Origin of the sequence: Rickettsia endosymbiont of Proechinophthirus fluctus, from assembly GCF_001602635.1 — a bacterium.
Classification (GTDB): Bacteria; Pseudomonadota; Alphaproteobacteria; order Rickettsiales; family Rickettsiaceae; genus Rickettsia; species Rickettsia rickettsii.
Genome location: NZ_LECS01000004.1, coordinates 175,242 through 232,912, shown reverse-complemented (window position 1 = coordinate 232,912; position 57,671 = coordinate 175,242). Strand labels below are relative to the sequence as shown.

Genomic DNA, 57,671 nt, shown 5'->3' with positions numbered 1-57,671 from the left:
TTTATCAAGAGCATACATAGCTGAGTAAAGTTCAAACTCATCACCTTGTTTTTTATTATCCGAAATTCCTCCTGTTATCAAAATAGCATTTGTAGAATTTAGCATTTTTAATAATTTTGATTTAACTTGCGGTATATCATCAGGTACTACTAATGCTGCCTCAGACCAAATAATTAAATCAGTAGGTTCCAAATTTTCCGATAAATTAATATGTAGCATTAAATTATGCCAAAATTCTTCTTCATTCCATTTTTCGGTTTGAGGTATTGAAGGTTGCACTAATCGTACTTTTATATCAGTGAAATTTGTATGGTTATTACTTAGCCTTACTGCTCCATAAATGACAATGATGGTTAATACTAGGACTGAACTAGCTAGTAATATTTTTAACTGAGTAAATTGCTTGCTAAATAAAGGATAAGCTGATGTAGAAATATATATAACTATAAAACTAAGCCCATATATCCCTATTATACTTAAAGGCTGTATTAAAATATCTGAAAACGAAAAAGCATAACCAATCAAATTCCAAGGAAGACCGGTAAAAATCCATGAACGTACCCACTCAAATAATACCCAACATAAACAGAATATAAATTGGTAATATTTATTATTTTTAGCAAAAAAACTAAGCGTGCAGCTTGCCGATATAAAGCAAGCTAAAACTATAGGTATTCCAAATAACGCAAAAGGAATTGCCCACCAAAAATCTGCAATATAAACGCTAACACCGATACTTATCCAATATATTCCACTTAAAAAATGCCCAAAACCAAATAAATAACCAAATTTTGTGGCTTCTTGCCAATGTTTGGATTTTTGAACTATATAACATAAGTAAGATAATGTTAATAATGCCGGTATAAAGAAAGTCGGCGCAAAAACTAAACCGCTTAATATCCCTAGCAGTAAACATATGATTTTAGGTTTATACATTTTTATCGATTATTTGTTTACAAAATAATACATCATGCTATCATTTCAGCAAGTTTTAATATAATGAGTAAATAAATGACTACAGGATTACTACAAGGAAAAAAAGGCTTAATTACAGGTATTGCAAATAATATGTCAATATCGTGGGCAATTGCACAGCTTACTAAAAAACACGGAGCAGAGCTATGGTTTACTTATCAATCGGGAGTACTAGAAAAACGAGTTAAACCACTCGCTGAGGAAATAGGTTGTAATTTTGTTAGCGAACTTGATGTTACGAAGCCAAAATCAATTAGTAATTTATTTGATGATATACAAGAGAAATGGGGTAGCTTCGATTTCTTACTTCACGGTATGGCTTTTGCCGATAAAAATGAATTAAAAGGACGTTATGTTGATACTAGCTTAGAAAATTTTCATAATTCTTTACATATATCATGTTACTCTCTTTTAGAACTCTCAAGGTCCGCAGAAGCCTTAATGCATAACGGCGGAAGCATTGTGACATTAACTTACTACGGCGCTGAAAAAGTTATACCTAATTATAACGTTATGGGAGTAGCCAAAGCTGCACTTGAGGCTAGTATAAAATATTTAGCAAACGATATGGGAGAAAATAATATTAGGGTCAATGCTATTTCAGCAGGACCTATCAAAACTTTAGCATCTAGTGCAATAGGTGGTTTTAGTACTATGCTTAAATCTCACGCTGCAACCGCACCGTTAAAACGTAATACTACCCAAGAAGATGTAGGAGGAGCAGCAGTATATTTATTTAGTGAATTATCTAAAGGCGTTACCGGTGAAATCCATTATGTAGATTGCGGTTATAATATTATGGGAAGTAATAAATTATAAATTATTGTAGGGATTAATGTCATTCCCACAAAAGGCTTGCTTGTGTAGACCAATAAAATCCACTGTGTCACCCCGTAGCTTGACCACAGGGGCCATAAAACAATAAAAATACTAATATTATTAGTATTTTAAGCTAGATCCCGTGAATAAATCACGGGATGACAACTGTATTTTTCAAGTCACACAACAAAATCATCACAATCCATGATTTCTTTTTTTGAGGTGTTCAGGTTTTGGAGGAACAGGCGGTTTTTTAGATTTTGCCTGAACCTTTTTAGCCTCTAACGGCAATGCCAGATTATTGAATCTATTTAACTCTTTTGAGATTTGTTTTAACTGTTCTTGTACTTCTATCCTTAAAGGAGTATAAGAATTTTTCATTTCACTATTTATTATTGTGCCTATTTTCTCAAGATTTTCTTTAGAAATAGAATATGATTTTATACCTATATAATTAACAATCTTTGACCACCAAGTTTGTCCTTTATCTAATCCTTGATATATTACATCTACTAAATCATTTTTTTTGAATGTTAATATATAATCAGAAGCTCCTTCTAAAGATCTAGATAAATGCCTTTTTATTTCTCCTTGTCTCTTATCTTCAATATTTACTTTTTTGTCTTTCTTGAGTTTTGTTATTGCTTTTTCAATTATTGAAGATATCTTAGTTTCTTTTCCTTCATGTGCTTTATTTTCTAAATTTTCTTTGGTATTAAAATTTATATTAGTTCCTATTTTAGCATCTACTAATTGTTTAGCATACTTACCATTAGGATCTTGTATTTCTCGCTCTATCTCAGCGGATTTTAAACCTAATTTTGTATATACATCTGATTCTCGGAAAAGTGGAGCATATAATAAAAAATTAATACTTTGAGCTATTCTACTATCTATCAAATCTTTAGAATCTCTTTTGGGATAAAATTTTTCTTGTAAAATACGATAGTGATCTAATATTTCCTGTGTTATATCTTTTACATCAAGAGATTGTAATTCTCCTTTATCATTAAATTTTGCTTTCATACCTGAGCGTTTGGCTTCCAATAATAATATTTCTTGAAAAACTTTATTATTAGGAGTACGACAAACGAAATTAGGATCGTTATCCGGCATTAATTCATTTGCATTTTCCATTATTGCTTGATTGAGTTTATGTAATTGCTCTTTATTAAGTTTTTTATCTAACAAACTTATAAAAGCTTCTCTTTGTTTTTGCTTACTTGCAGTACTAAAAGCCTGCTGCATCTTTTGCAAAACAACAAAATCAAAATTTTTGTTACCTATTTCTTGGATAACTAAATTTGCTAAATTTTTTGTTTCAGTATTCACTGTTTCTTTTTTATTTTTTGCAGCCATATTTAGTATTAATCTCACTTATGATTATTTAAATATAAATGATAGATTAAATTAATTTCTAGATGTTTTTACTATATTTATAATCAAAACTTTAAAACAGTATCTAGCAAGTCATACTGGTTCTAAGCTATTACCCAAAATTTCTATTGATTCTATTGTTTCATTATGCGATTGACTATGCATTACTAAATCTAAAATATTTGAAGATGCTAAATTGCTAATATAAACACCTTGTACATCATTTAATACATAATCAACCACTAATAATTTAGAATCAGCAGAAGTGCCATATAATGACATTTTTGCCTCAAATAATTTTTTAAATGTATCTAATTCAAGTAATTCTTCACATACAGCATGTTCTTTAATATCTCTACTTACAAATAAACTCATTATGCTTCGTGCTAAACTATTTTTAATATACAAGCCTTTTAAGCATTCAATAAAATGTTCAAAAAAATTTAGTTCTTCAAAAGGAACGTTGAAATCAGGTAATAATTCTTGATATAATTTTTTCTGCAATTCCTTTTTTTCCATTAGTTCTTCAAAAGGAATGTTGAGATCAGTGAACAATTCTTGATATAATTTTTTCTGCAATGCCTCCTCCTCAAATTTTTTCAAATAGAAATTATCAATTAATAGCTTGTAAAGCTCAAGTATCACACTAGGAAAGTTAATCTTCAAAGTTCCTTTTTTATCAATTTCTACAGTAAACCTGTTTTCTTTTGCTTCTAAATATATTAGATCTCGAAATATACTATCCTCTTTTGTTCTACGAAGTAAAAAAGCTGTATCTTTAGAATCAACTAAATCTAAAGCATGTTTCATTATTGTTGCATTAAGCTCATGTAACATATTGTTAGATATCACCTCTGCTGCATCTGCTAGAAAAGATTTTTTATCATCTATTTTTAATTTCCTTAAATTTTCTAGAACTTCTAAAGTTATTTCACCTTGTTGAATTTTTTTAAGTAACTCATAATAGTTGCTAAATTTTACTTCTTGATTTTTACATCCTAACCCGACATAAACATTGCATCCTGATTCTTGCTTTTGAGCTAATCCAGTATATTCTTTTTCAATTTCTCTAGGTTTACTAATACAAGAGTTCATAATGTCTTTTAGCTTCATATAATTTATTCCTTATATTTAATAAGGAGTATTATATTTAGTTAAGCAATATTAACAAGTACTTTATAGAAGATTAAGATAAATTAATTTTTATTGAGAGGATGATGCAACAATGCTTTTTTGAGATGATTAGTTTGAAGATGAGTATATATTTGGGTAGTAGATATATCAGCGTGACCAAGCAGCTCTTGAATTACTCTTAAGTCTGCTCCGCCCTCAAGCAAATGACTTGCAAAACTGTGACGTAATATATGCGGAGAAATATACTCAGGGTTAAGTCCTGCATAAAGGGCAGCAGATTTTAACAGAATAGCAAAATTTTGCCTAGTCATATAACCCGCTAAAGCTGATGAAGGAAATAAATAAATTAGATTTCTTGGTTTAGCTTTATTCACAAAAACACCTCTAATTGCAAGATATTTAGCAATACTGATAACTGCCTGTTCATTTATTACTATGACTCTTTCCTTATTACCTTTACCAAGTACCGAAAATATTTTTCTTACTTCTCCTTTAGACGTTTTATTAGTCAGAATATCAGCAAGCTTAAGACTAACAAGCTCCGAGACTCTAAGACCACTAGCATAAAGCAAATGAATCATAGCATTAAGCCTGATACCTTCAGGAGAATTATCTTGAGAGCAATGTTCAAGTAACGATTTAATTTGAGCTATAGATAATATTTTTGGAAGTTTATTTTGATATTTAGGCAAATCTACGTTAAGAACCGGATTAAACGCAGTATGGTTTTCACTAATTAAAAATTCATAATAACTTTTTATAGTTGAGATTTTTCTGTTGATTGAGCGTGCTTGCAAATCATTACTTGCTAGATACTCAATCCAGTCTCTAATATTCTCAGTAGTAATATTTAATTCGGATAATTTGTGTTTAGCAAGATAATTTTGAAAATCGAATAAGTCACGCTTATAGCTAAGTATAGAATTTTTTGACAATGCTCTCTCGGCTAAAAGCATTTCTAGGAATTGCGCAATAAATTCCATAAGATGTTTTAATTTCTATAATGGAGGCCAGGGTCGGAATCGAACCGACGAATAGAGGATTTGCAGTCCACGGCATTACCACTTTGCTACCTAGCCTAATCAGTGTCATACCACAATCCTATGTCATGCCTGCACAAACAGGAATCCATAAATGGATCATTGTATTTTTACTGGATTCCTGCTTTCGCGGGAATGACATAAAGAATACCAACATCCATACAAAAAGCAACTATTTTTATATTAAACTCCTAATCCTTGCAGGATATTTAAATGATTTATCCTTCATACAATTCAAGAACTGGCTAACTGAATCTACTATATCGTCATTTTTAATATGGGGGAAATTCAGTAATTCCTTTAAAATTATGCTTGATTGTTTAGGTGTTAGAACACTAGCTGATTGAAATAAAGGAACTACCGAGGCGCATCTTGTAACTTTATCAAAGCTTGGCTTAATCCCTATCACTCTAATATTACCACCTAAAATCCTATATCTTGAATCAATTGTTGACCACTTGCTTTATCTTCGATTAATATAAATTTTGGCTGATATTCTCTAGCGAATTTTTCCGTCCAATTCTTAAGCTCAGGATAATTAATTTTTTTCCGTACTAATAATACTAGATAATATTTCTACATCCCCCATATATTACAAACACTATAATCGGAATCTTCGGAACTCTTAATTGCCGTATCCCAGCTGTACACAAAATAATCAAATCTTGAAGGTAGATTTTCATAAAATCTAATATCTTCCATATTCAGTAACGATGACCTTTGTGCTATCGGTGCTTGTAAATATTGAGCATTATCATTATAGCTACCTATTTCCTGCTCTAATTTCATTAAACAATCAGGAGGTTCTTTAATAACTGTCTAATAACTTTACCACTAAGATATTGATATTCTTTATTCATTAATTTAAAGGCGTAATCTTGAATGCTAATCACCGGAATTTTTAAATGATGCCATGAATTGCTATTATTAAGTAGATAACCGGATAAATCATCCGTATGCAGACGCTGCATAACTCAAACTATCGCTCCCTTATTACGATTATTTAGTCTGCTAACAAAAGTTTGGCTCAAACCAATCTATAAACTTTCTTACGTATTTTATAAGAATGAATTTGCATGGGGTTATGAGGATCATCGATAATTAAGATATCACCGCTCTCACCTGTTGCCGATCCTCCAACCGATGTTACAAATCTAAAGCCATTAGCTGTCGTTAAAAACTTACTTTTTTGATTATGGGGTTTACTAAGGATAGTACTTGAAGTTCTTTATACCAATCAGAATTTAAAATGAACTGACAATCTAGTGAGTGTTTAATACTAAGTATTTGAGAATAGCTGGCAACCATAATCCTTTTGGTAGGATTAAAACCCCCAATAAATAAGCAGGCCAAGCAACGCTAACACAAATAGATTGTAGTCAGCTCCTTGGCGGTATATTAATTATTAAACGATTAATATCACCGCTTTACACGGCATTTAAATAATCGGTAATTATTCTTATATGCTTACTTGGATAATACTCCGCTCCAGAATTAATAGTATTAAATTAATTATAAAACTATAAAAATCCTGTCGTAAAATAGAATTTAAGAGTTCTTTAGAGTGGAGCATATTGTACCTACATAGTCATTGCGAGGAAAAATTGTAAGTTTTGACTAAGCAATCTCAGGCAAGATTCCTGAGATTGCCACGCTCCTTGAAATCGCTTGCAATGACCTTAAAACCTTATCATAAATTATCATTGCCATTAATCCCCTATAGTATATAATTTTGACAAATAATATATTTATCTATGAAATTACTAAAAATTATTTTTATCATTACTATATGCATTAATTTGCCTATATTCGCAGAAAATTTAGAGTCGGTTACTACAACCGAAGATATTGAAAATGACGTATTTATCCCTCTTGATGAAAATCATCCTATTTTAAATCCAAACGATAATATTAATGATAGTTCTGAGTTTAAAAATTATACAAATGGCAAAATTATTGCTCTAAATAACATTACTGCTACTTCTGAAGAGATAGATTTTAAAGTCGGGGAAGAAAAATATTTCGGTAATATAAAAATCAAATTGCACAAATGTATAAAAAACCTTGATCCATATAATGAAGATAATTATTTGTTGATGACCATAACGGAATATAAAATAGACGAAGATCCTAATTTACTCTTTCAAGGATGGATGATTTCTTCAAGCATTTCACTTTCAACGTTTGAACACCCAATCTACGAAATTTTTGCTAAAGATTGTTTTTAGATGCAATATTTAATTTCAAGTTTAATATTTTTAATTCCAAGCCTTGGGATGCTGGCGGGCTTATCCGCTGCAGCTACTGTTACAATTTTTTTGCTTATATCATTCCTGCAAGGTATTAATCGTCATTGCGAGCGACTGAAAGGAGCGTGGCAATCCAGTAACAATGTCATACCGTGGCTTGACCACGGTATCCAAAAAATAAAAAAAGACTGGATCCCACTACAAGCTCACGGGATGACAATGTTATTCACTGCTTGGTGCTTTATATCTTGTTTATTCGCAATTCATCTTATTAATAGCTTAGCTACTTTTACTCAAGTTTTTATACTCTTATTTCTTGGCTTTGCAGTTAGTAATTCTGCTCCTTTTCAAAATCGCTTACAGCTTAAAAAAGCCTTAATATTTGGAATTCTCACAGCAATATTATTATTCTTCATCGAATATTCTTCTAATGGATTTTTAACAAGAATATTCAAAACTAGTTTTGGCTTATATATGCTAGATCGTGGTTGTGCTTTACTTTCAATTACCGCTTGGGTAGCGATTATAATTTTACTTTCTAACGGTAAAAAACAACATACCTTAATGCTATATATATTAGTACTTTATTTACTAAGTATTTCCGATAGTTTAGCAAGTTTTTTAGGCTTCGGTATAGGAGGAGTAATATTTATTTTAACAAGATTTATGAAGCCGATATTTTTCAAATTAATCGCAATAAGTTTAATTACCGGCTCATTACTATTTCCTATGATAGCTAAACAAATAGAACCACAAGATTTATCTGAAAAATATTTAGCTACACAACCTTCCGCTGCTCATCGTTTATTTATTTGGCATTTCGTCGCAAACAAAATCATTGAAAAGCCGATTTTAGGCTATGGCTTAGCTTCTTCTAAATATATCGAAGCTGGTGATAGTGAAATGATCGATTACAACGGAGCAAAATGGCATCCTTTGCCGCTTCATCCTCATAATAATATATTACAAATTACTCTTGAACTCGGTATAATAGGTTTAATATTATTTTTATGCTTAGTTTATAAATATCTCAAACAAATTAGTAATCTCGAAAATAAAAATTTCAAGGCAATTTCCTATGCATGTTTTATAAATTACTATATTATCGGCATGATTTCATATAATATTTGGCAAATATGGTGGATATCAAGCGGTATTTGGGTACTAGTTTTAATGAAGCTACTAGTTAAACCTGATATTGTCATTGATAATTGATGCTATTTGAGGTAAATATAGAGTTAAGTGTCATTAAATCTACGTCATTGCAAACAGCCGTAGGCTGCGTGGCAATCTTATCAAATATCTTGGGATTGCTTCGTCGCATTACTGTGCAATTCTTCTCGCAATGACGGAACAATATAATAAAAAACATATGCTACAAAACTCAGAACTTTTACAAGAATATCTACCGATTGCCATATTTTTCGGTATTGCGGTATTGGTTTCCGGTTTAATAATGATTCTACCTAACCTATTATCGACAAAAAAATATAATAAAGATAAGCTAGAACCTTATGAGTGCGGTTTTGAGCCTTTTAGCGATGCAAGATCAAAATTTGACATATGTTTTTACTTAGTTGCTATTTTATTTATTATCTTTGATCTTGAAATTGCATTTTTAGTGCCTTGGGCTATTAGTCTTAATACGATAGGTCAAATAGGCTTTTTCTCAATGATGTTTTTCTTATTTGTACTTATTATCGGGTTCATATATGAATGGAAGAAAGGAGCTTTAGACTGGTAGTAATATGAAAAATAATTTTTATCAAGAAGACGAATTATTAAGTAATGAGCTTTCTAATAGAGGATTCTTACTCACTAAAGTTGATGACGTTATAGGCTGGGCGAGAGCTAATTCCTTATGGCCTATGACTTTTGGGCTTGCTTGTTGTGCTGTTGAGATGATGCAGGCAGCAGCAAGTAGATATGATATGGATCGCTTCGGTATGTTATTTAGACCAAGTCCAAGACAGTCCGACCTTATGATAGTTGCAGGAACGCTTACTAACAAAATGGCACCAGCTCTACGTAAAGTATATGATCAGATGGCTGAACCTAAATGGGTGCTTTCAATGGGTAGTTGTGCCAATGGCGGCGGCTATTACCACTTTTCCTATTCGGTAGTGCGTGGCTGTGATAGAATCGTACCAGTTGACGTATATGTCCCTGGCTGCCCTCCTACCGCCGAAGCATTAATTTACGGACTGATGCAGTTACAGAAAAAAATTAAACGCACTACAGGTTTTAAGTATGACGCTAGACAAACTCATTGAAAGATTTGCAGCTAAATCTAGCATTTTAATAACTCCGATCACGGTTAAAGATTACCTAGCTTATAAAATCGAGCCGAATTTTTTATTGCCGTTTTTAAAAGCTTTAAAAGAATCGGAAGAATTACGCTTCACTTTACTTACTGATTTATTTGGGGCTGATTTTCCTCAGAATAACGTAGTCAATTCAGTGGGGCTTGGCCACAAGGAGCAAGGCGCGAATCCTATAACTAATAGGAGAACGACGAGCGACAATGTAGGCGACAAATCAATTGACTATAAAAGGTTTGAAGTAGTATATAATTTATTAAGTTTAAAATTAAATAAGCGTCTTATAATAAAAGTATATATATCTGAAAAAGAAGCTATACCTTCAGCAATGAATATATTTAGTGCCGCTTGTTGGTATGAGCGTGAAGTTTATGATATGTACGGGGTAAATTTCGAGGGTAATGACGATAAAAGACGCATACTAACCGATTACGAATTTGAGGGGCATCCATTACGTAAAGATTTCCCGTTAACAGGCTATACACAAGTTAAATATGATGAGAAGCTAAAGAAAGTAGCTTATGAACCGGTCGATTTAGACATAGAATATCGTGAGTTTGATTTTAGCTCGCACTGGCATAGCCCGAGTTATGTATTGCCAGGTGATGAGAAGGCAACCAATGTCATTCCTGCGAAAGCAGGAATCCAGAAATAAAATGCATGTCATCCTGTGACTTGATCGCGGGATCCAGAAAAAATACAAAAGACTGGGCCCCGTGGTCAAGCGAACTAGGTGACAGTAGGAAAAATACTATGACTAACAACACCAAAACTATAACTCTAAACCTTGGTCCACAGCATCCGGCAACTCACGGAGTTTTAAGGTTAATCCTTGAGATGGACGGGGAAGTAGTCAATAATGCCGACCCTCATATTGGATTACTTCATCGTGGTACGGAAAAGCTTATTGAGCATAAAACATATTTGCAGGCTATACCATATTTTGATCGTCTTGATTATGTTTCACCGATGTGTCAGGAACATGCATTTGCTTTAGCTGTTGAGTCGTTATTAGAATGCGAAGTCCCACGAAGAGCTCAGTTTATCAGGGTACTATTCTCAGAGCTAACAAGAATTTTGAACCATACTTTGAATATTGGCAGCCAAGCTTTAGATATCGGTGCTACTACTCCTTTATTATGGCTCTTTGAAGAGCGAGAAAAGATCATGGAATTTTACGAGCATGTTTCCGGCTCTCGTATGCATTCAAACTACTTTAGACCGGGCGGGGTTGCAGCAGATTTACCCGAAGGTTTACTTGAGGATATAGATAAGTTTATAGAACAGTTTCCTCCTAAACTTCACGATATTGAAAGTCTACTAAATGAAAATAGATTATGGAAACAACGTTTAGTAGGTATCGGCGTTGCGTCTCAAAAAGAGGCAATGGACTGGGGGTTTTCAGGACCAATGCTTAGAGGTTCGGGTATAGCTTGGGATTTACGCAAGTCAAACCCTTATGACGTTTACGATGAAATGGACTTTAAAGTACCAATCGGCAAACACGGTGATTGTTACGACAGATATTTCGTTCGTATGCTTGAAATGTACGAATCAATCAAGATAATCAAGCAATGTATAGAAAAAATGCCGAAAGGTGCAATTAAAACCGATGATCCTAAATTAACACCACCGACAAGAGCCAAAATGAAAGAATCTATGGAAGCAATGATTCATCATTTTAAGCTCTATACGGAAGGATATGACGTCCCAGCCGGCGAGACCTATAAAGCCGTAGAAGCCCCTAAAGGCGAATTTGGTGTATATTTATACTCGCAAGGAGGTAATAGACCTTATAGATGTCGTATTAAAGCACCCGGCTTTGCTCATTTGCAAGGACTAGATTTTATGTCTAAAGGTCATTTAATGGCAGATGTTATTACTATTATTGCAACGCTTGATATAGTATTTGGTGAGATAGATAGGTAATATATTTGTCATGCCGTGGGCTTGTACTTGCGTTGCTCTGTCATTCCTGCGAAAACAGGAATCAATAAAATAAAACTAAAAAACAAAAAATATATTAGGTATATACATTATGCTCTAATAAGCATGGTACTTTATATATTGGTGTTACTAATAATATAATAAGTCGTGCTTATGAACATAAACAAAAAATAATAAAAGGTTTTACCTCAAAATATAATATTATAAAGCTTGTTTATACAAAAGAATTTACTGATATTCAAGAAGCACTTACAAGAAAAAAACTTGAAAAAATGGCAACGTAGTTGGAAAATAGAACTGATAGCAAAAACTAATCCTGAATGAACAGATTTAATTAAATAGTTCTACGGATTCCTGCTTGCGCAGAAATGACATAAAACTATACCGTACTAAAAATATATGAATACAAAAATTACAAATTTTACATTTGATAAGAAAAATTTAAATCTAGCAGAAGAGATTATAAAAAAATATCCACCGCATGGAAAAAGAAGTGCAATACTTCCGCTGCTTGATCTAGCACAACGTCAAAACGGCGGCTGGCTACCTGTTCCTGCTATCGAATATGTCGCAAATATGTTAGCAATGCCTTATATACGGGCTTATGAGGTTGCAACATTTTATACTATGTTTAACTTAAAGCAAGTTGGTAAATATCATATCCAAGTATGTACTACCACTCCTTGCTGGCTGCGTGGTAGTGATGATATAATGAAAATTTGCGAAAAGCAATTAGGTGTAAAACTCAAAGAAACTACTGAAGATCAAAAATTTACTTTAAGCGAGATAGAATGTTTGGGAGCATGCGTTAACGCTCCGGTCGTACAGATTAATGACGATTATTATGAAGATCTAACTCAAGAAAAAATGGGGAAAATAATAGACAAGCTTCAAAATGACTAGAATCGTATTATTATTACTTAGATTTTATCAATATTTCATTTCTCCACTACTTGGCAATAATTGTCGGTTTCACCCCACTTGTTCTGAATATGCCAAAGAAGCTATATCAATGCACGGTAGCATAAAAGGCTTGTGGTTTACCTTTAAAAGAATCATCAAATGTCAACCGTTTTGCGACGGCGGATATGATACAGTTCCAATCTCTATAAAAAATTCTAAACCACTTAATAAAAAAATATAAATTATGTTTATTGTAAACCTTAAATATACCTTAGGCCTAGATCTTTCTTCTATTGAAAATTTATTACGCAACATAGAAAATGTTTAGATACATGTTATGATAAAGGACATTTTATTAGGTCCTATACATCCAAGAATTGGCGGTATTATTTTCGCTAATATAGAAAAACTAAGTCAGCTTAAATATATATTAAGAGAAGATCCTTTTTATATAAATAATATAGCTGAATATGAAATTACTAACTTCGCTCCTACAAAATGGAATAAGAATTTAAATATTTTTTTTCAAAAACATGAATAAACTAATCCCTTTACCTCGTGAATTTTTTGCAAGAGATACTAATGTAGTAAGCACTGAGTTAATCGGTAAAACTCTTTATTTCCAAGGTAAAACAGCTATCATTACTGAAACTGAAAGCTATATAGGGCAGAATGACCCTGCTTGCCATGCAGCAAGAGGACGGACAAAAAGAACGGATATAATGTTTGGTCCTGCAGGCTTTAGCTATGTCTATTTAATTTACGGAATGTATTATTGTTTAAATTTCGTAACCGAAGCTAAAGGCTTCCCTGCTGCGACCTTAATAAGAGGCGTACATGTTATTTCGCCTGGAAATCTATACCTCAACGGTCCGGGTAAATTATGCAAATATTTAGGAATTAATATTTCTCATAATAAATGCGATCTCATAAATAACAACGAATTTTTTGTCGGCGATATCGGCTTAAAGCTACCCTACTCTACTACTGCTCGTATAGGTATTACTAAAGGCACGGATAAATTATGGCGTTATGTTGTTACAGATATCACTAATTTAATCTCTCAATATAATGTACAGCCTTAATAAGGTCATATTGATTTACGGCCAAAGGACCTCGAAAAGGTTTGTCTAATATAAATCATAACAAAAGCATTGATGATGAAGTGATACAAACTAAACCAACCGAAATCTTATGTAAATAAGCTTGGTGCCAAGCATACAGACAAAAATCAAATTAATAGCAGTCATTACATACAACTATCCAATATTGAATATTTAAGGAAAATAGGACATTTTCTGTTACACCTTACTGTATAAAGCTCTTTTATCTCCTCAATGATTTACCTGCTTAGTCAATAGCTGCATTTGCTCGCGTGCTTTATAAGCTTGTAGTCTCTTATTAATAGCTTGGATGGAACTAAGAGCTTCATGACCGATTTGCTGGCCGTCTTTCATTAATTGCCATTCACGCTGCATTACACCTTTGGTATAATTTTTAATATCTAGATAAATTGTAGGCCTCATTTCATGAGGAAGCCAACCTACACTATCTGCAAACCTCATCAACACTATAGATTCTGCTGCCCCCCTTCTTGTGCTTTATTAAAATTACCGAGTAAATAAATTAATACAAAACCGGTTGATACCGCATACATACTACCGACTACACCCGATAAAAACCCGCCCAAACTTCCAAGCGCTTCTTTTTGAAAATTATTAGGAATAATGTATTTTGTTAAATATAAACATCCCACACAAAAACTCATCAAAACAATATTAGGAACGGTATAGATAAAGTCAATTATATGATTACATAGGTATTATTAACCATGTCCTGCTGAATATTTATGTAATATACTAGAAATAAGAGTTTGATAAGGTAATCCCTCATAAGCAGCTTTTTGTTTTATTCTCATTAAACCACTACTAGAAATACGAATATTTATTCGAGTATCTTTTTTTAAATAATTAGCTGCTGCCACTTGTGATATATGTTTCTCTTGTTCAAAATTTTTAATTCTTTGCAATTCATCATTTTCAAAAGACTCCAGCAATGCGTTTTCTTCAGCATCTAGTATTATATTTGATATATTCTCTTGATTTCTCATTACTTTTCCTATTTTTAGATATTCCCGAGTAGCTTTGTGACGTGGAATAATAGTCTTTAAAAAATTGTTCCATCAACTTCACTAATAAAAGGCACTAAATAGGCGTATTCATTAAATTTAACTATATACATTTTTTGCTCTGAATATTTATTAGGATTTGGATGTTCTATTATATCCAATAAGCAATTACTTTCTATAACTGATATTATTTCTTCAAAACTTACCCTGCGCTCACTTATTAACTTATAATTTTTTTCAGCAGAAAAGCTATAATTACATTTCTTTGTCATCTTATGATATTAGTACAATGTATGCTTTATGCCAACACTACACTTCCATCTCTTCTAAGACCACTGTAGAATCAGCAAGTTTAGTAATTTTTTCAATTTTTAACCGAGCTTCTTTTAGTTTTTTCTCACAATGATTCTTAAGTAAAATACCTCTTTCAAAGCTATTAACTGCCGTCTCTAGACTCTCTTGTCCGTTATCTATTTTTTTAACAATTTCTTCAAGCTCTTTTAAAGCTTCTTCAAAGCTAATATTTGTTTCTAAAGTTTTAGTATTAGTCATTTATTTTTATTTTTAATGGTTATCTGTAGTAATTGTGTCTTCAGTTGTTTGGGGTATAAGTAATTTTTTTAGCTCACTACTATCAAAAGTTTTCTTAGGAGCCAAAATACTCCCTTGCATTTTTACATTAAGATGTGCCAAGCTATCTTTATCAGAACTTGTATTTGAGGTATTTAACTTAACAAGCCTTGCCGGCACGTAAAATGATAAAATACTAGATGCATCCATATCAAAATTATATATATTAACTGCAAAAGAGGCCGCACCGCTACTATATTGTGTTGCAAATTTTACTTTCTTTAAAAGGGCAATACCTTTTTGTAATTCAATATCACCGCTTATACCTCTAATATTTTCTTGTCCTGTGGTTATAGCACTATTTATATCTTGATCTAAATTTTGTACCTTATAATCAGCTGTATCAATTTTTTCTATAAAAGCATCAATTGCAAAATTATTAACATCTATATTGTTTATAGCAAATTGTGATTTTGTAGTAAGGTTATATAACTGGCTTTGAAGAGTGTTACCGTTAGTTCCTAAACTACCGCTTATACTTATTTTTCCGCCACTTGCAGTAAATATTTTAGGCATAAGAGCTGAAACTTTGTTTAAATCTATTGTATTTAAAGCATATACGAAATTTATAGCATAAGGTTCTAATAAAATATTTCCGTTACCTTGAAGCTTACCACCTAATAATTCTGCTTCAATATTATTAAATTGTAATAAATTATTATTATTTGCTACATAAAATTTAACATTTTTCAATATTAAATCATTTTGTAATAATGTCGACAATGTACCGGAAACTTGTAAGGTAGCTTTATCTAAACTATAATCATTTATTAATTTATTTCTTAAATTAAGCATTCCTGCCGGTGATAATAAATCAGTAGTAAGATTACCGTCCTTAATTTCTACGGTCAAAGACGGTAATACACTCGATGCATCTAAGTTCCAGCTAGTTGATAAATAGCTGTTAGCAGTTTTAAAATCTAAATTACTAATTTTTATATTAGCTGGTACGATTTTAGCAAGCAAATTCATTTTGTCAAATACATGATCGTTATACTTAACGCTATCTATCAGAATATCTAAATTAGCTAAATATCCTATTGTTCTAATAGGGATGAATTTACTTGGATAATCTAGAGCTTTCATATCTTTAGTTAAATTTTTTGTAAATTCGATAAGCGGCGAAATTATTGGATACGTTCTACTGCTTAAGTCAAGCGAAGATATATTAAGCGTAGCGTCTAAACGAGGTGTTTGAGCAATAAATTTACTAGAAAAATTTCCTGATAAATTTAAATTATCTGTTTTGAGTAATAAATTTTTAAAAAATAAATCTATTAAAGTGAGTTTTAAATCCGATGACAAGCTAAAAGGAATAGCTTCTTTAATAGTAACGTCGTTAAATCCTAAAATATTCAGTAACGAATTTATATCGTTGTGCTTTAAATATAGCTGTCCATCGAACATACTTCTAACGGTATTCTGTGTTACATTACCTGTAAGCTTAAATTCTCCACCTGATTTAATATTACCTGAAAATTCATTTATCTTTAAAGTACCCTTTGATAAGTTAGAAGAAAAGACTATTTTTTTTAGTTCTTCATTATTACTTAAAATTATTTCGTTAATTGCCACGTCTGCTTTAAGTAATTTATTGGCAAAAATAAATCTAATATTTGAAGAAGAAGTATTAAATGTTACCTCTGCATTTGGAGAAATTAACGAACTTAAATCTATTTTAGGAAAATCTAGTTTTACATTAGTAGTAATATTATCATTTTTAGCAATGTTAACAAATCCATGACCAATAATAAAAGGTGATGCTATTACTATGTCTTTTAGTTCTATTGCATCTTCATTATTTGAAATATTAAATTTAACGTTTACTGCCTCATGTTGATTAAATTTATTAAAAAGATGGTTTAAATCCGGTAATATATTATACATTACCGATGCTAAATTTTTAATCTGATATTCACCACTACCGCTAGTAAGCTTAGAATCTTTGTAAATTTGCGATAACTTAAAACCATAATCATTATTATCAATATTAAGACTAAAATCTACTATATCGTCACGTTTATTAATTGAACCTGAAATTTTACCTATATAGTTACTTGTCGTTTTAAATATGTAATTAGACGATAAAACATTTTCTTTTTTTAATATACAATTATTAAAATTTACAATAGAATAATCTTGTTTATTAATAATACTTAGATTAGTAACATTTAGATTTATATTTTGTAATTTATATTTAAAGAAATTCTTTATTAACTCTTCATGATTATAAATATTTAATACATTAGAATGTGAATAAAATTTAGCATCTAATATATCTATTTTATTAATTTTAGGATTAAATTTTATAAGCGACCACAACGAAAAATGAATTTTAATCTGTTCTAAATCTAACTTTCCTTCTTCTCTTATCGTCTCAATAACTAAATAGGACAAAGGAAATTTATGCATCTTTATTTTTCCGATATTTTCTTTCGCAATTCCTAAATGACTGGTAAAATTATTAGTAACCGAATTATAGTTAACAAACGATAATGCACCAAACATTATAAATAACAATAATGAAAAACAAATTATGACGCCGGCAGCTATTTTTTTTATCATGTCTGTAAAAAAGTTTTTAAATATATTATTATATATAATTATCAAAATTTAAAGGCCAATTAATGAATTCTTTAGAAAATTTAATTTTAGTCGGTGTAATAAAATCATGTCATGGAATTAAAGGTCATGTAATGTTAAAATCTTTTACCGACCCTGCTACAAAAATACTTGAAAGAAATTTAGTAAATGAGTCAGGAGCAAATATACATATTAAGCTAATTAGCCAAAATGCCAAAGGAAAATTAATTTGTACATTTAATGATATAGCTACTCGAAATGAAGCTGAACATTTAAAAGGTTATAAAATATTTTGCTTAAGAGCAAGTTTACCGGAACTAGAAGAAGATGAATTTTATATAGCAGATTTAACTCATTTACCGGTATTAAACCAAGATCATAAAGAAATAGGCAAAATTAAAAATATTCTTAACTTTGGTGCCGGTGACATAATTGAAATAGAATTTTCAGATCAAACAACCGAATTATTACCTTTCAATAAAGAATTTTTTCCTATTATAACTAAAGATTATGTGATTTTAAATTATCAAAGAGAAGCTTGAATAATTTACCGTAGTTTTCAATTTTTTATAGTACCCTACGATTCTTATTCACCTCTGTTTCATCCCGTGGCGTGACCACGGGATCCAGTTAAAAATACTAAATTTATTAGTATTTATTGTTTTTATGGCCCCCGTGGTCAAGCCACGGGGTGACACAGTGAGTTTTACCGGTCCACGCAACAACGCCTCGTGGGAATGACATAAAATATAATTATTTTAATCCTTAATTGAGTAAATTATATAAAATTGACAATTAATCCTTAAATACTATAATTAATATATGTATATAAAAATAGAAGGTTAAGCTCTATGCCTAAAACTTTAAAATACTCACTTATTATATTTATAAGTATAATATTATTATTAATTGTTATTCCTTTCTTTATTCCTTTAAATAATTATAAAGGAATAGTAATAGATAAAGTTAAAGAGGCTACAAATAGAGATTTAACTATTAACGGCGACATAAAATTATCTTTACTACCAAATCCCGCAATATCCCTATCAGAAATTAAATTATCATCAATAAACGGTACACAAGAACCTCATCTAGTTTCCGTTGAAGGTGCTAAAGCGTCATTGCGACTTTTTCCTCTTTTTAGAGGAGCAATTGAAGTAGCTTCTATAGAATTGCAAAAACCGATTATAAATCTAGAAGTTTTAAGTAATGGACAAAAAAATTGGCAATTTTCTACACCTAATAATGCATCCAAAACAAATGAACTTAGCTCTGTAGAATCTACCGATACTAAAACTGAATTAGCACTTCCTATTTTGATTAGTCATTTTAAAATTATAGACGGCAAAGTAATATATATAGAAAAAAACAGTGAGAAAATATTTAACGATATTAACTTAGAGACTAAAATTAAAAGCCTTAAAGGTCCTATAGATTTGACTTTAGCTTTAAAGGCTTTGGCACAGCCAATTAATATAGATGGCAATATTGAAGAAATCGGTAAAATAATTCCGTTAAGTGCCAATATTAATCTTGCCGGTGAAAAAATTAAAATCGAAGGAAAATTTGATAGCGAAAATAATTCGTTCATAGGTAACACAAATATTAAAGGTAATACTAAAACTTTAGGTATGCCTGCTGATTTACAAAATGACTACGAGCTCACTACGGCAATTACTGCCGATAGTAAAAATATAGCTATTAAAGATGCTAGACTTAATTATCCAAATATAGAATTACTAGCAAATGCAAATTATGATATAGAGCGTAATAACCTGAAATCAAATATTATTATTAATCCCGGTAACATTATAACCGAAATTAGCTCTAATTTAGATAAGACAAATATTATGCTACAAGCTGACAGTTTAACACCTATACTTGATGCTCTAAAACTAAAGACCGATAAATTACCACCTATTATTAACCAAAAACTTATACTTACTTCTAATGTAATTAGTAATTCTCAAGCAATAAAATTACAAAATATTAATTTATCGGCTGCAAATAGTAATCTAACGGGAGATATTGAGCTTAAAAATTTAGCACAAGATATAACTATTTCGCACAATCTAAAAATTAATAATTTTGAGTCGTTTATGTCTCTTATGGGAGTAAGTAATTTAAGTCAGATTGGAGTATTGCAGTTAAACGGAGGAGTGCAAAAAATTAAAGATACTTTCCATATTAATAATAAAATATCCGCTTTTAATACTAATATATCTATTAAAGGAGATATTAATTTAGCAACTCAGAAGCCCAATTTTAATCTTAACTTATATAGTCCGTTAGTGAATTTGGATAAAATTCTTACAAGTAATAGTCCTACTCCTGCTCCAAATAAAACTAATAGTCCTGCTACTCAAAACATACCTACAGCTAAAAATAATTCTCCTTGGTCAAATAATCCTATTAATTTAGGGTTTTTAAATGAAATTGAAGGGCAATTATCCGCAAATATTGATAAATTAACTAACGACTCATTAATCATAAATAATTTAAAAGCAAAATTAAATATCACCGGCGGCACGCTGAATATTACTTCAGTTAATGCAAGCATTTACGGTGGCGAACTAAGTAGCACCGGTTATGTGAGTTCAGCCAAAGATCAAAACGCTGCAATTAAAATCGATTTAAAAAATGCCTATCTCAAAAGTTTCACTCCGCAATCGGATAAAATAAAAATAACTGATGGGCGACTAAGCTTTAAAGCCGATCTTACTTCTCGCGGTAATAGCGTTTATACATATGTTAATAATCTAAATGGACAATTTAACGTAAATAGCGATAACGGGAAAATAAGCGGATTTGATTTAAACCGAATCGCAGATGTGGTCAATAATGCTAAAAATACCGAAGGAGTATTGCAACTCATTAACAGCTCCTTTAGTGGCGGATCCACATCTTTCAAAAATTTAATTGCCAGAGGAAATATAACGCAAGGCAAGCTTAATTTAAATGAATGTAGTTTAGATGCTTCACCTACCACAACAAATGCAAGCGGTCAAATTAACTTACCACAATATATGATGGATGTTAGTGCAAGCGTTACTGTTGCCGATTTACCGCCTATAGCTGTTAAATTATACGGATTCATAAATAATCCGCAGCATAAATTAGACGTGCAAGCCTTTCAAACATATTTAGTTAAAAACGTATTTAATAGCGTTATTAAAGACTTAAAAAGCGGAGAGAAGAAACCTGCAAATATTATTAAAAATGCTTTGGGTCTCAGAAAGAAAAAGGATACAAATACAGAGGAACAAAACAGCCCTCTGCAGGAAAACCAACAAGCAGATCCTGTGAATAAGCTTCTACAAAAAGGATTGAAGAAACTTTTTTAATGTGACCGTCACGGGTGTTGTGTGACTTATTATTCCTCTCTATGTCATCATCCAGCAAAACATATAATATAGTGTAGTAACAATGTTGAAATTATTTTTTCTAGACTTAGTTAGCAAGCAACTAGATGATAGTGCAAAACTCATAAATACCCACGTTTTGATACAGTGATTCCTGTGCCAAACCTAATTGGATACAAATCCTTTGTTTCCTCAGTACCTAATACCAAATTAGGTATGTTTTTAGGGAAATCTTGAATTACTTTAGTAATTTTACTTCTCCATCATAATTTACCTTTTTCAACAAAATAATAAGGTCTTCATATAATGATTTTTTATTTGGATTTAACCCTATAGCTCTTTTGATAGAAGCGAGTGCTTCCTCTGGATTTATTTTATGTAATTTATTAAAAAACTCTTCGTGAGGGTATACTTTACTTGGATCTAGTTCAATAGCTTTCTTTAATGATTTAATCGCATTATCTTGTTGTTTTTCCATTAAAATAGAACTTAAACTATGAAAAATTTCAGCTTCTCTATTGTTATATTTTTCAGTCTTATCATAAGTTTCAATAAAATTTGAAAGTTCTTCAGGATCAGTTTCAACGAATTTTCGTAGATTGTCTTTTTCTTCTTGATATTGGATATCTGTTATGAAGATCGAGATATTTTTTCACTACTTTCTTTAGCAATGTCAGAAGTTTTAAACTTCCAATAAGGCAAAATTTCATTTTTATATGGTTGACAAATGCATACTCCTTGCTCCCCTTTACCTACTCTATAGCTTTCCAGGCATTTACGATACTCAATATCATTTTTCCATTTATAACTTTTATTATCAAAATTTAGATAGCTTAGTTTTTCCATAACTTATGATATATTTGTAATTAATAATTTATAACTACAATTGCAACGTAAGTAAATAAATCTGAAGTTTGTAAAGCTAAGTAAGTAGTTTAAATAAACTTTAATTTAAAATCGTATGATTAAGAAAATAGTACAAAATACGAAAACTTTGCACGTACGTCCTAATGGAAGATCAGCTGATTACATAACTCCTAACTTCATGTATGGCTGTGCCGGAGGTTGCAGAAATAGTTATTGTTATGTTATGCATCATAACTATGAGACATTATATATCAATGAAAATATAGATCAAATACTTGACGTATTGAATAAACATATAGCAAACTTACCGACTAAAATTTCCAATCAAACAGATTCTAAATATTGGACATATGATATAGGTTGTTCTACCGATGTCAGTTTGCATTGGAAACACACTAATTGGTTAAAGATATTTAATTTCTTTAAAGAAGATCCACGTGCTAAAGCAACTTTTGCTACTAAATATGTCAATCCTAAATTACTTAATTTTAATCCTGAAAACAAAATAAGGATTAGATTTAGTTTGATACCAACAAGAATGAGTGAGATATTAGAGCCAAAAACGAGTCCAATTATCGAGAGAATAAAAGCGGTGAATATTTTTATTGCAGCAGGTTACGAAGTTCATCTAAACTTTGCTCCTATTATTACTTATGAAGGCTGGCTTACCGAATATGCAAAGTTATTTGAAGATTTAGCTCAATACATAAACAACCAATATAAACCGTTGATAAAAGCGGAATGCATATTTTTAACGCATAACGATAAGCAGCATGAAAGAAATATTGCCTCAAATACGATTAGAGAGTGAAGCTTTAATTTGGCAACCAAATTATACAGGAAAATAAAGTAAGCGAATATGGAAGCAAGGCGGTACGTTATAAAGCCGGTATTAAGAGTAGTTTTATCCAACGATGGAGTGTGTTGCATGACAGGTTGCTCCCATGGAATAAAATACGATATATATTCTAACTCTTCCTACTTATCAAAATTACGAAACAAAAGTATGAAATTTAAAAATTACAGTTATAAATAAAAAATCACTTGTATGAAAATACACTTATGATATGTTTCTTCACGTTGGGTTTCAATTTTAGCTTCTATAAAAGTAACCCAACACTATTATCTCTCAGCTAATAGTGGATATAGTGTTAGTTGAGTACAAAAGTAAAAATATAAAAAACAAGTAAAATATCGAATAGGCAAAAAATCGTTTAGCTTGTTTGTTATCAGGGGTGTCATAGAATAAAGAACCGGCATAATATAGAAATACTACCCCAAGGATACCAGAAATTATTAAATATATAAAATTATTCATTCCAATAAAAAAAGGCATTAGCGAAACAATAAATAAAAGAATACTGTAAATTAGAATTTGTTTTTTAGTATATAAAGCCCCCTTTACTGCAGGCATCATCGGTACTTTACAGTTTTTATAGTCATCGTTACAGAATAAAGCAAGAGCCCATGAATGCGGCGGCGTCCAAATAAAAATCATTAAAAATAATATAATTGACTCTAGAGATATAGTATTGCTTACCGCTGCATAACCTATCACAGGAGGTAATGCTCCCGATACTCCGCCAATAACGATATTTTGTATAGAACGACGCTTTAACCAAATAGTATAAATACAGATATAATAAAAAATAGTGAATAGCAGTAAAAAGGATGCAAGTAGATTAACACATAAAGCCATAAAAAATACTGCAAAAAATCCCGTTATCAAACCAAAAGATAAAGCTTCATCAGATTCTATAACTCCTCTTACTATCGGTCTTTTTTGGGTACGTTTCATTAAGCTATCGATGTCTCTATCGTACCACATATTAATTGCCCCTGCACTACCTGCCCCCAGCGCTATGCAAACAACTGCAATACCAGCAATAAACGGATGCACGGAATAAGGAGCAAGCCACATACCTACAAAACCCGTAAAAATCACAAGCGACATTACACGCGGTTTCATAAGTAAAATATAGTCTTTAACAGTACTTTGTGAATGATTGATTTTACCTAAATTGATTGGTCTTACTAAGGAACTCATATGAAATATTTTTTAATTAAATATAAAAAGTTTTAGGTTAAAAATCAATGATTGACTTTGATACAAGAAATGTATATATTTTTTTGTAATTCAAATAATAAGTTAAGGATATTATCAGTGACAAAAATTGTTCGTTCTAAATATAAAGCTAGTAGAAGACTTGGAGTAAGTCTATGGGGTGATAGCAAGGATGCTTTCAATACACGAAATTATCGTCCCGGGCAACATGGGCAGAATACCATGATTAAAACTTCAGATTATGGTTTACATTTAAAAGCTAAGCAAAGATTGAAATGCCACTACGGTCGTGTCACTGAAAAACAATTTAGAAATATTTTTGCACTTGCTCAAAAAATGAAAGGTAATACCGGTGAAAATTTCATTGGGTTACTTGAAAGTAGACTTGATACGGTAGTTTATAGAATGAATATAGCTCCAACTATTTTTGCTGCACGACAGTTAGTTTCACATGGACATATTAAATTAAATGGTAAGAAAGCCGATATCGCAAGCATACGACTAAAGGCAGGCGATGTTATAGAAGTTAAAGAATCCGTAAAACAAATACCGCTTATCCAAGAATCCGTTTCAAAACAAGGTCAAACAACACCGGGGTATTTATCATTTGATGTACCTTCATTAACCGGTAAATATTTAAGAGTTCCTGCTCTTTCTGATGTCCCATATCCTTTTGAAGCAGAAGTGCATTTAGTAATTGAGTTATATTCTCGTTAACAACTATAAAAAGGCAGATTTTATTTATCTGCCTTTTTACCTACACCTACATTTTTTCTTTATACTATAATACAACTTATCACCTAATTCGGCAGCTTTTATTAAAGATAGATTAGTTAAGAATTTAACGTCTGAGCTAAGAAAAAACTGTAATTTTTGGCGAAGCAAGGAAGTATAAAAATGCTAATTTTTAGTATTTTTTTATTATTTTTATGGAGTGCCACACTACTTTCAATCGCTCAAAAGGTATTGCTGCGTGGATCAGTTTTTCAGTTGTTTTTGGATACCGTGGTCAAACCACGGTATAACACCGAGTGCCTTTTTTGATACACACAAAACAACACCCACTCACAATAACGATATCTATTTTTAATAAAAATAATGCTGCTTCTACCTTTTCCAAAAAGTTAGCATATGGAATTAATAATTAGTGGTATAATTGGTTTTATTGTAAATGGGACAACAGGAAGCAGTCTTTTTGTTTCGGCAACTCTTGCTGATGAAATCTTAATAACCGAAGGGTATTTTCAGAAACATTATCTTACTTCTGCCACATTTAAAGGAAGTTTAATCTACCCTATTACTACAAATCTCATCACAACTTTTCCTAATTATTCAGTACCAATTTATTTAACTTCTACAGCTGCAATAGTAGGCTTAGCATATTATGGGACTGATTGCTTAAATTATCAGGAAAATTTAAAAGAAATTCAGATAAACTTAACTCCTAATATTAGGGTAATTGATCCTAATATACTGTCTAACAATTTTAAAAATGATTCAAAAAATGAAATTAAAGATGTAACCCAAGGGTTTTAGATTTAATTGAAGCATACATAAATAGTAGTTTTATTAACTATACCGGAAATGATGGCAATATATTAATTGCATTAACCTTACTCATACAGCACCCTAATGCTGATATAGGAGCGCTTGTTTCTCAAGTAGCAAAAATCAGTATTTTATGGTGTGAAAAAAATATAATAAGCACACTATTCCAATCATATAAAGTTTCTTTAACACAAAATACTCAAGATTTAATCGAACAAAAAACTTTAGAAGTGTTACTAAACGAGGAATATAAAAGTCAAATCTTAGGATTAAAGGATATAGAAGCTATTACTAATAATTTATTTAATGATCTTAATAATACTTTCACTATTGGAATTTTACAATTAGGGAATTTAACCACTCAAAAAATTATACAGCTTATTGCATTGCAAGATATAATGAATTTAGTTCCAGGAGCTATTATATTTAATGCGTTTGAAAATATTAAGGAAGGATTTTTAAATATATTATATCAACTGAATATTTCTTACAGGCAAGAAGCCAGGGAAAATTAACGAAAATACAGCTTCTATAGTAAGCAATATATCCTCTAATACTTCAAATATCTTGTTAACTGATCCTGCTCAATTTGTACAAAATCAATATGCCAAACAACTTAAAGCTAAAAAAGCAATATCAAAGAAAATGTTGTTTTTAGATAGCACAAAAAATACTATAACTACTATACTAGATATCTCCGATAAATTCATAAAATCACTTTACTATATTTATAAAGTAAAAAATGGAGAGATTACGCCTGAGCAAGCTCTACTACTTAATCCTTGGCTTGAACCCTTAAAATCATTCTTAACAAGTTCCTCATTAAAAATAATCTTTAGTGGAGCAGTTATATAACAAGCAAGAATTACAAAATTAATAGAGGCAATTTCTTCTGAGAATACAAAAGGAATAACATGGTCTACTAATGATACAAACGATAAACTTGTAATTTCTGATTATAACCTCATTATAGAAGAAAGAACTATTTTGAGTTTTGAAAAATTTAGTATTCAAACTAGGAGCACATGATCTTCTTTCAGCTTCCTCAGGAAAAGGCAACACTACTTTTTTAAAGAGTTTAGTCAATTGTATTGCTGATCCATGCCATAGCGTTGGTGAAATTTCCATACCTACCCATTATCAAAATCCAAAAATAATATTTATTGATCAGAATAGTTACATACCGGTTTAATCTACTTTATTTGAAATAATAACCTCCGACCTTGATCAATCAATCATTAAATTAAAAGTAATAAGCAATTATTAGAAGAAAAAATTAACACACTACTTATAAAATTAGATCTAGGTACATTAATTAAGCACTTAAGTGATAAAAATTATGATGTAATAAATGCACCAAGTAGCACAAGTCAAAAGAAAAAAATTGGAATCATTAAAGCTATAATTTCAAACCCTAAAATATTAATTTTAGACGAGGTATTTGCTAATCTTGATAAAATATCTATAGAAAATGTATAACAAGCTTTAAAAGAATTTTTACCGGAAACTTTAATGCTTGTAGTGCATCATGACGGTAAATCTCATGACTATAATAATTTTTATGATCAGTATAAATCTTGAAGATTTGTATGCTGAAATAAAATTATTAGGAGAATAGCTATTTCTATGCAACCCTATATACTTGACTACTTTTCATTTATCATGAGTATATACTAAATCTAGATGTTCAATTATGGGAGTTTTTTAAGATTTCTTTATAGATTTCAAGGTTTTTTCTTAGCATCAGATCAAGAGAGAAATTATTAATTACCGTATGTCTTGCCGCTTCTTGGATTTTCTTAGCAAGATCAGTACCTAAAATCGAGAAACAATAATCGATTTTCTGTGCTAACGCTTCAGCATTATTTGGTTCTACGTGGAAACCAGTTATATTATTCTTTATTGTCTCTACTGCCCCGCCGATATTAGTTGCAATAACAAGCTTCTTCATCGCCTGCCCTTCTATAATAGTACGCCCGAAAGCTTCAGGCTCGATTGAGGCAGAAATGATAATATCGGAAATCCCATATAGGTTTATTATATCCAAATCATTACCAAAAATTTGAATTTTATTTTGAAGTTTTAGATTAGCTATAAGCTCTTTTACTCTATTAGTAAAATTGGGATGTCTAGATATATCACCAACCATTAAACAATAAAAGTCTCTATGTTTTAATTTACTTAATGCTTCTACTAGAACAAGATGTCCTTTCCAACTTGTCATTCTAGAAGGCATTAATATTATCGGCACGTTACTCGGTACATCATATTTATCACAACATTTTTCAAGTTTTTCCGGCGTTAAATTTGCAGGATCGAAATAATCACAATTCACTCCACGCTCAATTACTACTATTTTATCTTCATCAATTTTATAGTTTTCGAGCAAGTGTTGTTTTACAAAATTAGACACAGCAACAACTTTCTTGCCTTTTAGCATTATGCTATTATAATATTTTTTAAAACTATTCGGAATATTATACACCCCATGAAAGGTAGTCAAAAATTTAGCATTTGTCCATTTTGTTGCTAGATATGAACTCCATGCCGGTGCTCTTGATCTTGTATGAACTATATCAACATTATATTTTTTGATTATTTCTGCTATCAATTTTGCATTATTCAGAATTACAAAAGGATTTTTACTGTTACTATTTATTTCAATATGCAATATATCTTCCTTATCTAACTCTTTAACTAGAGTACCGCCTGCTGAAATTATGATAGGAGTATGACCGAGAATTTTAAGATATTTTGCAACTTCTATAGTACCTCTTTCAACCCCTCCCGAAACTAGAGCAGGCACTACTTGCAAAATAGTATATTTATTGTATCGTTTACTTGACTTTAATGAAGGCATTAAATCTCAATCTATTAAAATAATTATTTAAAATGCACAAACTTTATAATAAAACACAAGACAAATTTATTGTCTATGATAATTATAGAATAATTAATACAAATATTCCATCTGTAATTTTTTTACACGGCTTGATGTCTAGTATGCAATCAACTAAGGCTATCTATTTAATAGATTATTGTAAAAAAAACAATTATAATTTTATTGTTTTTGATAATTTCGGCCATGGAAAGGCATCAGGACAATTTAAGGATCAAACAATTAGTGATTGGTTAGAGGGAGTATCACTAATTTTAGATAAATTAATTAATACGGAGACGATATTAGTAGGTTCGAGCATAGGAGGATGGCTAGCACTTCTTGCGGCTTTAAGATTTCCTGATAAAATAAAGGGACTTGTGTGTGTAGCCCCTGCTCCAGATTGTACTGAAAATATTTGGCAAAATATATCTCTAAATGATCAAAATAAGATGCAAAAAGAGGGAATACTAGAAGTAAGCGGTAAAAATTGTGAGCATAAATATCATATAAGCTATAAACTGATAGAAGATGCAAAAAAATATTTATTATTGACAAAGAAACAGATTGATATAAATATACCGGTACATCTCATTCATGGGATGTTAGATGAAGACGTGCCTTATAATGTTTCAGTAAAATTATTAGAAAAAATAACGAGCAAACAAATAGTAATGAAGCTAATTAAAGACGGTCACCATAATTTATCTAGAGAAGAAGATTTAAAGGTAATGACAAATTCCTTAGAAGAAGTAATTAGACTCTTAAGTAAGATTAAATAAACAATAAATATGTATAGCAACATAAATAAAGTTCATGATTTTAAAGAAGTTATAGAAGCGGTAAAACAAGCCGATAATACTAGCTTGGTGCTTTTTGATGTAGATGAAGTAATTGTAATGGATAGTGATGAATCTAGGTTAACACATGATTATAGAAAAGAATTAATGAAGAACATTGAAAAAAGCCTTACTAGAAAAGAATGTGAATTATTACTTAGTATTGTTCTTAAAGATAGGAAAGCTAGATTTGTTAACCCAGATATCTTAACGACATTTGCTCTACTTACAGAAAAAAATGTACCGGCAATGGGTCTTACTAAACTTCCTACCGGTAAATTCGGCGTAATTGAAGATATGATCGAATGGAGAATTTGTGAACTCACTGCATTAAAGGTAAATTTTCAAGAATTTTCACCTTTAAAAGATGAGATAATAATAGAAGATTTTAATGCCGGTTACGGTAAACCTACATTAAAAGACGGAATAATTTACACTGCGGAATATGATAAAGGAAGCATGCTTGAGTATGTATTACGAAAAACAAGTTATTATCCACAATCAATAATATTTATCGATGATATGGAAGCAAATTTATTATCATTACAAGAAATTTGTAAGAAACTAAAAATTAACTATCAAGGATTTGAGTTTACCGGTGCTGCTATCGTTCCTGAACCTGTTCTTGATGCACAATTAGAAAAAATTAGATTTGAAATTCTAGAAAAAGAATATAAATGGTTAATGGATGAGGAACTGAAAAAGCATACTTTGTCATCTAGTAGATTGTCCACAGTATCCAGCTAAAAATGTCACAACAACATACACTTTTAGTTGCTTTTCTTAGATGCCGTGGACAATCTACTAGATGACACCTATGCACCTTAGAGTATAATATATGATGTCTGCAAAACTTATTGTTCTTTTTACCTTACTTATCTCGCTTTCTACTATAGCAAGTAAAAAGGAAGAAGAAACAATTACAGCAGTAAAAGCAACAAAAGTACAAATTGCTGAGCTTTACGACATATTTAATATTGTAGGGCAATGCCAGAATGATAATAGTCGTGATTATTATGCCAATGCCACCGGAGTAGTTGAACAAGTCTCAGCACATCAAGGAGACATAGTAAAAAAAGGGGATATATTGCTAGTTATAGATAAAAACATAGCAGAAACCACTAAATCTAGAGCAGCAGCGTTATTAAATACAAAACACGAAGATTATAATAGAAAAGAAGCTTTATTCGCTAAAAAATTTGTAAGCAACGAGGAATATAAAAGGTCAAAAAGCGAACTTGAAGATGCAAAATTTAATTATTCCAAAGCTCTAAAAACATATAATGATATGATCATTACTGCACCCTACTCTGGTAAAATAGGCGTAATTAAGTCTATGGTCGGCGATGAAGTAAAAATAGGTGACTATCTTTTCAGCATTACCGGAACAGAAAACTCACAAAGTATTTTTATTGAATTGCCGGAGTCTTTAAGCGGAAAAGTTGGCGTCGATACTGAAGTTTTAATTGCAGGAAAAATTAAAAGTACAATCGGGGCAATATCGCATTACTTATCAGATAATGGTACTTTAACAGCTAAAATTATTTTACCTATGGGTACAAAAATCCTGCATAATAGCTTTGTAGATGTTATACTTATAATTAACCCTCATAAAAACCTAACCGTTCCTGAAAGTTGTATTCAACGCAATAATCAAGGTAATTTTATTTATAAAATAGACGGTTATACGATAAAACAATTATATGTAAAAATCGGTACACGTACAGAAGGTCTAATTGAAATTATCTCTGACGATATTAAAGCAGGTGACTTAGTCGTTACCGAAGGTATGACTAAAATTGGTGATGGCTCAAAAGTTAAGATACTTGAGGAATAGTTATTTATATATGTATATGCTTTTTAAGCCATCTCTGTATTCTAGAGATTGTTGCACGTATTCCTTCTTGCCTTATAGAAGTAATAGTTAATAAAATCAAAATTTTTGTCACAAAGCAATAGGTTCGTATTTTTTGAATTACATAGTTATTTTTGAAAAAAGAAATATTACTTTTTTTATAGTCTTCATTTTTATTTTCTAGTAATCTTAATTGTGTAACAGCTGCTAATAACAAATTAATAGTAAACGGACTAAATTTACTTAAATAAGAATCATTAAGAACATAAGAAGTAATATTTATTAAACCTACTGAATATTTATTTGGATCCATAAACGTATTAGTACCACCGCTAATTCGTACTTTAGACAATTCTTTGTCTATACCGCCTATTGAGTTTTTACTAGCAATAGATATCCATAAACAACAATCTTCACCGCTTCTTATATTTTCAGGAAATAAATTTTCTTGAAATAATGTCAAAGTTCCCATAACTGTCGGCATTGCTATTGGACAAGTTTGTATGACTTGAGGAAAAACATTGCCACTAAAAAGCCCGGAATGAACAGATTCGATATATTTTCCTTTTTCATTTATTTTTTGATATGAAGTATGAGAAAATATAAAATTATTTTCTTCCATAAACTTTAATTGGATTTCTATTTTATCCTTATAAAATAAATCGTCCGAATCAAGGAAAGCAATATATTTTCCTATAGCATTTTTAATACCTAAGTTACGTGCAGCAGCAGGTCCTTCATTTTTTTTATGAAAATATTTTATTCTTTTATCTTTTTTGCATATTGCAGTTAATTCTGATATATCATCAGTCGACCCATCATCTATTATAAGTATCTCAAAATTTTTGTGTGTTTGAATAAGTACACTTTCTATAGCTTCAATTGCCCAATTTATTCTATTATATACCGGTATAATAACACTAATTTTAGTATCATTTAGTACTTGTTTAGCCATAGTATTTGCTAAATCACAGGCTTTTTTATACGGAGTATTATTGGATAAAAAAGTAGCTGTACGAGTTAAAAATAAATAAGGAGAACCTTCCATTTTGATCATTTCTTCTTCTGTTAACTCGTGAAGAAACGATGACCATAATACATTACATTCTTCGTTATGATTTGATATTTTTTTACTACCTTGCTCTGAATGAAAACGAGATTTAATTAGGATAGATTCGTCAAAATGAATAGGAGCAACACGGAAAATTTTAAACCATAAATCATAATCTTGCGTTGTCGGTAAAGCCTCATTAAATACACCGACTTCATGAAAATATTTAGCAGGAATCAATAACGAACAACCATGTATTAATCCTCGTAATAACGGTAATAAAGAAATATTAAGTTTATTTATAGGTAGCACACTATCCGGTTTAATATAACGTAGAGAGTTGCCTTTTTCATCGATTAATTCATAACCACCGTAAATGATAGTATCTTTATTATCTAATTTATTTAATATGTTAACTTGATGCTCGATTTTATTAGGATAATATATATCATCATGGCTAAGCCACGAAAAATATTCCCCTTGCATGTTTTTTATACCGTAATTTAAGGCCGAACCGCAACCTCCGTTTTCTTTATGAAAATAGCGTATTTTATCACCATATGATAATGCTACACGTTCTGTCTCTCCATTATCTTTTGAACCATCATTAACAACAATAATTTCAATATTTTTGTAAGTTTGTGCTAAAGCACTATTTATAGCTTCTTTCATATAATTAGCCCCATTATAGACAGGTATAATAATGGAAACTAAAGTATGATAAATATTTAGAGGTTTATCTTTTCTATTTGTCATAACTTTTAAAAATAATTTATAAAATGTTAGCTTTATTGTTTAAATTTTCTATAGAGTTTTAGAAAAATAGATTTTTCTTCTTCACTAATAATTAGTTTATTTTTAAATTTTTATTTCTTCTAAAGCATTATTTAGCTCTGTTACAGTATTATTTTAATTTAGTGTTTCTCTTCGCTATTTTTAAATGCATCTCTAGTTTGCAGCAATTGTTTTAATATATCTTGGGATTGCAAACCTAACTTTTCTAAAAATTCTAGAGTCCAAGCTGAGATTGGATAGTTAAATAATTGTTTTATAGGCTTTAAATCTGAGTTACTAGATATACAGATTATAGAATTAGGAGGATTTTTTCAGAATGCGTGTCGTTAGTTACACCATCTACTCCTTCAAGAAAAATGCTTTGTTCGGATATGATTCAAAGTCTTTTTCAGTAATTCAATTAACTAAATGATGTATATTCCCTTCCGGTTCATTAAAAGGTACATTTACTATTAATCGTTTTTTATATTTAAGATTAAGTGCTAGATTTAACCCATCTTCAATATGCTCAAGTGCATGTCGTGATACAATATAATCATATTCTTCTGCCTTTTTAATAAAACTAACTAAATCAGATTTAATATATTGTATATTAGATGCTCCACAACTTTGTTCAGCATAAATTATAGATTCTTTACTGATATCTATTGCTGTAATTTCTACTCCTAATATATCGCTAAGCATGAAAGTTCCGTGTCCCGTTCCACAACCTATATCTAAAATTTTTATTTTTTGATTTAGCATTAATGGGCTATTAAGTATATCGGCTTCTATAATTTTTTTTAAAAATCTTATAGCTACTTTTATGACGCATTACCTCTAAAACATCATAAGTTTCCCCAAGAATTAATCTTTCTCCATCATTATAAATTTTTTCTAACATAAATTATTTAAACTATTATAATTTTAATAAATATTCGGCGATAAATGCAGCAGGGTTTTCTACAGGATCAAGCATCTTTTTAAATTGATTTCTGCCACTACTATTTTCATAATAAGGTAAATAATGATTTTGCTTAATAAATTCTATATAGTTAATAATATCTTGCGGCTCATAAGCAAAATACATATATTTTTTTAATTCTTTAGATAGAGCATTGCTATTAAATTCATTATTCCAACCATTACTTAAGTAAATTATAGGCTTATCGGCAACTACTACTTCAGCAAGAGATGAAGTACCGTCACTTATTACAATATCTGACACCATTATATCATCCAGTAACGACCTGAATGCATGTGCAGAAACAGTAACATTCTTTAAAGAGTTAAATCTACTTAATATATTATCCATATCACTTTGGCTTAAGTAATTTTTAGCGACTGCATAGGTAAATAGTGTAACATGCGGTCTTATAATAAAATGAATATTAGGATGTTGTAATGCATAATTATAGAAAAAATAGTGATAATTTAAGAAAGTAGAACCTCCTTCATATAAATCTCTATTTTTAAATGATAATTCCCATCTAGGAAGCCATAAAATGGTTTCCGAGTTTGGTTTTTTTTTAATATTATAATTTCTTACTTCATAGTATGGTTGATAACCTGAAACAATAACTCTATCCTTAGGAAATTTATAATTACTAATAAAGATATCCTTTGTACTTTCTGAATCAACAAATATCGTCTCTATGCAATTTGATAACTTATCATCATCAATATTTTTTTGATGAAAGATATGCGGACCATAGACTATATACATAATTTTTGTTTTAGTTCCTCTAAAGCTCTTATACAAATTAGCAGCCGTAAAAGGTTCTGATATATAGCCTTGAAAATTTTCGTAAGGATTTTGCGTAAAGATAAAATCCGGCTGATAATTTTTTAGTTCAGAAATTTCACATTTTGTATTAACATTTGAATAAGAAGCATACTTACCGCATGGATATATCACATCTTGTGTATCAAATTTACTAATAAACCCGGTATCTATTCCTCCTTGAATATTGGGATGAGGATGAGGGACTATTACAATTTTGACATCGTGACCTATTTTTTTCATCTCATTATACATTGCGTATACGCCTTTGCCGCCGAATGTCTCTGTACTAACAAGGAAAACTATTTTTTTATAAGAATTTTCTTTGGAATAGCAAAAAGAAGATATAAGAGTTATTAGTAAAAAAACACTTAAAAATAAAGTGTTAAGTTTTATTAATTTAAAAAATTTCATGTTTTTGATATGATAATAATGAATAGGATTACTTTTTAAACCATACTGTATGGTTAACATAATCCACATAACTTAAAACTATACGTAATATTTTCTTTGATACAAGTCCTGCGTCTGCATAATCCGGCACAATATCTTGCAAACGTTTATTATTCTCGTGTTCTTCCGTAATAGCTTTCACCGATTGTAGTACCCGTTCAGCCTTAAAACCCGACATAATAAGTGTTCCGGCGTCCATACCTTCAGGACGTTCATGTGCTTCTCGAATATTTAAAGCAGGTAAATTAAGTATAGATGCCTCTTCAGTGATAGTACCGCTATCGGATAAAATACAAAATGCATTCATCTGAAGTTTAACGTAGTCCGTAAACCCGAAGGCTGGCAAAAATCTTATTTTATTGCCAAGTTCTTTAAACTCCTTTAAATCCTCAAGCCTTTTTTTAGTCCTTGGATGTGTTGAGAAGATTACAGGAAAATTATACTCTTTAATAAGCGTTTGTAAACTACTTAATAATTCTTTCAGATTACTTTTGACATCAACATTTTCCTCACGATGTGAGCTAATTAAGAAATATTGCTTTGTGGTAAGTGACAATTTATCTAAAATATCAGACTTTAATATTTTAGACATAAAGCGATCAAGGACCTCAGGCATATGTGAACCTGATTTAAAAATAAGCTCAGGCGGTAAACCTTCAAAAATTAAATAACGTCTTGCATGCTCGGTTAACGTAATGTTAACGTCACTAATATGATCAATGATTTTACGGTTTATTTCTTCAGGTACACGCTGATCAAAACAACGATTTCCTGCTTCCATATGAAAAATTGGAATTTTACGGCGTTTAGCGGCAATTGCCGATAAACATGAATTAGTATCACCGTAAAATAAAACGGCGTCGGGCTTTTCTTTCTCAAGTACTGCATCAACTTTTTCGATAATAAGCCCGATAGATTTTGCCGTATTATCTGCTGCTACTTCTAAGAAATAATCGGGTTTTCTAATTCCCATATCATCAAAAAACACCTGATGTAATTCATATGCATAATTCTGACCGGTGTGCACTAGGATGTGATGAGTATATTTATCAAACTCAGAAATCACGCAGCATAGTTTAATAAGTTCAGGACGAGTACCAACAATCGTCATTACCTTAAGCATTTTTTAGCTCCTCTTGTACGTAATCAAGAGTCAGTAATAACTCTTTTACTTCTTCTAAATTTAAACGTTTTGTATTATGGGAAGTGTAATCCTCTAAAAGTGCTACTTTCTTTTCACCTTCAACAAAATATTTTGCATAATTAAGATCGCGCCCGTCCATAGGAATACGGTAATAATCCCTTAAATCATCAGCTTTTGCCATTTCTTCTGATGATACTAATGATTCGTAATGTTTTTCGCCGTGACGTGTACCGATAAAACGTATTTCATTTTTACTATCGAATATATCTTGTAACGCTTTTGCTAGTACTTCAATTGTGCTTGCCGGAGCTTTTTGTACGAAAATATCACCCTGATGACCATGCTCAAACGCATATAAAACTAAATCCACCGAATCTACAAGCGACATTAAAAAACGTGTCATTGACGGCTCTGTGATGGTTAATTCCTTACCTTGTTTTATTTGATTGATAAAAAGAGGAATGACCGAACCTCTAGAAGCCATAACGTTACCGTATCTAGTAACGCACAGTACAGTCTCACCTGAAGAACGCATGCGTGCTTTTGCTATTGCTAACTTTTCCATTAATGCTTTAGATAATCCCATTGCATTAATTGGATATACAGCCTTATCGGTACTTAGTACAATAACTTTTGTAACTTTGTTATTAATAGCAGCACTTAAAACATTTTCAGTACCTAAGACGTTAGTATTTATTGCTTCCATAGGATAAAATTCACAAGTTGGAACCTGCTTTAAAGCAGCGGCATGGAATACATAATTTACACCATGCATTGCCTCATCAATACTTTTATAATTGCGTACGTCCCCGATATAGAATTTAAGTTTCGAATTATTTAAAGCAATACGCATATCCTCTTGCTTTTTTTCATCTCTACTGAAAATACGAATTTCCTTAATATCGTTAATAATACCGGATTTAAGAAAACGAGAAAGCACCGCATTACCAAACGAACCGGTGCCTCCTGTAATCATTAAAGTTTTATCTACAAACATTATATATAAATACCTATTTTGTTATTATTCATTCTGTCATTGTTTCAATCGAGAAACACTCTAAGGTAGTCATCCTGTGGCTTGTCCACACAGGATCCAGTTATAAAAAATACAAACATAAAAAGCTCGATTTATCTCACTTTATGCTGGATTCCGTGTACAAGCCTATATTCGCAATGACAATTTACTTAAACTCACACATACGCTTTACAAGCTCACGCCATTCAGGAGGCGTATATCCCGTCACCTCATTAAAACGAGTGCTATCTAGTGAGCGATCTACTACAAGCTCATCTGATGAAATAATATCGATGTCTTTATTATATATTTCTGCTACTAATTTTAACAATTCTAACTTATTAATCGGTTTTGAGGCAACATGATAAAGCCCGTGCAACTCTTTATTAGGTAACACAAAATCCCTTATTATTCTTGCAAGCTCTACTGTCGGGAATCCTGAATAAATAGCTTTCTCAAACCCTTTCACTGAACCTTCTGCACTTAAAAACCAATTGATTAAACTTCTATTGCCTGCTAGCTCATGACCTATAATGGAAGTACGCAATGTGATAGCATGCGGATAATCTACCTCACCAAGAAATTTTGAACGGCCGTACAGGTCATAACAGTCAGACAAATCGCTTTCCTTATAATTACCTTTTTTTCCTGAAAACACACAATCAGTACTAATATGGATTAACCTTGAATTAGCTAGTTTACATAAATTAGCTAGCCTATGAGGCAGCAAACTATTTATCGGTAATGCTTTTAACGGGTCATTAGCATCTGCCAATTGTTTTACAAGCCCTATACAATTTATTACTATATCGGGTTTTGTTTGATTAAATACCTTAACTAACGCATCATGGTTCTCAACATTTACATTTGTAATTAATTTATCGGATAAATCCTTAGAAAAGTAAGAACGAGCTGAATTATTTCGGGCTGTCGCAAAAATGTCAAATTTTTTATCACTACTTAAAAACCTGAATATGCTATTACCTAGCATACCGGTAACACCTAAAATTAATATTTTCATAGTATATTTTATTTATTTTTACTGAATCGGTTCTATCATAAATAATATATCTTTACAATAGTGTTTTGAGTGCGTAACAATATTGGAGTTATACATAATTAACTTGCCATAGAAAAGGTGCTTATTCTATCTTCTGTAATTTTCCAACCTTCATCTTCTGCAAGCTCTCAATCATATTGGTCTTGCATATTCCCAACGAGGATTAATATTAAAATACTTACCCAAACGAAGTGCTGTATCAGCTGCAATTGAACGATGATGCTTAATTATATTATTGATCCTAGTAACGGGTACATCAATATCACGAGCAAGTTTGCTTTGACTAATCCCCATAGGTTCCATAAATTCTGCTAGTAAAATTTGTCCCAGTGAAATAGGAGGTAATTTATTCTTGGCTTTGTTGCATAGACCGTTTTATGTCATTCCCGCGTAGGCGGGCATCCAATAAAACCTATAAAAACTTGTTTTTATAGGTTTATTTTGTCAAATATGCCACTTCTATATCAATATTGAAGTTATTTTGCTGGATCCCCGCTTTCGCGGGGATGACATTGAGTAGGTTTTTCGATCCATACAACAACTCCTCAATTCTTTCTTAATTAAATATTTTTTATAGAATCAAGCACGGTTTCAAGAATCATACTAGCAGCTACTGCATCATCGTTATTATTACGGTCTTTTCTTTTCACTCCAAACGATTTAAGCAAATTATTTGCAGCTTTGGTAGTTAATCTTTCATCTTGTAAATATATAGGCAAGTTTATAGATTTTGCTAGCTCTTCAGCAAATTTCATCACTATATTTGTTTGCTCCGTTACTGCTCCGCTCATATCAATCGGTAGACCTATTATAACACCGCAAACTTTATATTGCTCAATGATATTAAGCAAGGCAGTAATAACAATTTTTTTATTTATCTCGGTTATAGTATTTAAGGGCATAGCAATACTACATTCTTGATCAGATAATGCGATTCCTAATTTTTTGCTTCCGTAATCAATAGCGATAAGCGGAGCATTTGGTATTAAAAGCCGATAAAATTCTTGAAGATTTTTTATGATCATGATAGTTATAAAAATTACTTTATTAATTATTATTTATGCTAAAAACTATTCAGAAACATTTAGAGACGAAATTAATTAAATTATCGGCGGTTTTAGCCTTTATTTATTGTTTATTATTTAATACCGCAATATTGATTTATAAATTTGATTATTATAAAGCAACAATCTTTAGAGGGATATTAGAGTTATCAAAAGATTTTTGCTATATTTATATATTTTCTTTTATAGCATTTTTCGGTCTTAGCGTACATAGATTAGTGTTAAAAATCGGCGTGGGGTTTTTATTTATAACATCCGCTATTGCTAGTTATTACATTTATTTCTTCAAAATCAATCCTACTAAACAAGTAATAGGTAGTTTTTTCTCAACGGATTTAAACGAAGTTTATGAATTAACCAGCATTAAGTTAATAATATGGATAATTTTTTGCCTTTTGACCTGTTTTTATACTCTTAAATCTTTTGCCGCCGAAAATTCTAAATCATTCGTAACAAAACTATTATCTACCACTTGCTTACTTATTTTTGTATATAATATTATTACTCCTTCATTTAAGATACTAAAAAATTATTTTCCCATTCAGTATTTACATAATAGCTACCTTAATTTTGCCGGAAATTTCGGTAAAAAAAATTATGCATGTATAGATATTAGCAAACAATATAACTTTATAGATAAGTCAGATAAAGATATTATCGGTGTTTTAGTTATAGGAGAATCAGCAAGATTTGATCATTTCGGTATTAACGGTTATGAAAGAGATACGACTCCTTACTTAAAGACTACTCAAAACCTAATTTCTTTCAAAGCTAAATCTTCTTCTAACCTTACCTATCTTTCTGTACCGTCGTTACTTTCACGTTATCCTGCAAGTCAAATTGAAAATAGTAGACAAGAAAACAGCTTTTTATCAATTTTAACAAATCTTGGCTTTAATACTACCTGGATTGGGACTCAAACTTTAATGAGGAGTTTTGCAAATTTTGACCTCAGTAACATATATAATGACGTTAATTTTACTATAGTACCGGGCGGCTCTGCCCTATTTTCTTTAAATGATCATGATGAAAAAATATTGCCTTTTATAAAAGAAATACTAACAAACTCAGAGAAACAATTTTTAGTAGTTCACACTTCCGGCAGCCATTGGAACTATAATGCGAGATATCCAAAAGAGTTTGAGTATTTTACCCCTACCTGTCCTATTAAGGTTAAGGGAGATGCAAGTGATTGCGATAAGCTTGCTTTAGTTAACAGTTATGATAACTCTATTTTATATACCGACTTTTTTTTATATAATTTAATAGATTTGCTTAAAGATAAAAATGCATTTTTATTATATGTATCTGATCACGGCGAGTCCCTCGGAGAAAATGGTTATTACGGTCACGGCGGTCCACTACTTGCAGAACAAATAACTGTACCTCTTATAGTTTGGGTATCAGATGATTTTCAAGCCAAATATCCTAAATCAGTATCTTCAATTAAAAATTATGCTAATACCGAAATTAGCCATGATTATGTATTTCATTCAATCCTTAACTGTTTAAATATAGAGTCCGACATAATAGATAAAGACTTAAGTATATGTAAATCTAGTTAAAAATTATTGAATTATTAAAAATTAATATATAAATTAAGAACTCAATAATTATATGATTTATTATTATGTCTGATATACCTAAACTAAACGACTATTATTATAGATTTTTACAAAGTATTTTACTTAAAACACTAGAACAAAATAAAGCTGCTGAAACGTACTTATTGCAAAAAGATTTTAATAGCGCTTTAAATGAGATAAAAAATGTAAGTAAACAACTTGAAGAATATGCAAGCATTCTTTCTTTACTCAAAGTAATTAAAACCCATTTTAATGATAAAAAAATATATAATTAAGTACCATTTAACTTAAATCCTTTTTTTATAATTAAAAATAATATAGAGTGGAAATAAAAAAAGGTATTGAATTATGGAATATGCATTATTAATTTTCAGTATTATAGCGATTTTAGTTATAATACAAATGGTTAAAGTTGTACCGCAACAACAAGCATGGGTAGTAGAAAAACTTGGAAAATTCGATAAGGTACTGCAGCCTGGCTTAAATTTACTTATCCCTGTTATTCAGAGAGTAGCATACAAACATACTTTAAAAGAAGAAGCAATAGACGTTACCGCTCAAACAGCTATTTCAAACGATAACGTAACATTATCTATAGACGGTGTTTTATATGTTAAGATCATTGATCCAATGGCAGCATCTTATGGTGTTAATAATCCTTACTATGCCATAACACAGCTTGCTCAAACTACTATGCGTTCGGAAATCGGTAAACTCCCTTTAGATAGAACTTTTGAAGAGCGCGAAACTTTAAACGTAGCAATTGTAGCAGCTATTAATCAGGCTGCTATAAATTGGGGCATACAATGTATGCGTTATGAAATTAAAGATATTCAACCTCCGCAAACTATACTTAAAGCTATGGAATTGCAGGTAGCAGCAGAGCGTCAAAAAAGAGCTCAAATTCTAGAGTCGGAAGGTAATAGACAAGCAAAAATTAACCATGCAGAAGGTGAAAAAGCACAAATCGTACTGAATTCAGAAGCTTCTTATACAGATCAAGTTAACAGGGCAAAAGGTGAAGCTGAAGCAATAGGCTTAGTCGCTACCGCTACGGCAAATAGTATTGAGATTGTCGCAACTGCCATACAAAAAACGGGAGGAAGTGATGCAGTAGCTCTTAAAATAGCCGAGCAATATATTAGTGCGTTCGGTAATTTGGCTAAAGATACCAACACCGTAATTTTACCCGCAAATCTTTCAGAACCGAGTAGTTTTATAACCGAAGCATTAACTATATTTAACCAATTAAAAGCTTCTTCTTCGGGAACGAAAATAGATAAGTAGCAATTTATAATGATTTATTATTGTAATAATAATTAGTTTTATATATCATATCAGATTATTAATTAATAAAAGGTTATGAATATGTCAGTATTTGTCGGCAAAACTGCTCCAGATTTTACAGCTAAAGCTATTATGCCTAATAATAATATAGACGATAAGTTTAAACTTAGCAATTATGCTGCAGGGGATAATCTAGTGTTATTTTTTTATCCCCTAGATTTTACTTTTGTTTGTCCATCGGAAATTATAGCATTTCACAATAAGCTTGGTGAATTGACCGAAAGACGTACTAAAGTAGTAGCTGTTAGTGTTGATTCGCATTTTAGCCATTTAGCTTGGAAAAATACTCCGCATAATAAAGGCGGGCTTGGACAAGTACAATTCCCAATGGTTTCCGATATAAAAAAGGATATTTCTTCAAAATATAATGTACTTAATGAAGATGGTGTTGCTTTGCGTGGAACTTTTTTAATCGATAAGGATTTCATAGTACGTCACATGCTAGTTAACGACTTACCTATCGGTCGTGATATTAATTATACATTAAAAGTAATCGATGCTTTAACTCATCATCAAAAGCACGGCGAAGTTTGTCCTGCCGGCTGGCATAAAGGTGAGGAAGCAATTACCCCATCACATGAAGGTATAGCACATTATTTAAGCTCACATGCAGAGAAGCTGTAATATATTACTACTGTGTTATTAAAGTGGACAACTGTCCTACCGTGGCTTGTCTAGTGTTGTTGCATGGTTCGATGTCATATCCCGCGAAAGCGGGAATGCAGCAAAAAATAACCTTAACATTGATAAACAATTACATATTTAACAAAATAAACATATAAAAACACAAATTTTTGTATGCTTGACTGGATTCCCGCCTAGGCAGGAATGACATACAGCACTAACGCAATATCAAATAACCCTAAATAATGTTGAAAGAATTATTGTCTGCTCCTAAAATATCTTATAATATTGATTGAAACAATTAATATTTTACGTCTTATTAGGAGTGAAATATCGGTCCTAAAACTTTCTTTAGTTTAATTAAATTATTTGGTGATGTAGCAACTGCCATAGATAACGTTCCGGATTTTTCATTGCGAGGCGGAAAGTCAAAACCAATTAAATTGTTCAGTAAAAGCGACGCTGAAAACGAGTTAGAGCTTCTCGAAAAAGACAATGCGAAGATCATCACATATAAATCTCCGGAATATCAAAATTATTCCTTGAAATTTATGATCCACTGCTAATATTAAGCTATAATATATATAGAGTTATTAAATCATACTATATAAATGCGTTGCAATAGTAGGTACAAAAACGCTGCTGCAAACGAAAGAAGCTTTGCGCATAAAATTGCAAATGATTTAGTAAAAGAAGGTTATATAACCGTTTCAGGGTTAGCACGAGGAATAGATAGCAGCGTACATCAAGCTGCCATTTCTCAAACTATCGGAGTTATTGCAGGCAGTATTGATCATATATATCCACCGGAAAATAAAAAACTATTTGAAAATTTAGCAGAAGAAGGTTTAATATTATGAGTTACCTATCAGCTTTACCCCGCTTGGAAAACATTTTCCACAGCGTAACAGGATAATATCGGGACTAGCCTTAGGAATAGGGTAGTAGAAGCAAGCTTAAAATCCAGTTCATTAATAACTGCAAAATTTGCACTTGAACACAATAGGGCAATATTTGCCGTTCCCAGCTTTCCTTTAGATCCAAAATGTCAAGGTACAAATAAATTGATTAGAGAGGGAGCATATTTAGTGGAATCAGTAGACGATATTGTAGCTAATTTACCGCAATATGAAGAATTTATGAAAAAAGATGATGGATTATTTAAGGATTTTGTTGAGCTAGGAACAGTAAATACGAGATATGTTAAAGAACCGTCACAAAAGGAGCGTACTGCTTGCTATATTGGAATTATTATAGGCAGTACCCATAATAGACTTGGAATATTTACAAAAAGAAATAGAATTACCGCTTCCTATCATATATACGGTAATATTAGAATTAGAACTCGCCGGGACAGTAATGCGTCACGCCGGTAATAAAATATCATTAGTTTATAATAAGTAGATGAAATTAGTAATAGTAGAATCGCCGGCAAAAGCAAAAACGATAAATAAATATTTAGGTGATGAGTTTAAGGTCATTGCATCCTTCGGTCATATTAGAGATTTACCTTCTAAAAAAGGCTCGGTATTACCTGATGAAAATTTTGCAATGAAATATGATATTTCTGATAAAGCCAGTAAATATGTAGATGCCATAGTTAAAGATGCTACAAAAGCTGATGCAGTATATCTTGCAACCGATCCTGATCGTGAGGGTGAATCTATCTCATGGCATGTTGCAGAGGTAATAAAAGAAAAGAATCAAGTTAAATCCGATGATTTTTTCAAAAGGATAGCATTTAACGAAATCACTAAAAAAGCAATTATTCATGCCGTTGAAAACCCTAGGAAACTTGATACTAACTTAGTAAATGCCCAACAAGCAAGAAGAGCTTTAGACTATTTAGTCGGCTTTACCCTTTCACCTCTTTTATGGCGTAAGTTACCGGGATGTAAATCGGCAGGACGTGTGCAGTCTGTGGCTCTGCGATTAATATGTGAGCGAGAAGATGAAATAGAGCGTTTTAAGTCAGAAGAATATTGGGATATTAGCCTTAAAATGCAAAATAGTAATAACGAACTATTTACTGCTAAATTGACTCAAGTAAACGATCAGAAGTTAGAAAAATTCTCAATTATTAATGAAAAAAACGCCAAAGATTTAACCAAAAAATTAAAATCTCAAAAATTTCATGTTGATAAGATAGAAAAAAAACAACAAAAACGTCAACCACAACCTCCTTTTATTACTTCATCACTACAACAAGAAGCAGCAAGAAAATTAGGTTTTAGTGCTAAAAAGACTATGCAAATAGCACAAAAACTTTATGAGGGTGTTGATATAGGTAAGGAAACTATAGGGCTTATTACTTATATGAGAACCGACGGCGTTACATTATCAAATGATGCAATAGCAGATATACGTAAGTTAATCGATAAAAGTTACGGCGATAAATATTTACCGACTAGCCCTAGAATTTATAAATCCAAAGTAAAAAATGCTCAGGAAGCTCATGAAGCAATAAGACCCACAAACATTACTTATACTCCTGATAGCTTAAAAGAAAAGCTAGACAAGGATTATTATAAGCTTTATGAGTTGATTTGGAAAAGAACTATAGCCTGCCAAATGGAAAATGTTATAATGGATTTGGTAATTGCAAATTTAGCTTCGGAAAATAAAGAATATTTAGCAAAAGCAAATGGATCGACTATAGCCTTTGACGGATTTTATAAGGTTTATCGTGAAAGTATGGACGATGAAGCTGAAGAAGAAAATAAAATGCTGCCGCCTTTAAAAGAACAAGAGCCGCTGAAAACTAAAGAAGTTATTCCAAATCAACATTTTACCGAACCGCCTCCAAGATATTCAGAAGCAAGTTTAGTGAAAAAACTTGAAGAGCTTGGAATCGGTCGTCCTTCGACCTATGCTAGTATTTTATCGGTTTTACAAGATCGAAAATATGTTGCTCTTGAGAAAAAACGATTTATACCTGAAGAGCTTGGACGTTTGGTAACGGTATTTTTAGTCGGGTTCTTCAAAAAATACGTTGAATATGATTTTACTGCAGGACTTGAAAACGAATTAGACGCAATAGCAGCCGGCAAACTTGAATGGAAAGCTGCTTTAAATAATTTTTGGAGCGGTTTTAACCATAATATTGAATCAGTAAACGAGCAGAAAATAACCGAGATTATTAGCTATGTACAAAAAGCCCTTGATTATCACCTGTTCGGTGAGAATAAAGAATCTAAAATTTGTCCTTCATGTCACACGGGCGAGCTTAGCTTAAAGCTTGGTAAGTTCGGAGCGTTTTTAGCATGTAGTAATTACCCTGAATGTACTTTTAGAAAATCTATTGTTAGCGGTAACGATAACAACGAGAATGAAGGTGAGCCTGCCGCTATGCCTAATGAGAATAAAGTTTTAGGTACGGATAAAGACGGAGTAGAAATATATCTGAAAAAAGGACCTTACGGACCTTATATTCAACTTGGCAAACAAGAAGGCAAAGTAAAGCCGAAACGTAGCCCCGTGCCTGCTAGCTTGAACCAAAATGATATTACACTCGATATAGCATTAAAGCTTCTAAGCTTACCGCTAAAAATAGGTATTCATAAAGATAGCGACGAGGAAATTATGATAGGATATGGTAAATTCGGTCCTTACATAAAATATATGGGTAAATTTATTTCGGTACAAAAAAAATATGATTTTCTAAATTTAAGCTTAGATGATGCGATGAAGCTAATTGAAGAGAATAAAGCGAAATTAGAGAAGAAACAGGCGTAAATGGTTTAGTGTCATCCCGTGACTTGATCACAGGGTCTCAGGACACAGGCTGTGATACAAGATCCCGTGGTCAAGCCATGGGATGACAATTAATAAAATTACTTATTTATGACAAAAGTTATAACACGATTTGCTCCGTCACCGACCGGTATGTTACATGTCGGGAATATCAGGGCAGCATTGCTTAACTGGCTATATGCAAAGAAGCATAACGGACAGTTTATTTTAAGATTTGACGATACAGATTTAGAGCGTAGTAAACAGGAATATAAAGACGCTATCGAGGAAGATCTAAAATTTTTAAATATTAATTGGGATCAGACATTTAATCAATTAAGTCGTTTAAGTAGATATGATGCAATCAAAAATCTATTACTAGACAAAAAAAGATTATATGCCTGCTATGAGACTCCTGAAGAGCTAGAATTAAAGCGTAAATTTCAATTATCTAAAGGTTTACCACCGATTTATGATCGAGCTAGCTTAAATCTAACTAAAGAGCAAGCAAAGAAATATATAGAACAAGGAAGAAAACCACATTATAGATTTTTGGTAAATCATGAACCGCTTAGCTGGCATGATATGATCAAAGGCGAAGTTAAATATGACGGCAAGGCTTTAAGCGACCCAATAGTGATAAGAGCAGACGGTAGTATGACCTATATGTTATGCTCAGTTATTGATGATATTGATTATGATATTACTCATATTATTAGGGGTGAAGATCACGTTAGCAATACCGCCATTCAAATGCAAATGTTTGAGGCTTTAAATACTACTCCTCCGACTTTTGGGCATTTAAGTTTAATAATCAATAAAGATGAGAAAATTTCTAAAAGAGTTGGAGGGTTTGAGATCGCAACTCTTAGAAAAGAAATCGGAATCGAAGCTATGGCAATCGCTAGCTTTTTTAGTTTACTTGGTTCATCAGCACAAATCTTGCCTTATAAATCAATGGAGAAGCTAGCAAATCAATTTGAGATAAGTAGTTTCTCTAAAAGTCCAACTATCTATCAGCCGGAAGATTTAGAAAGATTAAATCATAAATTACTTATAAGTTTAGATTTTGATACAGTAAAAGAACGCCTTAAAGAAATAAATGCCGAGTATATTGATGAAAATTTTTGGTTATCGGTAAGCCCTAACTTGCAAAAATTACGTGATATAAAAGATTGGTGGGAAATTTGCCATCAAACTCCGAATGTAGAAAATCTAAATTTAGATAAGGAATATTTAAAGCAAGCAGCAGAATTATTACCGAAAGGTGAAATCACTAAAGATAGCTGGAGCATTTGGACTAAAGCAATAACAAATATAACAGGCAGGAAAGGTAAGGAGTTATTTTTACCTCTTCGCCTTGCTTTAACCGCCAGAGAATCAGGACCAGAAATCGCAAGCGTTTTACCTTTGATTGATAGAAAAGAGATAATAAAGCGTTTAACTAGTGCGTAACTCTCGATGTCATTCCCACGAAAGCAGGGATCCAGTAAAAATAATCTTATTGGTACAAAAATTGTATATTTGATAAAATAAACATATAAAAACAAGTTTTTATATGTTTTACTAGATTCCTGCTTTCACGGGAATGACATAGACACCATGCAACTCCTTGCAATGACAAATTGAGTATGACAATATTTTAACTATAATACTCTATTATGTGAGTATTAATAGCACCGGCAAGCGTATCACCATAAATATTATCGGCAATAAGAGAAACTATACCTGCTGTTCCTGCTACTAAACCTTCCCACAGTTTCATAAGCTACATATCCTGCAGTTAGTCCTGCTTTTACTGTATTTTTTAATCGGACGGCGAAATTAAAATTGCTCCTAATGTAAAAGCACCGATAAGAACCGGAGGATTGTAATAAGCAAAAGTCGCAAGACTTGCTACAGTTGCTTGAGCAAATGTAGATACAACAGAATAATTAGAGTTGTTCACATCAGAAACACAACCCTGAACGGAACATACAGTTTTTGCACCGTTTTCTATCACATTAATAGCATGTTCCGTTGCTAAGGTAGCCCAATATATTGTGAAATCTGTCACAGCTTTGGTAGCATTTTGAAAATGCATTGTAGCACTGTCAAAGTAACTAGATGTTTTTTGTGAAGTTTTTACAATCATTATTATTGTAATTGACGTTTCCGCTATTTATTTGTGGCCTCGTATAGTTTTTTGTCATGATTTTTCCCCTTAAAATTAAATCGTGACGCAATTATAACTTAAATGTTGTTGTGTCAATGGATATTATTAATAATACTTTAAGATAAAAAGAAGGTTTAGCTGTTAAAAAACTTTTTGATTTTTAGCTTATCTTCTTTAGACAAAGTAGGCTTGAACCCGTATATATCTTTTTTATTGGCACTTTCAGGTCTAAATTGAAACTCGCCTTTAATTGTGTTGCTTGTAACTATCTAATCAGGAGAACCCCATTTAGGAAAATCATATTTTATAACTATGTCCCTGTTTCTAAATCCAGATTTATAAGCGTTACTATTTTCGTCAATATCTCTTATTGTATAATTATTTATTAAAGCATCTTTATCAAAACCACGATCATATACCCACATTGTTATTTTCTCGATTGGCAGCACTTTAGCAACATTAGCTAAATCTATAAGTTTTACCTTGTTCTATATATTCGTTTATCTCTTTATCTCTGCCCTTTAGAACATAATGTTTAACTATTGTTTTAAAATAATCGCTTGAAAATTCTTGTTCTTTTGAGGTTTTAAATAAATCAAGCATAACATTATCCAGCGATTTACTCTTATTATTCTCTTTAATGAAATTGTCCAAATAAAGTGCCAAAACAAATCCACTATAATATGGCAATCTTTGTACTGCATAATCTTGCCAATAATCTGTTTCGATTAAATTATTAGGTTCACTTATCACAGGTGATAAATAATAATTCTCAAAGAATTTATTAAATTCTTCTACAAATTCCTCAAGCGTTATTATAACACTAGAATGTAAGGCTAAAACCCTACTATAATAATCGGTAAATCCCTCACTCCACCAATAATTTAATCGTTCTAAGTTATTACGTATTTTCTTCCCTGTCCAATTATGTAGATGTTCATGAGCAAGTCACGTTATATAATCCTGTTTGTCCAAATCTTGAGGAATAAATGCAGTAAAACTATAAGTTAAGCCCGTTCTGGCTATATGTCTAGGTTGATTCCCCTCGATTAAGCTTAGTAGATAATAAAGAAAAATCATTATCATGGAAAAATGTTCTTTGTCCCTTGATAATTTTATTTATATAAGCAGCTATTTCTTAATCTTTAAAATCAAATTGACCATGTAACGAAAGATATACAGGATTTTTTTGATCGACAATTTTGTAAACACGTAAATCACGCGCTGCATAAACTGCACTATATAATTCAATCGGCATAGCTTTAAATTTCATGCTTTTACCAAGACCATAATCTGATATTGTTTCCCAACTATCAGGAATATTATTCCATTCAATGTTAAACGCTACTATATCATTTCCATTTAGATCACCGGGAGTAGCAAAAAGCCCATAACCCGGTGAATGAATTAAATTTTGTCTAATTATTGCTTCGTGGATATCACAAGGATTACTGGTTTTTTGATATATTGCGTAGCTTAAACGAATAATATTGATTTTTCCCATATTTAAAATAGCTTTATTCGAGTCTTGATTTCTAAACTGTAATTTTCCAATAGGATATTCTAGCTTAACATTTTTGATTTGCTTGTAATATGTAGGCATTTGCCCATGCATAGGGTAAATCTAAAATAACCTCACCACTCATATTCCGATTATTTCCGTCTCAACTTTGATAGCTGAAACAGACGTATTAGACAAAGGTGTTATTTTGTAATGTATCTGCCTATAAGTATTTGCGGATACTAGATTTGAAATTAGAATTCTGATTTACAGAATTTTTATTATTTTTTATGGATTGCCACACCGCCTATATGGCTGCTCGCAATGATGATATCTATGTATGCATGTATTCTATTTAATTATTACTTCCTGACCATTAGCCCATAAACTTCTATGTCTTCAAGCCATTTAGTGTTTTCTATTAAATATGATTCTTAAAATTCGGCAAGTGTAGGATCAGGTTCGCCTGTTAAATTTTTAAGCCCGTCAAATAAAATGTCTAAAAAACCTATTTTATTCTTTTTACAATAATCTCCTACATCTTCAATATGCTGCGCACGATCATCAACAAATACAATAAACTAGCATTTAGCTCTTCAGAAAATTTTGATAAAGTACCACTTTTTGAGTGATTACCGGTTATAAATATACCTTTATAAAAAATAGCATAATCCTTTTGTCCTGAATTATAAATTGCTAATTTTTCATTATCTGAAAATTCGATACCCAGCTCTTTTAGTGCTTTATATCGCCAATCTTGCATAGAAGGAATATTGCCAAATGCTCCCGTATTCATTTGTATAAGACCATAAACCGAAAACTTTTCCTTGAGCTTGTTTATAACTTCTACCCACTCTTCATCAATTAATATTACTTTTCGCTGCAAACGCCAATTACTGATAATTTCCTCATAATTGTCATTTCCTTAATTCTATCAATTATTTGATTATAAGGCGGCTGCTTAAAAGTTTTTGATTTAGGAGTTATAAGCGTATCGTCAACATCAATGAATATAGATGCACGAGTAGAAGCATTTTTTATTATTAAATCATAAACTTTTTCGGCACTATCGGCAGTTTCAAAATCTTTCATATATACTCCAAAGTAAAATGCAGAGTAGTGATACGAAGTTTAACTTGGAAAAGAGTAATCGGTCTGTCAGCTGAGGAGCGGAGTGTATATTAAACGTTCAGCATCCGAGGTCTTACAAAGACATTGTTGCTAATTTTTCAAGTGGGGCGAGTATCAAATTTAATATTAAGTTCTTCAGTTAAAATAGCCATTAATTCAAGCCCTGCTCTATTTGTCCATTTGCCTTGTTCATAAAAAAAATGATAAGGACCGCTAACCGGCGACGACAACCAAATTTCTTTGGCAGCACTTTGTTTATTTATTACATATACCCCTTTATCAGTATCAAGGTTTAATATATCGCCTTGTAAATCTACATCTATACTTGCTTCTTTATCCTGCTCTTCTATCTTTTCTGCTATATATGCAATTGTTGTCTCGGCTATTTTACTAAATTCACTATTATTCATGATAATATCCCTTAAGTAGATAAAAATATACACAAATCAACCTCAAAAAGAGTAAGGAGTCTATAAGGCAAGGAGCGGAGCGTATACTTAATACATGAGCACCACAGCTCTTATAAGACGACGCAGCCAATTTTGAAGTTCATCGAGTAGATGGTTTTTCAGGATCAATTGCCGACTCAGATACTTTAATCAAACTTTTTCGATAAGTTTTAACAAATCTATTATGATCATTAAGATTGTTAGAAAAATTATGCCCGCCTTTACCGTCAACTACAAAAAATAATGCATCCGTTTTAGCAGATTTTACCACTGCTTCTAAAGATTTTAACGACGGACAAGAAATCGGACCGGGTGGTAGACCTTTTATATAATAAGTATTATAGGGTAGTTCTTGCAATAAATCTTTTTTTGTTAAAGCTCTTGCTAATTTAAATTTTCCTTCAGTCAAAGCATATATAGTAGTCGAATCGGCTTGTAGCTTCATATTTTTCTTTAAACGATTAATGAATACTGCGGCTATAATAGGCTTTTCTGCATTTGAGCCGGCTTCTTTTTCAATTATCGAAGCTAGCGTTAATACCTCAAGTCTAGTTTTTAATGGAGAATCCGGTGCAAGATTTTGCATTACTTTATCTAAATTAGCAGACATTAAATTTCTCATGTGATCAATTACCTGCTCTTTTTGATCACCGTAAGAAAAAAAATACGTGGAAGGCATTAAAAAACCTTCAGGTATTATCCCTTTTATTTCTCCAAGTAATCGACTTTCTTCATTAATTTTCTTTATAACCTCACTAACTACCGTACCTTCCGGGACAATTATCTTGTGTATTATAGATTTACCGCTTGCTAATATTCTTAAAGTTTGCAGAGGCGATATATTACGAGTAAACACATATTCACCACTTTTAAGAGGTCTTTTTATAGAATAAATTTTAGCAATTACCTTAAAAATTCTTGGATATTTGATTACTGCATTAGAATAAAGTTTTGTAACTATTTGATTTACGGATAATTTAGGTTCAATAATTATCGTTTTATTTTGAGTAAGATCACCCGGCACAAAAATATAAAATATACTAAAATTTAGCAAAGTAATAAATATAGTTAGAGATACTATAACTAAAAAAAGTTTAGTTTTTAATAGGTTGTTTAACATAATAACTATTATTTTTATAAGGCTTAGAAATATTGACAAAAATAATTACCATGAAATGTGGTTTTTTTCTTGACATTTGAAATAACATATAGTAAAATTAACTTTTTGCTAAATTTAAATTATATAGTTTATGCTAAATCAATCAATAGTTTTAATATTTGGTAATTAAAATGAGATAACTAAGGAGCAACAAATTAATAACGCAAACCAATTTACTATAACAATAGTATACTCCTGTAAAATGAAAAGTTAGAATTTTTATTACAAACAAAAAATATACATCTTTATTCATAGTGCATATTACTATACCGGCGTTAATACTGATCTTATAATGGACATTATATATTATGATACAAGATCACAATACCGATCTAAAACACGAAGAACAGACTGAAAGGTTAAAAGCTTTACAAAATAAGTTAGGAAACTTATCCGGTTTCTTGACAACAATGCGTTCTGATAACAATGAGGAATACAAAAAAATTGCCAATGATTTAAAAATTTTAATGCAACAAATTAATACTATAAGAAAAAACATGGAAATATATTTTGTTATTATATTAATATTAATGTTTATTATAATTCAGAAAATGTTGTGGACCACCGGTTTCAAGTACTAATCTTTCTCTTTTAACAACTTTATTTTAGGTTCTAAGAACTCCTGTTTAATAATTTCTGCAGCTATATAAGAAGGTACAGCATCATCTCGATCACTTGATACAAGCGAATTTTCCAAGCTAAGCCTGTGTTCACGTACTTTTGTACACCTAGCTAGCTTGCCTTTAAATTCATCATGTCTAAAACTTTCTGAATTTAGCTGTAATCGGTTTGATTTAAATCCTAATTGCTGCAAAATTTTTTGGCTTTCTATTACCTGCTCATAAACTTTCTTAGAATTAAATAATAACTCTTGAAGCTTATTGCTAATAAGATTAGCTCGGCAATTAAATTGGATAAATTCCGGAATTATTTCTTTATCGGCTATAATATTTATCAACGTAACATATTTTATTTTTATCAATAGCCTGATAATAAAAAAGCTTATAAGATTAACTTTATAAGCCACAATCATAGGAGTACCGGAAGCTGCTATCTCTAAAGTATTAGTACCGGATTTTGCTAAAGCTACATCCGCAACAGCATAAGTTTTAAGTCTCTCACTTGAAAATAAATAATTAAACTTAACATCTTCTAGAAACGGTTTTATTATTGCCTCATGAGCAGGATTTGCAAGAGTAAATATAACTTTAAGATTATTATAACTCTCGAATATTTCTTCAATAGAAGAAACAAAAACCGATAAATGCCTTAGAATCTCACCCTTTCTACTACCAAGAGTAACACACAAAACTCTCTCATTCTCATCTATTTTAAACTCTTCACGTAAAGCTATTTTATCACTATAAAACTCTTGCTCCATAATCGGATGACCTATATATCTACAATCAAGACCGACTTTAGTAAAATATGGAGGTTCAAACGGTAGTAAAGCAAATAAACAATCATAAATTTTAGCGTATTTTACTGCCCTACCCTCTTTATATGCCCAAACTGACGGTGCAACGATATGAATCATTTTCAGCTTTGGTAAAAGTTTCCTTACTCGCTTTGCCACACGATAAGTAAACCCTGGTGAATCTATGGTAATTAATAAATCAGCTTTACTATTTATTATATCCTCCACAGTTTTATCAATTAATTTTTTAAGCTTAAAAATATGAGGCAAAATTTCTACAAAACCCATTAAATTTATGGAAGTAATAGGAAATAAGCTTTTAAAACTACCGGCTTCCTCCATATATTTGCCGCCAACACCAACAAACTGTACAGCGTCATTCACAAAACTTGATACAGGTGAATTGAGTTGTACTCCTGTATTGTTTTTTAAATGCTGCATTATACGACCACCTACAAAGTCTCCTGACACCTCACCAGCTATAAAGTAAATTTTTGTCATTAAAGATAGTTATTTTTTAAGGTTCTCAATTTCTGTTTGTAATCGCTCTATTTCTTTTATAGATACTTCAGTAATCTCATGTATTTTTTCTATCGAGTTTTTTTCATTCACATCTTTGTTGCTATTTTTATACTTTTTGTAACTTTACCTTCTTGTTTACCTTTTTTCCTCCCCTCCTCTATTCCTTTTGCCATACCTTGTTCTCTACCTTTTTCTTCAACAGAAACTATACAATCACGCTCTTTATAGCTTCTATATTCATATAGGCATGATAAATTATTTGCTCTTTAGGAGTCATCTTCAGTATATCAAGACGTTTTACTACTTTCTTCATATATGGTGATTTAAAATCTTTCTTAACTTCAGAATGTTTTACTACATATAGCCATTCATCCAATTCATCTCTTATAACATCATTAAATAATGGTACTGATATTACAACATATTCTGGAAATACATTATATAAATCAAATATTTTACCTCTCATATCTCCCAAAGAAAATTTCATAGGGTGTTTTTTATCAACTTCTCTAAAAATAGTCTTACCGTGATATAAAGGTGCTTTCATATTATCAAAAGGACAATACAATAAATTAATATGAAATATTTTTTTATAGTAGAATAATCCTCGCTCTTAGAAATACTATCAACTATTAATCTACTAGAATTAAAACAAACTTTATGCATAAAAAGATTTGTATAGGATTTATCTATTTCTACTATATATTTATACCCTTCTTCATCTTCCACAATGACATCTGCTACGCTAGATTTTAAGCTATCATTTTCTTTATTACTGCCACTTTCTAGTAAGGGGATTTCATTTTAACAGCACTATAACCAGCATCTTTAAGAATAGCCGGAATAAATCCCTCGACTATTTCATAATCCCCTGTATCTTTTAATAAATATTTTATAGCGTAATCAAAACTTATTATAGTACTCATATCTTTTATCCTTAAATCATCTTAAATATATTGCAAAAAATGAAGACAGTATACGCAGATCAACTTCAAAAATGCTACGTCGTCCTACAAGAGCTTCGGTACTCACGTATTAAGTATACGATTCGTTCCTTGCCTTGTGGACTCCTTGCTCTTTTTGAAGTTGATCTGCGTATACATATTATTAAATTCCATTTTACGGTAACTCAAAGCTTCTGCAATATGCACTTTCAAGACCTTATCAACATTCTTAAGATCAGCAATCGTGCGTGCTACTCTAAGTATTCGGTTATAAGCACGCGTTGATAAACAAAATTTATTTGCCGCTTCATTCAGTAAATCTTTACCTTCATCCGCAGGCATAGCATAATCTATTAACAACTGCCCATCTAATCTGTTATTTGTTTTAATATTATAGCCCTCATATCTCTTTTCTTGAATTAAACGTACTTTCTCAACTCTTGCAGCTATATATTCAGATTCTTCCTCAGAGTTATCTACAATCAAGTCATAATTATAAACATTAATACTAGATACTTCTATATGCAAATCAAATCTATCCATAATAGGTCCCGATACTTTCATTTGATAGTCGCTAGCACATTTTGGAGCTTTCATACATTCTTTAAAGAATCGCCTCAATAACCACATTTACAAGGATTCATAGCTGCTATTAACTGGAAATTTACCAGATATTTTATATGAGCATTTGATCGTGAGATTAGTATTTCACCGTTTTCAATAGGCTGTCTTCATGCATCAATAACATGCTGTGGGAATTCAGGTAGTTCATCTCAAAATAATACTCCGTTATGAGCTAGCGTAATTTCCCCAGGCTTTACTTTTTTTCCGACACCGCCACCGACTATAGCGGCCAATGAGCATGAATAATGTGGAGTTCTACACGGCCTTGCTTTGGTAAGTTTACCGTCTAAAAATTTTCCTGCAATACTTGTAATCGTACTACATTCTAAAATTTCTTTTGTAGACATTTTAGGTAGTATACTGGGAAGACAGGCAGCAGGTCTTGATTTACCGGTTCCGGGAGGACCAAACATTAAAAGGTTATGCCACCTGATGCTGCAATTTCTAAAGCTTGTTTAGCAATGTTTTGACCTTTTATATCTTTAAAATCGGGATAATTTATCGGCTCATCTTGTAGCTTAGCTTCCGGAGGAGTTAAAACTTGTGAACCTTTAAAATGATTTACTAGTTCAATTAAATTACCTACAACAAGTATATTATCATTTTACCCTTTTAC

Annotated in this window: 67 protein-coding genes, 1 tRNA gene and 7 pseudogenes (1 of these 75 only partly in view); 33 read left to right on the top strand and 42 right to left on the bottom strand. The window is 31.3% G+C overall.

Features of this window, described 5'->3' with window-relative positions:
- Window positions 1-936, bottom strand: partial view of an apolipoprotein N-acyltransferase gene (gene lnt, locus BG75_RS03065; protein ID WP_062811405.1) — the 5' portion only. Its footprint begins 564 nt before the window's first position; the window shows 936 of its 1,500 coding nt (coding positions 1-936); the start codon lies at window positions 934-936; the stop codon falls past the left edge of the window.
- A gap of 75 nt (window positions 937-1,011) precedes the next feature.
- Here lnt and fabI point away from each other — a divergent pair, with 75 nt between their 5' ends.
- Entirely contained in the window at window positions 1,012-1,794 is a 783-nt protein-coding gene (gene fabI / locus BG75_RS03060; protein ID WP_062811404.1) for an enoyl-ACP reductase FabI, read from the top strand.
- Between the two features lie 195 nt (window positions 1,795-1,989).
- On the opposite strand, the gene BG75_RS03055 is transcribed toward fabI, so the two are convergent.
- The 7 genes from BG75_RS03055 to BG75_RS09665 all read right to left on the bottom strand — a co-directional run bounded on the left by BG75_RS03055 (window position 1,990) and on the right by BG75_RS09665 (window position 6,316).
- Window positions 1,990-3,153 (bottom strand): DUF5410 domain-containing protein, encoded by a 1,164-nt coding sequence (locus BG75_RS03055; RefSeq protein ID WP_062811403.1) that lies wholly within the window; start codon window positions 3,151-3,153, stop codon window positions 1,990-1,992.
- 111 nt (window positions 3,154-3,264) lie between these two features.
- The gene (locus tag BG75_RS03050) at window positions 3,265-4,284 is read right to left on the bottom strand and encodes a DUF5410 family protein (RefSeq protein ID WP_062811402.1); all 1,020 of its coding nucleotides are present in this window, start codon (window positions 4,282-4,284) and stop codon (window positions 3,265-3,267) included.
- An 83-nt stretch (window positions 4,285-4,367) separates the two neighbouring features.
- The gene (locus BG75_RS03045; RefSeq protein ID WP_062811401.1) at window positions 4,368-5,288 is read right to left on the bottom strand and encodes a site-specific tyrosine recombinase XerD; all 921 of its coding nucleotides are present in this window, start codon (window positions 5,286-5,288) and stop codon (window positions 4,368-4,370) included.
- A 21-nt stretch (window positions 5,289-5,309) separates the two neighbouring features.
- Window positions 5,310-5,384: transfer RNA gene (locus tag BG75_RS03040), tRNA-Cys, on the bottom strand.
- Between the two features lie 139 nt (window positions 5,385-5,523).
- Window positions 5,524-5,754, bottom strand: a complete 231-nt coding sequence (locus BG75_RS09675; RefSeq protein WP_252903611.1) for a hypothetical protein — start codon at window positions 5,752-5,754, stop codon at window positions 5,524-5,526.
- Between the two features lie 167 nt (window positions 5,755-5,921).
- Window positions 5,922-6,134: a hypothetical protein gene (locus BG75_RS09670; RefSeq protein ID WP_252903610.1), complete on the bottom strand. Its 213-nt coding sequence runs from the start codon at window positions 6,132-6,134 to the stop codon at window positions 5,922-5,924.
- Complete coding sequence (locus BG75_RS09665) at window positions 6,134-6,316, bottom strand: hypothetical protein (RefSeq protein ID WP_252903609.1); 183 nt, start codon at window positions 6,314-6,316, stop codon at window positions 6,134-6,136. The genes BG75_RS09670 and BG75_RS09665 overlap by 1 nt, the downstream gene beginning before the upstream one ends.
- A gap of 783 nt (window positions 6,317-7,099) precedes the next feature.
- On the opposite strand from BG75_RS09665, the gene BG75_RS03025 reads away from it, so the two are divergent.
- The 11 genes and pseudogenes from BG75_RS03025 (at window position 7,100) to BG75_RS02980 (ending at window position 13,850) form a co-directional block, all read left to right on the top strand.
- Window positions 7,100-7,573 carry a DUF2155 domain-containing protein gene (locus BG75_RS03025; protein ID WP_062811400.1) on the top strand — a complete coding sequence of 158 codons (474 nt, stop codon included), beginning with the start codon at window positions 7,100-7,102 and terminating at the stop codon, window positions 7,571-7,573.
- Window positions 7,574-8,809, top strand: coding sequence for an O-antigen ligase family protein (locus BG75_RS03020; protein ID WP_062811399.1), 1,236 nt, complete (start codon window positions 7,574-7,576; stop codon window positions 8,807-8,809).
- 157 nt (window positions 8,810-8,966) lie between these two features.
- Entirely contained in the window at window positions 8,967-9,338 is a 372-nt protein-coding gene (locus tag BG75_RS03015; protein ID WP_062811870.1) for an NADH-quinone oxidoreductase subunit A, read from the top strand.
- Between the two features lie 4 nt (window positions 9,339-9,342).
- Window positions 9,343-9,867, top strand: a complete 525-nt coding sequence (locus tag BG75_RS03010; protein ID WP_004995988.1) for a NuoB/complex I 20 kDa subunit family protein — start codon at window positions 9,343-9,345, stop codon at window positions 9,865-9,867.
- Window positions 9,845-10,570 carry an NADH-quinone oxidoreductase subunit C gene (locus tag BG75_RS03005; protein ID WP_062811398.1) on the top strand — a complete coding sequence of 242 codons (726 nt, stop codon included), beginning with the start codon at window positions 9,845-9,847 and terminating at the stop codon, window positions 10,568-10,570. The genes BG75_RS03010 and BG75_RS03005 overlap by 23 nt, the downstream gene beginning before the upstream one ends.
- 98 nt (window positions 10,571-10,668) lie before the next feature.
- Window positions 10,669-11,844 (top strand): NADH dehydrogenase (quinone) subunit D, encoded by a 1,176-nt coding sequence (gene nuoD / locus BG75_RS03000; protein WP_062811397.1) that lies wholly within the window; start codon window positions 10,669-10,671, stop codon window positions 11,842-11,844.
- Window positions 11,845-11,981: 137 nt separating this feature from the next.
- Window positions 11,982-12,186, top strand: a pseudogene (locus BG75_RS09660) (GIY-YIG nuclease family protein).
- A 75-nt stretch (window positions 12,187-12,261) separates the two neighbouring features.
- A complete protein-coding gene (gene nuoE / locus BG75_RS02995; RefSeq protein ID WP_062811396.1) occupies window positions 12,262-12,765 on the top strand; it encodes an NADH-quinone oxidoreductase subunit NuoE in 504 nt (167 codons plus the stop codon).
- Entirely contained in the window at window positions 12,758-13,006 is a 249-nt protein-coding gene (gene yidD, locus BG75_RS02990) for a membrane protein insertion efficiency factor YidD (RefSeq protein ID WP_062811395.1), read from the top strand. Before nuoE ends, yidD begins: the two co-directional genes overlap by 8 nt.
- A gap of 96 nt (window positions 13,007-13,102) precedes the next feature.
- Window positions 13,103-13,306, top strand: a complete 204-nt coding sequence (locus tag BG75_RS02985) for a hypothetical protein (protein ID WP_062811394.1) — start codon at window positions 13,103-13,105, stop codon at window positions 13,304-13,306.
- Complete coding sequence (locus BG75_RS02980) at window positions 13,299-13,850, top strand: DNA-3-methyladenine glycosylase (RefSeq protein WP_062811393.1); 552 nt, start codon at window positions 13,299-13,301, stop codon at window positions 13,848-13,850. Before BG75_RS02985 ends, BG75_RS02980 begins: the two co-directional genes overlap by 8 nt.
- On the opposite strand, the pseudogene BG75_RS10560 reads toward BG75_RS02980, so the two are convergent.
- From BG75_RS10560 to BG75_RS02955, 5 genes and pseudogenes are all read right to left on the bottom strand, one after another.
- Window positions 13,816-14,533 (bottom strand): annotated as a pseudogene (locus BG75_RS10560) (hypothetical protein). The gene BG75_RS02980 and the pseudogene BG75_RS10560 sit on opposite strands and share 35 nt — an antisense overlap.
- A 57-nt stretch (window positions 14,534-14,590) precedes the next feature.
- Window positions 14,591-14,875 (bottom strand): CopG family antitoxin, encoded by a 285-nt coding sequence (locus tag BG75_RS02970; RefSeq protein WP_062811392.1) that lies wholly within the window; start codon window positions 14,873-14,875, stop codon window positions 14,591-14,593.
- A gap of 56 nt (window positions 14,876-14,931) precedes the next feature.
- On the bottom strand, window positions 14,932-15,165 hold the full coding sequence (locus BG75_RS02965) for a hypothetical protein (RefSeq protein WP_062811391.1): 234 nt from the start codon (window positions 15,163-15,165) through the stop codon (window positions 14,932-14,934).
- Between the two features lie 37 nt (window positions 15,166-15,202).
- A complete protein-coding gene (locus BG75_RS02960) occupies window positions 15,203-15,445 on the bottom strand; it encodes an exodeoxyribonuclease VII small subunit (RefSeq protein WP_062811390.1) in 243 nt (80 codons plus the stop codon).
- 12 nt (window positions 15,446-15,457) lie between these two features.
- Window positions 15,458-18,088 (bottom strand): AsmA-like C-terminal region-containing protein, encoded by a 2,631-nt coding sequence (locus BG75_RS02955; RefSeq protein WP_062811869.1) that lies wholly within the window; start codon window positions 18,086-18,088, stop codon window positions 15,458-15,460.
- 62 nt (window positions 18,089-18,150) lie between these two features.
- Between BG75_RS02955 and rimM the strand changes: the two genes are divergently transcribed.
- Together rimM and BG75_RS02945 are read left to right on the top strand one after the other, a co-directional pair.
- Window positions 18,151-18,648 carry a ribosome maturation factor RimM gene (rimM, locus tag BG75_RS02950; protein ID WP_062811389.1) on the top strand — a complete coding sequence of 166 codons (498 nt, stop codon included), beginning with the start codon at window positions 18,151-18,153 and terminating at the stop codon, window positions 18,646-18,648.
- Window positions 18,649-18,957: 309 nt separating this feature from the next.
- Complete coding sequence (locus tag BG75_RS02945) at window positions 18,958-21,450, top strand: AsmA family protein (RefSeq protein WP_062811388.1); 2,493 nt, start codon at window positions 18,958-18,960, stop codon at window positions 21,448-21,450.
- Window positions 21,451-21,706: 256 nt separating this feature from the next.
- Here BG75_RS02945 and BG75_RS02940 read toward each other — a convergent pair whose 3' ends face one another.
- Window positions 21,707-21,946: a hypothetical protein gene (locus BG75_RS02940; protein WP_252903606.1), complete on the bottom strand. Its 240-nt coding sequence runs from the start codon at window positions 21,944-21,946 to the stop codon at window positions 21,707-21,709.
- A 152-nt stretch (window positions 21,947-22,098) separates the two neighbouring features.
- Window positions 22,099-22,314 (bottom strand): DUF4385 family protein, encoded by a 216-nt coding sequence (locus BG75_RS02935; protein WP_062811387.1) that lies wholly within the window; start codon window positions 22,312-22,314, stop codon window positions 22,099-22,101.
- 115 nt (window positions 22,315-22,429) lie between these two features.
- Here BG75_RS02935 and BG75_RS02930 point away from each other — a divergent pair, with 115 nt between their 5' ends.
- Window positions 22,430-23,146, top strand: a complete 717-nt coding sequence (locus tag BG75_RS02930) for a radical SAM protein (RefSeq protein ID WP_368072212.1) — start codon at window positions 22,430-22,432, stop codon at window positions 23,144-23,146.
- A 318-nt stretch (window positions 23,147-23,464) separates the two neighbouring features.
- On the opposite strand, the gene cyoE is transcribed toward BG75_RS02930, so the two are convergent.
- The gene (cyoE, locus tag BG75_RS02925; protein WP_062811386.1) at window positions 23,465-24,382 is read right to left on the bottom strand and encodes a heme o synthase; all 918 of its coding nucleotides are present in this window, start codon (window positions 24,380-24,382) and stop codon (window positions 23,465-23,467) included.
- A 117-nt stretch (window positions 24,383-24,499) separates the two neighbouring features.
- On the opposite strand from cyoE, the gene rpsD reads away from it, so the two are divergent.
- From rpsD to BG75_RS07190, 5 genes are all read left to right on the top strand, one after another.
- Window positions 24,500-25,117: a 30S ribosomal protein S4 gene (gene rpsD, locus BG75_RS02920; protein ID WP_010977111.1), complete on the top strand. Its 618-nt coding sequence runs from the start codon at window positions 24,500-24,502 to the stop codon at window positions 25,115-25,117.
- Window positions 25,118-25,531: 414 nt separating this feature from the next.
- Window positions 25,532-25,936 carry a hypothetical protein gene (locus BG75_RS09645; protein WP_062811385.1) on the top strand — a complete coding sequence of 135 codons (405 nt, stop codon included), beginning with the start codon at window positions 25,532-25,534 and terminating at the stop codon, window positions 25,934-25,936.
- A 242-nt stretch (window positions 25,937-26,178) separates the two neighbouring features.
- The gene (locus BG75_RS08670) at window positions 26,179-26,463 is read left to right on the top strand and encodes a hypothetical protein (RefSeq protein ID WP_196242462.1); all 285 of its coding nucleotides are present in this window, start codon (window positions 26,179-26,181) and stop codon (window positions 26,461-26,463) included.
- A 52-nt stretch (window positions 26,464-26,515) separates the two neighbouring features.
- Complete coding sequence (locus BG75_RS02905) at window positions 26,516-26,803, top strand: hypothetical protein (protein WP_062811384.1); 288 nt, start codon at window positions 26,516-26,518, stop codon at window positions 26,801-26,803.
- A 139-nt stretch (window positions 26,804-26,942) separates the two neighbouring features.
- A complete protein-coding gene (locus BG75_RS07190) occupies window positions 26,943-27,140 on the top strand; it encodes a hypothetical protein (RefSeq protein ID WP_084777199.1) in 198 nt (65 codons plus the stop codon).
- A 495-nt stretch (window positions 27,141-27,635) separates the two neighbouring features.
- Here the strand turns inward: BG75_RS07190 and BG75_RS02900 are convergent, their stop codons facing one another.
- Window positions 27,636-28,808, bottom strand: a complete 1,173-nt coding sequence (locus BG75_RS02900) for a glycosyltransferase family 4 protein (protein WP_062811383.1) — start codon at window positions 28,806-28,808, stop codon at window positions 27,636-27,638.
- Window positions 28,809-28,840: 32 nt separating this feature from the next.
- Between BG75_RS02900 and BG75_RS02895 the strand changes: the two genes are divergently transcribed.
- The 3 genes from BG75_RS02895 to BG75_RS02885 all read left to right on the top strand — a co-directional run bounded on the left by BG75_RS02895 (window position 28,841) and on the right by BG75_RS02885 (window position 31,502).
- Window positions 28,841-29,608, top strand: coding sequence for an alpha/beta hydrolase (locus BG75_RS02895; protein ID WP_062811382.1), 768 nt, complete (start codon window positions 28,841-28,843; stop codon window positions 29,606-29,608).
- Between the two features lie 9 nt (window positions 29,609-29,617).
- On the top strand, window positions 29,618-30,412 hold the full coding sequence (locus BG75_RS02890) for a DUF2608 domain-containing protein (RefSeq protein WP_062811381.1): 795 nt from the start codon (window positions 29,618-29,620) through the stop codon (window positions 30,410-30,412).
- A 91-nt stretch (window positions 30,413-30,503) separates the two neighbouring features.
- A complete protein-coding gene (locus BG75_RS02885) occupies window positions 30,504-31,502 on the top strand; it encodes an efflux RND transporter periplasmic adaptor subunit (RefSeq protein ID WP_217284872.1) in 999 nt (332 codons plus the stop codon).
- 4 nt (window positions 31,503-31,506) lie between these two features.
- Here the strand turns inward: BG75_RS02885 and BG75_RS02880 are convergent, their stop codons facing one another.
- The 8 genes and pseudogenes from BG75_RS02880 to ruvX all read right to left on the bottom strand — a co-directional run bounded on the left by BG75_RS02880 (window position 31,507) and on the right by ruvX (window position 39,825).
- Window positions 31,507-33,327, bottom strand: coding sequence for a glycosyltransferase family 2 protein (locus BG75_RS02880; RefSeq protein WP_062811379.1), 1,821 nt, complete (start codon window positions 33,325-33,327; stop codon window positions 31,507-31,509).
- A gap of 435 nt (window positions 33,328-33,762) precedes the next feature.
- Window positions 33,763-34,249, bottom strand: a pseudogene (locus BG75_RS02875) (class I SAM-dependent methyltransferase).
- A gap of 15 nt (window positions 34,250-34,264) precedes the next feature.
- Window positions 34,265-35,611 (bottom strand): hypothetical protein, encoded by a 1,347-nt coding sequence (locus BG75_RS02870; RefSeq protein WP_217284871.1) that lies wholly within the window; start codon window positions 35,609-35,611, stop codon window positions 34,265-34,267.
- Complete coding sequence (wecB, locus tag BG75_RS02865) at window positions 35,571-36,704, bottom strand: non-hydrolyzing UDP-N-acetylglucosamine 2-epimerase (RefSeq protein WP_062811377.1); 1,134 nt, start codon at window positions 36,702-36,704, stop codon at window positions 35,571-35,573. Before wecB ends, BG75_RS02870 begins: the two co-directional genes overlap by 41 nt.
- On the bottom strand, window positions 36,697-37,722 hold the full coding sequence (capD, locus tag BG75_RS02860; protein ID WP_062811376.1) for a UDP-glucose 4-epimerase: 1,026 nt from the start codon (window positions 37,720-37,722) through the stop codon (window positions 36,697-36,699). The genes wecB and capD overlap by 8 nt, the downstream gene beginning before the upstream one ends.
- Window positions 37,723-37,906: 184 nt before the next feature.
- Window positions 37,907-38,761 (bottom strand): dTDP-4-dehydrorhamnose reductase family protein, encoded by an 855-nt coding sequence (locus tag BG75_RS02855; RefSeq protein ID WP_062811375.1) that lies wholly within the window; start codon window positions 38,759-38,761, stop codon window positions 37,907-37,909.
- 171 nt (window positions 38,762-38,932) lie between these two features.
- Window positions 38,933-39,094: a transcriptional regulator gene (locus BG75_RS08975; protein ID WP_014364600.1), complete on the bottom strand. Its 162-nt coding sequence runs from the start codon at window positions 39,092-39,094 to the stop codon at window positions 38,933-38,935.
- Window positions 39,095-39,360: 266 nt separating this feature from the next.
- Window positions 39,361-39,825 carry a Holliday junction resolvase RuvX gene (ruvX, locus tag BG75_RS02845; protein WP_062811374.1) on the bottom strand — a complete coding sequence of 155 codons (465 nt, stop codon included), beginning with the start codon at window positions 39,823-39,825 and terminating at the stop codon, window positions 39,361-39,363.
- 35 nt (window positions 39,826-39,860) lie between these two features.
- On the opposite strand from ruvX, the gene BG75_RS02840 reads away from it, so the two are divergent.
- The 9 genes and pseudogenes from BG75_RS02840 (at window position 39,861) to gltX (ending at window position 48,608) form a co-directional block, all read left to right on the top strand.
- Window positions 39,861-41,429 (top strand): phosphoethanolamine transferase, encoded by a 1,569-nt coding sequence (locus BG75_RS02840; RefSeq protein WP_062811373.1) that lies wholly within the window; start codon window positions 39,861-39,863, stop codon window positions 41,427-41,429.
- Window positions 41,430-41,494: 65 nt separating this feature from the next.
- Complete coding sequence (locus BG75_RS02835; RefSeq protein WP_062811372.1) at window positions 41,495-41,725, top strand: hypothetical protein; 231 nt, start codon at window positions 41,495-41,497, stop codon at window positions 41,723-41,725.
- 73 nt (window positions 41,726-41,798) lie between these two features.
- A complete protein-coding gene (locus BG75_RS02830; protein ID WP_062811371.1) occupies window positions 41,799-42,737 on the top strand; it encodes an SPFH domain-containing protein in 939 nt (312 codons plus the stop codon).
- Window positions 42,738-42,818: 81 nt separating this feature from the next.
- Complete coding sequence (locus tag BG75_RS02825; protein WP_062811868.1) at window positions 42,819-43,421, top strand: peroxiredoxin; 603 nt, start codon at window positions 42,819-42,821, stop codon at window positions 43,419-43,421.
- A 332-nt stretch (window positions 43,422-43,753) separates the two neighbouring features.
- A complete protein-coding gene (locus tag BG75_RS10555; protein WP_368072218.1) occupies window positions 43,754-43,987 on the top strand; it encodes a DNA processing protein DprA in 234 nt (77 codons plus the stop codon).
- 45 nt (window positions 43,988-44,032) lie between these two features.
- Window positions 44,033-44,455 (top strand): annotated as a pseudogene (locus tag BG75_RS09640) (DNA-processing protein DprA); the annotation flags it as partial.
- 241 nt (window positions 44,456-44,696) lie between these two features.
- A complete protein-coding gene (locus tag BG75_RS10550; protein WP_368072211.1) occupies window positions 44,697-44,825 on the top strand; it encodes a hypothetical protein in 129 nt (42 codons plus the stop codon).
- Window positions 44,826-47,156 carry a type I DNA topoisomerase gene (topA, locus tag BG75_RS02810; RefSeq protein ID WP_062811368.1) on the top strand — a complete coding sequence of 777 codons (2,331 nt, stop codon included), beginning with the start codon at window positions 44,826-44,828 and terminating at the stop codon, window positions 47,154-47,156.
- Between the two features lie 108 nt (window positions 47,157-47,264).
- Window positions 47,265-48,608, top strand: a complete 1,344-nt coding sequence (gene gltX / locus BG75_RS02805; protein WP_062811367.1) for a glutamate--tRNA ligase — start codon at window positions 47,265-47,267, stop codon at window positions 48,606-48,608.
- 187 nt (window positions 48,609-48,795) lie between these two features.
- Here gltX and BG75_RS10335 read toward each other — a convergent pair whose 3' ends face one another.
- The 11 genes and pseudogenes from BG75_RS10335 to mltG form a co-directional block, all read right to left on the bottom strand.
- Window positions 48,796-48,918 carry a hypothetical protein gene (locus tag BG75_RS10335; protein ID WP_305140710.1) on the bottom strand — a complete coding sequence of 41 codons (123 nt, stop codon included), beginning with the start codon at window positions 48,916-48,918 and terminating at the stop codon, window positions 48,796-48,798.
- A gap of 42 nt (window positions 48,919-48,960) precedes the next feature.
- Window positions 48,961-49,155, bottom strand: coding sequence for a hypothetical protein (locus tag BG75_RS10545; protein WP_041472379.1), 195 nt, complete (start codon window positions 49,153-49,155; stop codon window positions 48,961-48,963).
- A gap of 422 nt (window positions 49,156-49,577) precedes the next feature.
- Entirely contained in the window at window positions 49,578-49,757 is a 180-nt protein-coding gene (locus BG75_RS09625) for a hypothetical protein (protein WP_252903604.1), read from the bottom strand.
- A 10-nt stretch (window positions 49,758-49,767) separates the two neighbouring features.
- Window positions 49,768-50,061, bottom strand: a complete 294-nt coding sequence (locus BG75_RS09620; protein ID WP_252903603.1) for a hypothetical protein — start codon at window positions 50,059-50,061, stop codon at window positions 49,768-49,770.
- A gap of 69 nt (window positions 50,062-50,130) precedes the next feature.
- Window positions 50,131-50,217 (bottom strand): annotated as a pseudogene (locus BG75_RS09615) (hypothetical protein); the annotation flags it as partial.
- A 229-nt stretch (window positions 50,218-50,446) separates the two neighbouring features.
- Complete coding sequence (locus BG75_RS02785) at window positions 50,447-50,923, bottom strand: hypothetical protein (protein WP_062811366.1); 477 nt, start codon at window positions 50,921-50,923, stop codon at window positions 50,447-50,449.
- Window positions 50,924-51,243: 320 nt separating this feature from the next.
- Entirely contained in the window at window positions 51,244-51,357 is a 114-nt protein-coding gene (locus BG75_RS09610; protein WP_230453593.1) for a hypothetical protein, read from the bottom strand.
- Window positions 51,345-51,695 (bottom strand): hypothetical protein, encoded by a 351-nt coding sequence (locus BG75_RS09605; protein ID WP_252903601.1) that lies wholly within the window; start codon window positions 51,693-51,695, stop codon window positions 51,345-51,347. Before BG75_RS09605 ends, BG75_RS09610 begins: the two co-directional genes overlap by 13 nt.
- On the bottom strand, window positions 51,680-51,901 hold the full coding sequence (locus BG75_RS09600) for a hypothetical protein (RefSeq protein ID WP_252903600.1): 222 nt from the start codon (window positions 51,899-51,901) through the stop codon (window positions 51,680-51,682). Before BG75_RS09600 ends, BG75_RS09605 begins: the two co-directional genes overlap by 16 nt.
- Window positions 51,902-52,038: 137 nt before the next feature.
- Window positions 52,039-52,350, bottom strand: coding sequence for an iron donor protein CyaY (gene cyaY / locus BG75_RS02775; RefSeq protein ID WP_012150646.1), 312 nt, complete (start codon window positions 52,348-52,350; stop codon window positions 52,039-52,041).
- 139 nt (window positions 52,351-52,489) lie between these two features.
- Window positions 52,490-53,509, bottom strand: a complete 1,020-nt coding sequence (gene mltG, locus BG75_RS02770; RefSeq protein WP_062811365.1) for an endolytic transglycosylase MltG — start codon at window positions 53,507-53,509, stop codon at window positions 52,490-52,492.
- 347 nt (window positions 53,510-53,856) lie between these two features.
- Here mltG and BG75_RS02765 point away from each other — a divergent pair, with 347 nt between their 5' ends.
- Entirely contained in the window at window positions 53,857-54,129 is a 273-nt protein-coding gene (locus BG75_RS02765; protein ID WP_062811364.1) for a hypothetical protein, read from the top strand.
- On the opposite strand, the gene lpxB is transcribed toward BG75_RS02765, so the two are convergent.
- From lpxB to BG75_RS09590, 6 genes and pseudogenes are all read right to left on the bottom strand, one after another.
- Window positions 54,126-55,466 carry a lipid-A-disaccharide synthase gene (gene lpxB / locus BG75_RS02760; RefSeq protein WP_062811363.1) on the bottom strand — a complete coding sequence of 447 codons (1,341 nt, stop codon included), beginning with the start codon at window positions 55,464-55,466 and terminating at the stop codon, window positions 54,126-54,128. The genes BG75_RS02765 and lpxB overlap by 4 nt on opposite strands.
- 9 nt (window positions 55,467-55,475) lie before the next feature.
- Window positions 55,476-56,055 (bottom strand): annotated as a pseudogene (locus tag BG75_RS02755) (hypothetical protein).
- Entirely contained in the window at window positions 56,031-56,216 is a 186-nt protein-coding gene (locus BG75_RS02750) for a hypothetical protein (RefSeq protein WP_062811362.1), read from the bottom strand. The pseudogene BG75_RS02755 and the gene BG75_RS02750 overlap by 25 nt, the downstream one beginning before the upstream one ends.
- 56 nt (window positions 56,217-56,272) lie before the next feature.
- Entirely contained in the window at window positions 56,273-56,413 is a 141-nt protein-coding gene (locus tag BG75_RS08660) for a hypothetical protein (protein WP_196242471.1), read from the bottom strand.
- 102 nt (window positions 56,414-56,515) lie between these two features.
- The gene (locus BG75_RS02745) at window positions 56,516-57,028 is read right to left on the bottom strand and encodes an ATP-binding protein (protein ID WP_062811361.1); all 513 of its coding nucleotides are present in this window, start codon (window positions 57,026-57,028) and stop codon (window positions 56,516-56,518) included.
- A 20-nt stretch (window positions 57,029-57,048) separates the two neighbouring features.
- A pseudogene (locus tag BG75_RS09590) lies at window positions 57,049-57,468 on the bottom strand (ATP-binding protein).
- Window positions 57,469-57,671: the final 203 nt, after the last annotated feature.

Excerpts from the sequence above, each read along its gene's own strand:
- BG75_RS02840 (WP_062811373.1), top strand. The coding sequence starts at position 39,861 with ATGCTAAAAACTATTCAGAAACATTTAGAGACGAAATTAATTAAATTA.
- cyaY (WP_012150646.1), bottom strand. The coding sequence starts at position 52,350 with ATGAATAATAGTGAATTTAGTAAAATAGCCGAGACAACAATTGCATAT.
- topA (WP_062811368.1), top strand. The coding sequence starts at position 44,826 with ATGAAATTAGTAATAGTAGAATCGCCGGCAAAAGCAAAAACGATAAAT.
- rimM (WP_062811389.1), top strand. The coding sequence starts at position 18,151 with ATGAATTCTTTAGAAAATTTAATTTTAGTCGGTGTAATAAAATCATGT.
- nuoD (WP_062811397.1), top strand. The coding sequence starts at position 10,669 with ATGACTAACAACACCAAAACTATAACTCTAAACCTTGGTCCACAGCAT.
- BG75_RS02745 (WP_062811361.1), bottom strand. The coding sequence starts at position 57,028 with ATGAAAGCTCCAAAATGTGCTAGCGACTATCAAATGAAAGTATCGGGA.
- BG75_RS09670 (WP_252903610.1), bottom strand. The coding sequence starts at position 6,134 with ATGAAATTAGAGCAGGAAATAGGTAGCTATAATGATAATGCTCAATAT.
- BG75_RS02965 (WP_062811391.1), bottom strand. The coding sequence starts at position 15,165 with ATGACAAAGAAATGTAATTATAGCTTTTCTGCTGAAAAAAATTATAAG.
- BG75_RS09665 (WP_252903609.1), bottom strand. The coding sequence starts at position 6,316 with ATGCAGCGTCTGCATACGGATGATTTATCCGGTTATCTACTTAATAAT.
- BG75_RS02980 (WP_062811393.1), top strand. The coding sequence starts at position 13,299 with ATGAATAAACTAATCCCTTTACCTCGTGAATTTTTTGCAAGAGATACT.
- BG75_RS02895 (WP_062811382.1), top strand. The coding sequence starts at position 28,841 with ATGCACAAACTTTATAATAAAACACAAGACAAATTTATTGTCTATGAT.
- BG75_RS02935 (WP_062811387.1), bottom strand. The coding sequence starts at position 22,314 with ATGGAAAAACTAAGCTATCTAAATTTTGATAATAAAAGTTATAAATGG.
- BG75_RS08975 (WP_014364600.1), bottom strand. The coding sequence starts at position 39,094 with ATGGGGATTAGTCAAAGCAAACTTGCTCGTGATATTGATGTACCCGTT.
- BG75_RS02825 (WP_062811868.1), top strand. The coding sequence starts at position 42,819 with ATGTCAGTATTTGTCGGCAAAACTGCTCCAGATTTTACAGCTAAAGCT.
- wecB (WP_062811377.1), bottom strand. The coding sequence starts at position 36,704 with ATGCTTAAGGTAATGACGATTGTTGGTACTCGTCCTGAACTTATTAAA.
- BG75_RS02870 (WP_217284871.1), bottom strand. The coding sequence starts at position 35,611 with ATGTGGATTATGTTAACCATACAGTATGGTTTAAAAAGTAATCCTATT.
- ruvX (WP_062811374.1), bottom strand. The coding sequence starts at position 39,825 with ATGATCATAAAAAATCTTCAAGAATTTTATCGGCTTTTAATACCAAAT.
- BG75_RS02885 (WP_217284872.1), top strand. The coding sequence starts at position 30,504 with ATGATGTCTGCAAAACTTATTGTTCTTTTTACCTTACTTATCTCGCTT.
- BG75_RS02880 (WP_062811379.1), bottom strand. The coding sequence starts at position 33,327 with ATGACAAATAGAAAAGATAAACCTCTAAATATTTATCATACTTTAGTT.
- BG75_RS03025 (WP_062811400.1), top strand. The coding sequence starts at position 7,100 with ATGAAATTACTAAAAATTATTTTTATCATTACTATATGCATTAATTTG.
- BG75_RS02970 (WP_062811392.1), bottom strand. The coding sequence starts at position 14,875 with ATGAGAAATCAAGAGAATATATCAAATATAATACTAGATGCTGAAGAA.
- BG75_RS02835 (WP_062811372.1), top strand. The coding sequence starts at position 41,495 with ATGTCTGATATACCTAAACTAAACGACTATTATTATAGATTTTTACAA.
- BG75_RS02940 (WP_252903606.1), bottom strand. The coding sequence starts at position 21,946 with ATGGAAAAACAACAAGATAATGCGATTAAATCATTAAAGAAAGCTATT.
- BG75_RS03055 (WP_062811403.1), bottom strand. The coding sequence starts at position 3,153 with ATGGCTGCAAAAAATAAAAAAGAAACAGTGAATACTGAAACAAAAAAT.
- nuoE (WP_062811396.1), top strand. The coding sequence starts at position 12,262 with ATGAATACAAAAATTACAAATTTTACATTTGATAAGAAAAATTTAAAT.
- BG75_RS02765 (WP_062811364.1), top strand. The coding sequence starts at position 53,857 with ATGATACAAGATCACAATACCGATCTAAAACACGAAGAACAGACTGAA.
- BG75_RS02830 (WP_062811371.1), top strand. The coding sequence starts at position 41,799 with ATGGAATATGCATTATTAATTTTCAGTATTATAGCGATTTTAGTTATA.
- BG75_RS02985 (WP_062811394.1), top strand. The coding sequence starts at position 13,103 with ATGATAAAGGACATTTTATTAGGTCCTATACATCCAAGAATTGGCGGT.
- BG75_RS09645 (WP_062811385.1), top strand. The coding sequence starts at position 25,532 with ATGGAATTAATAATTAGTGGTATAATTGGTTTTATTGTAAATGGGACA.
- yidD (WP_062811395.1), top strand. The coding sequence starts at position 12,758 with ATGACTAGAATCGTATTATTATTACTTAGATTTTATCAATATTTCATT.
- BG75_RS02900 (WP_062811383.1), bottom strand. The coding sequence starts at position 28,808 with ATGCCTTCATTAAAGTCAAGTAAACGATACAATAAATATACTATTTTG.
- BG75_RS02960 (WP_062811390.1), bottom strand. The coding sequence starts at position 15,445 with ATGACTAATACTAAAACTTTAGAAACAAATATTAGCTTTGAAGAAGCT.
- lpxB (WP_062811363.1), bottom strand. The coding sequence starts at position 55,466 with ATGACAAAAATTTACTTTATAGCTGGTGAGGTGTCAGGAGACTTTGTA.
- BG75_RS03045 (WP_062811401.1), bottom strand. The coding sequence starts at position 5,288 with ATGGAATTTATTGCGCAATTCCTAGAAATGCTTTTAGCCGAGAGAGCA.
- BG75_RS03005 (WP_062811398.1), top strand. The coding sequence starts at position 9,845 with ATGACGCTAGACAAACTCATTGAAAGATTTGCAGCTAAATCTAGCATT.
- BG75_RS10335 (WP_305140710.1), bottom strand. The coding sequence starts at position 48,918 with ATGAAACTGTGGGAAGGTTTAGTAGCAGGAACAGCAGGTATAGTTTCT.
- cyoE (WP_062811386.1), bottom strand. The coding sequence starts at position 24,382 with ATGAGTTCCTTAGTAAGACCAATCAATTTAGGTAAAATCAATCATTCA.
- BG75_RS09600 (WP_252903600.1), bottom strand. The coding sequence starts at position 51,901 with ATGAAAGATTTTGAAACTGCCGATAGTGCCGAAAAAGTTTATGATTTA.
- mltG (WP_062811365.1), bottom strand. The coding sequence starts at position 53,509 with ATGTTAAACAACCTATTAAAAACTAAACTTTTTTTAGTTATAGTATCT.
- BG75_RS02955 (WP_062811869.1), bottom strand. The coding sequence starts at position 18,088 with ATGATAAAAAAAATAGCTGCCGGCGTCATAATTTGTTTTTCATTATTG.
- BG75_RS02855 (WP_062811375.1), bottom strand. The coding sequence starts at position 38,761 with ATGAAAATATTAATTTTAGGTGTTACCGGTATGCTAGGTAATAGCATA.
- capD (WP_062811376.1), bottom strand. The coding sequence starts at position 37,722 with ATGTTTGTAGATAAAACTTTAATGATTACAGGAGGCACCGGTTCGTTT.
- BG75_RS02930 (WP_368072212.1), top strand. The coding sequence starts at position 22,430 with ATGATTAAGAAAATAGTACAAAATACGAAAACTTTGCACGTACGTCCT.
- gltX (WP_062811367.1), top strand. The coding sequence starts at position 47,265 with ATGACAAAAGTTATAACACGATTTGCTCCGTCACCGACCGGTATGTTA.
- BG75_RS03020 (WP_062811399.1), top strand. The coding sequence starts at position 7,574 with ATGCAATATTTAATTTCAAGTTTAATATTTTTAATTCCAAGCCTTGGG.
- BG75_RS08660 (WP_196242471.1), bottom strand. The coding sequence starts at position 56,413 with ATGAGTACTATAATAAGTTTTGATTACGCTATAAAATATTTATTAAAA.
- BG75_RS02785 (WP_062811366.1), bottom strand. The coding sequence starts at position 50,923 with ATGCATGGGCAAATGCCTACATATTACAAGCAAATCAAAAATGTTAAG.
- BG75_RS02945 (WP_062811388.1), top strand. The coding sequence starts at position 18,958 with ATGCCTAAAACTTTAAAATACTCACTTATTATATTTATAAGTATAATA.
- BG75_RS02890 (WP_062811381.1), top strand. The coding sequence starts at position 29,618 with ATGTATAGCAACATAAATAAAGTTCATGATTTTAAAGAAGTTATAGAA.
- BG75_RS03010 (WP_004995988.1), top strand. The coding sequence starts at position 9,343 with ATGAAAAATAATTTTTATCAAGAAGACGAATTATTAAGTAATGAGCTT.
- BG75_RS03015 (WP_062811870.1), top strand. The coding sequence starts at position 8,967 with ATGCTACAAAACTCAGAACTTTTACAAGAATATCTACCGATTGCCATA.
- BG75_RS03050 (WP_062811402.1), bottom strand. The coding sequence starts at position 4,284 with ATGAAGCTAAAAGACATTATGAACTCTTGTATTAGTAAACCTAGAGAA.
- fabI (WP_062811404.1), top strand. The coding sequence starts at position 1,012 with ATGACTACAGGATTACTACAAGGAAAAAAAGGCTTAATTACAGGTATT.